This window comes from Streptomyces sp. MJM8645 (assembly GCF_001625365.1).
Lineage (GTDB): Bacteria > Actinomycetota > Actinomycetes > Streptomycetales > Streptomycetaceae > Kitasatospora.
Map to the genome: position 1 here is coordinate 400201 of NZ_LJJF01000001.1, position 55291 is coordinate 455491.

The following is a 55291-nucleotide window of genomic DNA, read 5'->3' on the forward strand; positions in this document are numbered from 1 at the left end:
CGCCGGCCAGGCCGGCGTCGGGCACGGGGGCGGGCACGGGGGTCGGGGCGGGCTCGGGGACAGGCCTGGAACGTCCGGGTTTACGGAAGACTGCCATGGATGTCCGGTACCCCCTCCGCCGCCGGGGTACGCCCTACCCGGTGATCTCGACCCCGCGCCAGAACGCCACCCGGCCGCGGATCTCCTCGGCCTCCGGCTTCGGGTCGGCGTAGTACCAGGCCGCGTCGGGGTTGGTCCGCCCGTCCACTTCCAGCGTGTAGTAACCGGCGGTGCCCTTCCAGCCGCAGACGGTGGTGGTGTCGGACGGACGCAGGAATTCGGTCCGGACGGATTCGACCGGAAAGTAGTGGTTGCCCTCGACGACGACGGTCTCGTCGCTCTCGGCGACGACGGTGCCCTGCCAGCGCGCTGTGGTCATGCCGCCGATTCTGCCCCAGGGGCGGACGGCACCCCGGTGGTTCGCGGAAATCGTCCGCGGATGCCGGACGGCCAGGACGGCGGTCAGGGCAGCGGCTCGGCGTGGACCGGCAGGTGCGGGGACTGGTGGCCGCCGCTGGCGAGCATCCGGACCTCGCCGGCATTGCTGATCTCGGCACGGACGATGCCGCTGGCGTCCTCGTACACCGGGTGTCCGCCTGGGCCCGTCGCGCTGGTGCGGACGACCACGACGACGTCCTGCGGGGCCTGGGTGCCGGGGGTGCCGGGGAAGGTGAGCACGTAACGGTTCGCGGGGGTCATCTCCATCTCCTGTCCCGATTGTCCCGATCTCCTGGTCCCGATGCGCGGCCGCGGTCGGCGGGCCCGCCGAACGGCGGTCGGCCTACGCGGTGGCCCCGGCGGCCCGGGCGGGCGCGCCGCGGACCTCCAGCTCGGTGAGCAGCCGGGCGGTGGCCTCGGCGACCGCGTCCACGGCCCGGTCGAAGGCCTCGCGGTTGTGCGCCGCCGGGGCGCGGAACCCGGACACCTTGCGGACGTACTGCAGCGCGGCGGCGCGGAAGTCGTCCTCGTCGGCGTCGAGCGTCACCGGCGGGCGCAACGTCTTGATGTTGCGGCACATGCACCCAGTCTCGCGCGTGGACGCCGTACTGGCGACCCCCTCCCGTCACACGCACCTCACGGCGGCGTCATCCGGCCGGATTAGGATGCCGGACGAACGAATCCCCCCGTCCCGCCGCGCCTCCCCGTCCGCGGGCGTCACCCCGGAGTCACCCCCTTGCCTCTCGCGCTGCTCGCGCTGGCCGTCACCGCGTTCGCCATCGGCACCACCGAATTCGCCGCCATGGGCCTGCTCCCCCAGGTCGCCGACGATCTGCACGTCTCCATCCCGCAGGCCGGCTGGCTGATATCCGCGTACGCACTGGGCGTGGTCATCGGCGCCCCGCTGCTCACCGCGCTGGCCTCCGGCCGGCCGCGCAAGGCGGTGCTGGTGGCGCTCGCCGGGCTGTTCGCCACCGGCAACCTGCTGTGCGCGCTCGCACCGGACTTCTGGACGCTGGCCGCCGCCCGGCTGATCACCGGACTGCCGCACGGCGCGTTCTTCGGGGCCGGCGCGGTGGCCGCGGCCGAACTGGTGGCCCCCCACCGCCGGGCCCGGGCGGTGGCCGTGATGTTCTCCGGCCTGACCATCGCCAACATCGTCGGCGTGCCGGCCGCCACGCTGCTGGGCCAGCACCTGGGCTGGCGGGCGACCATGCTGGTGGTCGTCCTGATCGCCGCCGCCGGGACGCTCGCCATCGCCCGGCTGGTGCCGTCGCTGCCCTCCCCCGGCCAGACCGGGCTGCGGCACGAGCTGCGGGCCTTCCGGGACGGGCAGCTGTGGCTGGCGCTGGCCACCGTGGTGTTCGGCTGCGGCGGCTTCTTCGCCTGCTACAGCTACATCGCGCCGCTGCTCACCGAGGTCTCCGGGTACGCCACCGGCTCGGTGACGCTGGTGCTGGCACTGTTCGGCGTGGGGATGACGATCGGCAACGTGATCGGCGGGTTCGCGGCCGACCGGGCGCTGCGCCCGACGGTCTGCGCCGCCTTCGTGCTGCTGGCCGCCACCCTGGCGCTGTTCGCGGTGACCGCGCACGCCCGCTGGTCGGCCGCCGTCACGGTGGTGCTGATCGGGCTGTTCGGCTTCGCGATCGTGCCGGCGGTGCAGACGCTGGTCCTGCAGAAGGCGCGCAGCGCGCCGACGCTGGCCTCGGCGACGGTGCAGGGCGCGTTCAACCTGGCCAACGCGCAGGGCGCCTACTTCGGCGGGCTGGCCCTGGACGCCGGGTTCGGCTGGACGGCGCCGACCCTGGTGGGCGCCGTCCTGGCCGCTTCGGGCGCGCTGATCGCGGTGCTCGCCTGGGCGGCCGACCGGCGCCGGTCCGTGCCCGCCGCACCCGAGCGGGCCGCGGCGGCTCCGGCCACGGCGGCTCCGGTCGGCGTCCAGAATTAGGCCTGGGGCTGGGGCTGCGCCAGGGGTTCGAGCTCGCGGTGGGCGGCGGCCAGCAGCAGGTAGCCCTCGCCGTTGGCCTTGATGCCGGCCTTCTCGTCCTCGGTCAGCTCGCGGCGGACCTTGGCCGGGACTCCGGCGACCAGCGAGCCGGGCGGCACCCGCATCCCCTGCGGCACCACCGCGCCCGCCGCGACCAGCGAACCGGCGCCGATCCGGGCGCCGTTGAGCACGGTGGCGTTCATCCCGACCAGGGCGTCGTCCTCGACCACGCAGCCGTGCAGCACCGCGTTGTGCCCGACCGAGATCCGCTCGCCGACCACCAGCGGGAAGCCGGGGTCGGCGTGCAGGGTGCAGTTGTCCTGGATGTTGCTGTCCTGGCCCACGGTGATGGACTCGGCGTCGCCGCGCAGCACCGCCCCGTACCAGACGCCCGCGCCGGGGCCGATCGTCACGTCCCCGACCACGACGGCGTTCGGTGCGAGGAAGGCGCTCGGGTCGACGGTGGGCGCCTTGCCCCCGACTGCGGCGATCAGCGGCTCTGCCATGTCTCGTCCTCCTGGTGACGGTCGGCCGTTCCTGTCGCCGGACAGCGTAGGGGGCGGTCCGACCCGCAGCACACGCCCTACCCCTGCCCGCCGCAGACGCCGGCGTTCACCACCCGCTGCCAGGCGGCGAGGGCCGCGGCCGGATCCGGCGTGTCGTAGAAGGTCGTGCTGTTGGCGAACTGGCGCTTCCCGTCGAGCGAGCCGAGCATCATCGTGCTGTAGCCGGGGATCCCGCCGGCGTGGCCCCAGAACGCGCCGCACGGGGTGTCCACCCGCTGGAGGCCGAGCCCGTAGGCCTGGCCCCCGCCGTGGGCGGTGGTCTTCTGCATCTCGGCGAGTTCGGCGGGGCGCAGCAGCCGGCCGCCGAGCAGGGCGCGGATGAACGTCGTCAGGTCCGCGGTGGTGGAGATGCCCGCGCCGGAGGGGCCGGCCATGGAGGGGTTGAGCGCGGTGACGTCGGCCGGGCCGCTGTCGAGCTTGAGGTAGGCGTGGGCGTGCGGGCCGGGGATGGCCGGGGAGTAGAGCGGCATCGAGGTGCCCGTCAGGCCGAGCGGGCGGATGATCCGGCGTTCCACCTCCTCGTTCCAGCCGTGGCCGGTGAGGTGTTCGATGATCAGCGCGACCAGGGCGTAGTTGGTGTTGGAGTACTGCCAGTCCTGGCCGGGGCGGAAGGCGGGCGGGTATTTGTCGGCGAGGTCCACCTGGTCCTGCGGGCTGTAGGACGTGTAGCGGCCGGTGTCGAGCCAGTTCTGGTCGTAGGAGTTGAAGGCCGGGTCCTGGGTGTAGTCGGCGACACCGCTGGTGTGGTTGAGGAGTTCGCGGACGGTGATGTCCGCACTGTTCGGCACCGCGCCGGGCAGCAGGCTCTCCAGGCGGTCGTCCAGTCCCAGTCGTCCCTCGCCGACGAGTTGGAGCAGCACGGTGGCCACGAAGGTCTTGGTGGTGCTGCCGATCCGGAAGCGGCCCGCGGGGTCGGCGGGGGTGTCGGCGCCGAGCCGGGCGATGCCGCCGGCGGCGCGGTGGACGAGCCGGCCGTTCTCCCGTACGCCGGCGAGGGAGGAGGTGGCGACATTCTTCGCGGTCAGGTCGGCGAGGGCGGTGTCGAGGGCCGTCCAGTCGGCGCTGCGGTCGGTGGCACTCGCCGGGCGGGCCGCGTCCTGGGCGGCGGCGGCCGGGGCGAGCGCGGCGATCAGGCCCGCGCCCGCGAGGGCCGCGACGGCGGCGCGCAGGGCCGGCCCGCGTCGGCGGCGCCGGGTGGTGGCGGCTGGGTCGGTGGTCATGGCGTCCTCCCTGGTCCGGCTGGCAGGGCGGTCAACCTCCGCCGCTGCCATGGTCTTTGACACCATGGCAGGGCGACTGCGGGGCGGTCGTCAGCCTCCGGGGCAGCACGTCTGCTACCTGGGGAGGGGCGTGACCCTGACGGGGTCCCGGAGTCGCGCCCCCGAGACGGGTCGGGGGCGCGGCGGGCCGGGGCGGGTCAGGAGGCCGGTGCCTTGGTGCGCAGGATCTCGATGAACGCGCGCAGCCACGCCGGGTGGTCGGGCCAGGCGCGGGCCGAGACGACCACACCGTCCACCACCGCCTCGCCGTCGACGAATTCGGCGCCCGCCGCCTTCACGTCCGGCGCCAGCGCCGGGTAGGCGGAGCTGCGGCGGCCGGACAGCACCCCGGCGGCGGCGGTGATCAGCGGGCCGTGGCAGATCTGCGCGACCGGCTTGTCGCCGGCGAAGAAGTGCTGGACGATCCGCTGCACGTCCGGGTCGTTGCGCAGGTACTCGGGGGCGCGGCCGCCGGGGATGACCAGCGCGACGTAGTCGGCCGGGTCGACGTCGGCGAAGGCGAGGTCGGCGGGCCAGGTGTAGCCGGGCTTCTCGGTGTAGGTGTCGTAGCCGTCGACGAAGTCGTGGACGACGAACTGGAGTCGCTTCCTGGTCGGGGCGGCGATGTCGACCTGGTAGCCCTCCTCGCGCAGCCGCTGGTAGGGGTAGAACACCTCCAGTGACTCGGCGGCGTCCCCGGTGACGAGCAGGATCTTCGATGTCATCGCCGACATCCCTCCACATGGTCGAGCGTCCGACACGGCGTGGACCCCGGCCGGTGGCCACCGGCCGCGGGCCCGGACCAACCTCCCGCACCGGCCGCGCCGTTGGCAACAGGGCGCACCGGGCGTACTGCGGCGCGTCACCGGGCGTACGCGCCCGCCGGGGGCCGTGCGCGCCCGGTCACCGCCCGGCTGCGGGCCGCGGCTGCCCGCGTCCTAGACTCCTGCTGCCCGCCACGACCGCACACCGGAGGAGCCCATGCCGGACCGCACCACCTACCTCGTCCTGCCCGGCTACCAGGACTCGGGCCCCGAGCACTGGCAGACCCGCTGGGAGGCCGCCGAACCGGACGCCTTCCGCCGGGTCCAGCAGGCGGACTGGGACCACCCCGACCAGAGCGACTGGATCGCCCGGGTGGACGCGGCGGTGGCCGGGGCCGCCGCCGACGGGCCGGTGGTGCTGGTCGCCCACAGCCTCGGCTGCGTCACGGTGGCCCGCTGGGTGGCCGCCGCGCCCGCCGGACGGACCGCCGCGGTGCGCGGCGCGCTGCTGGTCGCCCCCGCGGACATCGACACCGCCGAGGTCCCGCAGCTGACCGGCTTCCGCCCGGTGGCCCTGGCGCCGTTCCCGTTCCCGGCCGTGGTCGTCGCCAGCACCGACGACCCGTGGGTCAGCCCCGAGCGGGCCCGGCTGTTCGCCGACGCGTGGGGCGCCCGGTACGTCGAGCCGGGCGCGTACGGGCACCTCAACTCGGGCTCCGGGCTGGGCGACTGGCCGGAGGGCCGCAAGCTGCTCGCAGAGCTGTGACGCATCGGACGGGGGGACGATGAGGAACCGGATGCCGAAGGCCAGGCGCACCCTGGTCCGGCTGCTGCTGGCGGGCGGGGCGGCCGCCGTGCTGCTCTACACCGAGGGGCAGTGGGAGAGCCGCTCGGGCGGGCTGATGCTGGTCGCCGACCTGCTCAACCGGCCCGAGCTGCTGCTCGGCGCGGCGCTGGCCGCGCTGATCGCCGCCGCCTGGCTGGGCGACCGGCGCACCGCCGTACGGACGGCCACCCGGGCGGTCACGGTGACGGCCGGGGTGGTGTTCCTGCTCGGCGTGCTGGCCGCGCACAAGGTCGCGGCGGCCGAGACGCGCAGCCGGGAGACCGCCCCGGCCCGCCAGGAGCTGGCGCTGGTCGTGGTGCACCGCTCGTACGCCACCGCGCCGAAGGACAACGACGACTGGCAGGTGCTGCTGGAGGTCGGCGCGGGCTGGTCCGCGCGGCGCTGGTCACTGGCCCAGATCGGCCGGGCACCGGACGACGCCCGGCTGGTGGAGGCGAGTTGGACCGGCCGGGACCAGATCACCGTGGTCACCGACTCCTACCGGCGGGTCTTCAACCTGGACCAGGACACCGGCGAGCCGGTCGAGGCGCGGTAGCGTCCGCGCTACGGCAGCCCCACCGCGTGGGCGAGCAGGGCGAGCAGCGCCGCGTTGCCCGCCGCGCCCACGGCGGTGGCGGACAGGAAGCGGGCCGCACTGCCGTCCGGGAACGGGTTGACGACCATCGCCGGCAGGAAGCCGGGCATCGTCCAGACGACGGCGGTCCACTGCCGGACCGCATTGGCCGCGCTGGTGCCCGCGCGCAGTTCGCGGGCGGCGGCGAACCCGATCACCAGGTACCCGGCCAGGTAGCCGATCGAGGGCCAGAACACGGCGGGGACGCCGAGGATGCTGTGCGGCATGGCACCCATCGTCCGCCGCCGGGCCGCGGCCCCGCCTGAGTACGGGTACTCAGGCGGGGCCGGGCGGTTCACTGGTCCTGGTTGTCGCCGGGGTCGGCCGGCGCGGCGGGGGCCAGCGGGGTGGACTGCCCGGACTGCCCGGACTGCGTGGACGGCGCGGAGCGGCCGACCGGACTGTTCGGGTTGAGCGGGCCGACCGGGTTGCCCGTGCTGCCCGGGGTACTCGCGTTGCCCGGAGTGCTCGCGTTGCCGGGGCTGCTCGGGTTGCCGGGGCTGCTCGGGCGCTGCTTGCCCGAGCCGCTCCCGCAGGAGCCGGTCGGCGAGCCGCTGGGGGTGGCGCAGTTCGGGTCGCGCTTGGGCGGGTCCGGGATGTAGACCGTCGGGAACTCCTTCTCCGGCATGTTCCGGACGGCGTCGCTCATCGCCTGCTCCCAGATCGGGCCCGGGCCGGTCGCGCCGAAGACCTCCTGCTGGTAGTGGCCGCCGATCCGGATGTTCTTCATCGGCACCTTGGTGCCCGGGCTGCCCAGCCAGACCGAGCCGGCCAGGTTGCCGGTGTAGCCGGTGAACCAGGCCGACTTCTTCTCGTCCGTCGTCCCGGTCTTGGCCGCGATCTGCCGGCGGTCGTCCAGCCTGAGGTCCTTGGCGGTGCCCTTCTCGGTCACGCCGAGCAGCACGCTGTTGATCACGTCGGCGGTGTCCGTGGACATCGCCTCGGTGCACTTGGCCGGACTCACCGGGACGTCCTTGCCGTCCACCGTGGAGATCTTGTTGATCGCCAGCGGCGCGCAGTAGGTGCCGCGGGCGGCGAAGCTCGCGTACACGTTCGCCATCGTCAACGGGCTCACCTCCTGGGTGCCGAGGCCGAGGGCGGGCAGCTCCTGCAACGGGTCACCGCTGGCCTTGCCGGTGACGCCCAGCTTGTTGGCCATCTGCTTGACCGCGCAGAGGCCGATCTCCTGCTCCATCTGCACGAAGTAGGTGTTCACCGAGAGGGCCATCGCCTCCTTGAGCTCGTACGGGCCGACCTCGCGCGCGCTCTCGTTCGGGATGCTGCCCTCCTTCTTGCCCTTGCTCAGGTTCTTCCAGGTGCCGTCGCAGGTCCTCATCGTCGGCCAGTCCATGCGGTTGGGCGAGTCGTACCGCTGGGTGGGCGGCAGGCCGGCCTCCAGGGCGGCGGCGGCCACGATCGGCTTGAAGTTGGAGCCGGGCTGGAAGCCGATGCCGCCGCCCATCGCCGCGTCCACGTTGTAGTTGACGACGGTCTGGTTCTTCTCCTTCGCCAGACCGTAGGGGCGGGTCTGCGCCATCGCCAGGATCTTGCCGGTGCCGGGCTCGACCATCGTCATCGCCGCCGAGACCGGGTCGGTGACGTACACCTGCTCGGAGACGGCGTTCTGGGCGGCGGCCTGCTTCTCCGGGTCCAGCGTGGTGTAGATGTTGAGGCCGCCGGTGTCCCACAGCTTCTTGCGGTCGGCGGCGCTCTTGCCGAACACCGGGTCCTGCTTGACCACGTGGCGCACGTAGTCGCAGAAGAAGCCCATGCCGGCCTGGGCGGTGATGCAACCGTTCTGCGGGTCCCGGTACTTCAGGCCCAGCGGGGCGGCCTTCGCCTCCTTGGCCTGGTCCGCGGTGATGTGCTTGTTCTCGACCATCTTGTCGATGACGGTGTCCCGGCGCTTCTGCGCGGCCACCGGGTGCAGCTTCGGGTCGTACTGGGACGGGTTCTGCACCAGCCCGGCGAGCATGGCCGCCTCGGGGAGGGCGAGGTCCTTCGCGTCCTTGCTGAAGTAGCGCTGGGCGGCCGCCTGTATGCCGTACGCCTGATGGCCGTAGAAGGTGATGTTCAGGTAGTTGGTGAGGATCTGATCTTTCGTCAGGTCCTCCTCCAGCTTGATGGCGTACCGGAGTTCCTGGATCTTGCGGCCGAGCGTCTTGCGCTGCGCCTCCAGGACGGCCACCGGGTCGTCGCCGGCCTTCTCCACGTTGACGTTCTTCACGTACTGCTGGGTCAGCGTCGACGCGCCCTGGACGGCGGCGCCGCTCTCCGCGTTCTTGGTGATCGCCCGCAGGATGCCCTTGAGGTCGACGGCGCCGTGCTCGTAGAAGCGGGCGTCCTCGATGTCCACCTGCGCCTGGCGCATCAGCGGTGACATCTGTTCGGCGGGTATCACCGTGCGGTCCCGCTCGTAGACCTTGGCGATCAGGCCGCCCTTGGCGTCGAAGACCTGTGTGGCCTGCGTCAGCGCCGGCGCCTTGAAGTCGTCGGGGATGCTCTCGAAGCCCTCGGCGCTGCTCTTGGCCCCGAGCCCGACGGCGCCCGCCGCGGGAAGGATGAGGCCGGCCAGCAGGACACCGCCGAGAGTGCAGCAGCCGAGGAACGTGACCGTGTGACCCAGGAATCCGATCGGGGTCTCACGGCGCCGCGGGCGCGGCACCCAGGTGTCGCCCGCGTCCGGGGCAGGTATGCGGCTCTTCGGTGACATAACTGGAACACTACGGCCGCGAATACCGCGCCAGGGCAGGGTGTTGGCGAAGCTTTGTCACAAATCCGCCACAGATTCGGCTCATTCCAGCCGGTCGGACGGGCGCCCGGGTTCGGACAAGGACCGTTCGCCTACGGCCTGTTGCTCCCGCCCGGATGCGCACCCGCCCGCAGCGCTCCGGCTACCGGAGGGTCAGGACGCGCGGGCCGTCCTCGGTGATGGCGACGGTGTGCTCGATGTGCGCGGCGCGGCTGCCGTCCGTGGTGCGCAGCGTCCAGCCGTCCGGGTCGGTGCGGTAGTCGCCCCGGCCGCCCGCCGTCAGCATCGGCTCCAGCGCCAGCACCAGGCCGGGGCGCAGCGGGTAACCCCGGCCCGGACGGCCCTCGTTGGGCACGTGCGGGTCCTCGTGCATGCTCCGCCCGATGCCGTGCCCGCCGAAGCCTTCGAGCAGGCCGTAGCGCCCGGCGCGGGCGACCTTGCCGATGGCGTGCGCGATGTCGCCGATCCGGTTGCCGACCACGGCGGCGGCGATCCCGGCCTCCAGGGCGCGCCGGGTGGTGTCGATCAGTGCCGCGTCCTCGGGCCGGGCGGCGCCGACGGTGAAGCTGACGGCGGAGTCCCCGGCCCAGCCGTCCAGGAGGGCGCCGCAGTCGATGCTCACCAGGTCGCCGTCGCGCAGCCGGTAGCCGCCCGGGATGCCGTGCACGACGGCGTCGTTCACCGAGGCGCAGATGACGGCCGGGAACGGCACGGGGGCGAAGGACGGCCGGTAGCCGAGGAACGGCGAGGTGGCCCCGGCCGCCCGCAGCACGCCGTGCGCCACCTCGTCCAGCTCCAGCAGGCTGACGCCCACGGCCGCCGCGTCCTGCACGGCGGCCAGCGCGTCCGCCACCACTCGCCCGGCTTCGCGCATCGCGTCCAGGGCGGCGTCCGACTTGATTTCGACCATGGTGGGTCGTCTCCCCTCGATCCAATTCTTATACCGGTATTTGTATCACGGTCGAAGGTGGGGCGGCCGCGCGGCCGGACGGGAGCACCGGGGCGGGGCACACGGCATGGCCCCGGCGGGGAGGGCCTAGTATCGACGGCATGGTGAGGACTCCACTGACCCCGTGGGAGCGCGAGCGCGGGGAGCGCTTCGGGGCGCTGCTGCGCGAGGCGCGCGGCGCACGCAGCATGGTCGAGGTGGCGGCGGTGGCCGGCGTCTCGGCGGAGACGCTGCGCAAGATCGAGACCGGACGGGCGCCGACGCCGTCGTTCTTCACCATCGCCGCGCTGGCGTTCGCGCTGGATCTGTCGCTGGACGAGCTGGCGGCCGTGTGCGCGCTCCCGGAGGACGGCGAAGCCCTGTCGGCGTGACGCCTTAGCGCCCTAGCACCTTGACGCCGACGGCTGAGCCCCGAGCGGCGCTCCCGGGCGATGGTCCCGGACGGCGGCGGCCCGCCGGGCGCGTACTGCGCCGGGCGGGCCGTCGTAGGGCGGGCCGGTGGCCGTGAGTCGGGCAGGTGGCCGTGGGGCAGGGAGGTGGTCAGCTCACGGAGCTGTTGTAGCTGTCGATGGCGGGCTGGAGTTCCTTGGCCGCGTCGGCCAGGGCCTGCTGGGCGGTCTTGGAGCCGGCGATGGTCTGCTCGATGGCGGTCTCGACGCCCTTGCGGGCCTGCGGCATCACGCCGAGCAGGCAGCCGGCGGTGGCCGGGGAGGGCTTGGTGGCCTTGAGCTGCTCGATGGCCGTCTGGAACTGCGGGTACTTGGCGACCCACTCCTTGTCCTTGGGGTCGTCCAGGGACTTGCGGTTGACCGGGAAGTAGCCGGTGCCGGTGTGCCAGGCGGCCTGCTGCTCGGGGGCGGTGACGAACTTCTCGAACTCCCAGGCGGCGCGCTTCTCGGCGTCGGAGTGGCCGGGGCCGCTGATCCACAGCGAGGCGCCGCCGATGACCGGGCCGCCCTGGTCGGCGGCGGCGACCTTGGGGAAGGCTGCGGTGCCGACGGCGAACTTGGCAGCCTCGGTGTAGCCGCGCAGCACGCCGGTGGACTCCAGGTGCATGGCGACGGTGCCGGCCTTGAACGCGGCCTGGGCGTCGTCGGTGTTGCGGCCGGTGTTGGCCGCGTAGCCGCCCTTGACGAGGTCGGCCCACCACTGGACGATCTGCGCGCCCTGGGCGGAGTCGAAGACGGCCTTGCCGGCCTTGTTGCTGCGGCCGTTGTCCTGGTCGCAGTACATGGTGCCGGACTCGGCGAGCAGCTGCTCGACGAACCAGCCGTAGATGGCGGCGCCGAAGCCGTAGCGGACGGTCTTGCCGTCGGCGTCCTTCTTGGTCAGCTTCTTCGCCAGCTCGCCGAGTTCGGCGAGGTCCTTGGGCGGCTGGGCCGGGTCGAGGCCGGCCTCCTTGAAGGCGTCGGCGTTGAGGTAGAGCAGCGGCATGGAGGAGTTGAACGGCATCGAGACGAGCTTGCCGCCGACGGAGTAGTAGTTGCGGATGTTCGGGTCGAGGTCGTCGAGGGCGAAGCCGTCCTTGTCGGCGAAGGCCTGGGCCGGGACGGTCTGCTTGGAGTCGATCATGAACCGGGTGCCGATGTCGTAGACCTGCACCAGGGCGGGGGTGCCCTTCTGCTGCACCGCGGCCTTGTACTTGGCGACCAGGTCGTCGTACTTGCCCTGGAACTGCGCCTTGACCTCGATCTTGCCCTGGTGGGCGGCGTTGAACTGGCCGACCAGCCCGGTGAGGACCTCGGCGTTCTTCCCCGTCATCGAGTGCCAGAACTCGACGCCGGTGACGCCCGAGGCCTGGTCGAGCGCCTGGGCGCCGGGGGCGGCGTCGGAGGAGCCGCCGGAGCCGGAGGTGGAGTCCCCGGAGCTACAGGCGGTCAGGGACAGGCCGGCCACCAGCAGGGCCGCGAGCGCGCGGGCACTCTTCTTCACGGGAGGGTTCTCTCTCTGTCGGGAGGGACGTGCTCGAAGGAGCGGGAGGAGGCGGCGGAGCGGGTCAGCGGACGGCGCCCGCGGTGAGACCGCGGACGATGAAGCGCTGGCCGAAGACCACCAGGGCGAGCGTGGGCAGCAGGGAGAGCACGACGCCGGCCAGGATCAGGCCCGGGTCGGACATCTCGGAGTCGCGCAGCGAGGTGAGGCCGATCTGCAGGGTCTGCATGTTCGCCGTGCGGGTGATGATCAGCGGCCAGAAGTACTGGTTCCAGGCGGACAGGAAGACGTAGATCGACAGCGCCGCCAGGGCCGGCTTGTTGAGCGGGACGACGATCCGCCACAGGAACCGCCAGTGGCCCGCGCCGTCGATCCGCGCGGCGTCGCGCAGTTCGCCGGGCAGCTGCCGGAAGGCCTGCCGCAGCATGAAGGTGCCGAAGCCGGAGGCGAGGAAGGGCAGCACCAGGCCGAAGTAGGTGTTCCCGAGCCCCCAGCCGGACAGCGTCAGGTAGTTGGGGATGATGATGGCCTCCCACGGGACCATCAGCGTCGCCAGGAACACCCCGAACACCACGGCCCGCGCCTTGAGCGGCAGGAACACGAAGGCGTACGCGGCGAGGACCGAGGTGAACAGCTGGGCGAGCGTGATGACGGTCGCCACGATCGCCGAGTTGGCGTACTGCCTCGCCAGCGGGACGGTGTCGACGGCGCCGGAGAAGTTCCGCCCGGTCACCGAGTGGGGCACCAGCGCCGGCGGGTAGGAGGAGAGTTCGGACGGACTCATGAAGGCGCCGGCGATCGCGTAGTACACCGGGAAGGCCACGGTGACGACGGCGACGGCGAGCAGCAGGTAGACGGCGGCGCGGCCGAGCAGGTCGCGCGGCGAGCGGCCGGCCAGGACGCGGGGGCGCGGGCGCGGCGCGGCGGCCCCGTCCTGGGCCCCGGGCCCGGCCTCGGTGGCGGTCACGGTCATGCGTAGTGCACCTTCCGCTCCAGGACGCCGAACTGGACGGCCGTGCAGGCGAGGACGACCACGAGCAGCACCACGGCCTGGGCACTCGCGGTGCCGAAGTCGCTGGAGCCGTAGGCGAAGGCCTTCTCGTAGACGGAGTAGACGAGGGTCCGGGTGGCACCGTCGGGGCCGCCCTTGGTGAGGATGTGGATCTGGCCGAAACTCTGCAGCGAGTGGACGGTGGAGACCACGGTCAGGAAGAACAGGTTCGGGCCGAGCATCGGCACGGTGATCGAACGGGCCAGCCGCAGCCCCGAGGCACCGTCGATCCGCGCGGCCTCCAGGATCTCGCCGGGGATCGAGCCGATGCCGGCGGACAGCACCAGGACGTTGTAGCCGAGGCTCATCCACACCGTGGTGACGGCCACCGAGACCAGCGCGTACCGGGAGTCGGTCAGCCAGCCGATCGGGCCCAGCCCGACGTGCGAGAGCAGGCCGTTGAGCACCCCGCTGGCGGGGTTGAAGAACACCGCGAAGACCACGGACGCGCTGGCCACCGAGAAGGCGAAGGGCAGCGCGAACGCGGAGCGCAGCAGCCGCACGCCCCGGATCCGGTTCTCCAGGAGCAGCACCAGCACCAGCGCGCCCAGCACGCCGGGCACCACGGTGAGCAGCGTGAACAGGGCGGTGGTGACGAGCGTGCGCCGGAAGTCCGCCGAGGTCAGCAGCTCGGTGTAGTGCTTCAGCCCGACGTAGCGGGAGGGCGCGCCGAACAGGTCGTTGGCGTGTCCGCTCAGGTAGACGGTCCGTCCCAGCGGGTAGCCGATGAAGAGGACGAAGACCACCAGGGAGGGCAGCAGGAAGGCCCAGGCGAGGCCGTGCTCACCCCAGCGGCTTCGGCGGCCCGGGTGGGGCTTGGTGTGCGGTGCGGTCGGCATGGGTTTGCGCGTCCCGCCTTTCGTTGCGTCGGTTCCGGCCGAAACCGTGTCCTGCCCACACGACGGGTTGGAAACCCCACGGTGAGCAACGGGTGTCGGTGGGATTACGCGTTCGCGTCAGATTCGGCCGGTCGTGGGCGGACGGGCGTTGGGGCGCGTCCCCGGCCCGTCGCGGGCGGGCGAGGTGTGCGCCGCGCCCCCGCCCGTTCCGGTACGCCCTCCGGTGGCCCCGGGCTGTCGGTGGGGCGGGACTGTCGGTGGGGCGTCGTACGGTTCCCGGATGGACGACACCGAATTCGACATCCGGGCCGCGATGGCCGAATCCCTGCGAGGCCGCGCGGGCACCCGGGCGCTGGTCGAGGGCTTCGCCGCCTACTGGGGCGAGCCGCTGCGGCCCGACGACGGCTTCACCGACGCCGAACTCGACGCCGCCGAAGGGCGCCTGGGCCTACGACTGCCGGCCGCGCTGCGCGAGGCGTACCGGCTGTTCGGCCGCCGGGAGGACCTCACCGGCAACCACAACCGACTGCTGCCGCCGGAGGAACTGTTCGTCCTGGAGGGCGCTTTGGTCTACCAGGAGGAGAACCAGGCGTGCGTGCACTGGGGCGTCCTGCTGGCCGACCTCGACCAGGACGATCCGCCGACGGTGGGCCGGCTCGACCTCGCGGACAAGTCGGCGGAGTGCTGGGAGCCCTGGGAGGAGCGCTTCTCGACGGCCGCGGCGGTGATGGTGATGGTGGAGAAGCTTTTGCAGGACGACGAGTTGAGCGTGTTCGCCGAGTCCGGGGCAGAGGTGCCGGAGGGGCTGGCGGAGCTGCCCCGGCTCGGCCGCGGCTGCCGCTGGTTCACCGGGCCGGACGTGCTGGTCGTCGAGCTCGACGAGGACTTCGTGGTGGCCCGGGCCCGGACCGAGGAGGCCCGGGACGCGCTGGCCGAGCAGTGACCTGATGGCCCAACACCTGGGTGCCGCCCGGCCGTTGGACCACGGGTGGATCAGGCGACGGCCCAACGACGGGGCACTGACCGGTCGTTGGGCCGTCGTTGGGTCAGGCGGTGGCGCCGCCGTCCAGGACCAGGTCGGCGCCGACGGTGAAGCCCGCCTCGGACGAGGCCAGGTACAGCACCGCAGCGGCGACCTCCTCGACCGCACCCGCCCGGCCGACGGGGAGGCTGTCCTTCATCCGCGCGGCCTTGTCGTCGGCGTTCTCGCCGGGCCGGGTGGACATGCTGGTGTCCACCGGGCCGGGGCTCACCATGGTGATCCGCACGCCGTCCGCGATGTGGTCGAGGGCGGCGCTGCGGGTCAGCGCGGTGACGGCGGCCTTGCTGGCGGCGTAGGCACCGAGGCCGGGCACCCGCATGTGGACGCCGAGGTTGGACGACACGTTGACGATCGCGCCGCCGCCGTGGGCCCGCATGTGGCCGATCTGGTGCTTCATGGCGAGCCAGGTGCCGGTCAGGTTGACCGCGAACACCCGGTGCCACTCGTCCTCGTCGATGTCGGCGACCGGGCCGACCGCGCCAAACACCCCGGCGTTGTTGACGGCGACGTCCAGGCCGCCGAGGAGTTCGACGGTCTCCCGGACCAGTCGGGCGGCGTCCTGACCGTCCGCCACGTCGCCCGTCAGCGCGACGGCCTTGCCGCCCGCCTGCTCGATCAGCTCGACCGTCTCGGCGAGCGGGCCCGCGCTGCGGCCCGCGACCGCGACCCGGGCGCCCTCCCGGGCGAAGGCGAGCGCCACGGCCCGTCCGATCCCGCTGCCGCCGCCGGTGACCAGGACGGACTTGTCGGTGAAACGCGTGGTCATGAGAGGTGCTCCTTGATCTGGATGGTGCGTTCTGGGGCGGTGTCGGTCTCTGTGGCGGCCTCGGGAGTCGCCCGCGCCAGCGTGGCGACGGCGAGGGCGGTGAGGGCCAGGGCGGCGCCCGCCGCCGCGAAGGCCGTGGCGTAGCCGCCGACCACGCTCGGGCGGGTGGCGGCGAGCGCCATCAGGGCGGCCACCCCGGCGGTGGGGCCGAGTTCCATCGCGGTGTTGAGCACGCCCGCGGCGAGGCCGGTCCGCTCGGGCGGCACGCCCGCGGTGGCGAGCACGGCCGCGCCGGCGAAGGCGGCCGCGGCCCCGGCGGGCAGCAGGAGCAGCCCGGGCAGCAACCCGGTGGCGTAGTCGCTGCCGGGCGCGAGGCCCGCCAGCAGGCCGAGCCCGGCCGCCGCGAGGGCGAGCCCTCCGGCGGTGACCGCGACGGCGCCGTAGCGGGCGGTCAGCGGCCCGGCCAGGCGGCCGGCCGTCAGCAGCGCCGCCGCGTACGGCAGGAAGGCTGCGGAGGTGGCCAGCACGCCCCAGCCGCGGACCTGTTGGAGGTAGAGCGCGAGCAGCAGGAAGGTCAGCGCGGTGCCGGCGGCGGTCGCCATGACGGCGGCGAGGGCGGTGGCCCGGCGGCGGTCGGCGAGGAAGCCGGGCGGCAGCAGCGGGTCGGCGGTGCGCCGTTCGACGGCGGCGAAGGCGAGCAGCAGGGCGAGCCCGGCGGCCAGCGGCAGCAGCGTCCCGGGGCTTCGCCAGCCGTGCTCGGTGGACGCCACCAGGCCGTAACTGGCCGCGCAGACACCGGCGGCGGCCAGCGCGGCGCCGGGCAGGTCCAGGGCCGGCCGGCAGTCGGCGGACGGTCGGCCGGGCGGGTCGGCGGGCGGTCGACCGGCCGGGTCGGCGAGCGGCAGCGAGCCGGAGCGGGCCAGGCCGACGAGGGCGACCAGGACGGGCACCGCGAACAGCCAGCGCCAGGAGACCCAGGCGGCGACGGCGCCGGAGAGCAGGTTGCCCGCCGTGGCGCCGAGCACCGAGAGGCCGCCCCAGGCGGCCATCGCCCGCCGGTAGTCGGCGGGTTCGGGCCGCAGCACCCGGACCACGGCGACCGCCGCCGGGGCGGCCAGGGCCGCGCCGACGCCCTGGGCGAAGCGGCTCGCCAGCAGGACGGGGTAGCCGGGCGCGAGGGCGCAGGCGATCGAGGCGGCGCCGAGCAGGGCCAGGCCCACCCGCAGCAGCCGGCGGCCGCCGTGGCGGTCGGTCAGCCGCCCGCCGAGGAGCAGCAGGGCACTGAAGGAGAGTCCGTAGGCGGCGCTCAGCAGCAGCACGCCGGACGGGCCGAGCCCGAACTCCCGGGCCACCAGGGGCAGCGGCACGGACAGGATCATGATCGTGAAGATCAGCGTGGCCTGCACGCCGCCGAGCAGCGCGAAGCCGGGCCGGTCGGCCGTGGCGACACTCATGGAAACCCCCCTCCTCCACAAAATGACCGTTCGGTCCAGTATTGAGACAGCAAGAGGCGACCTCCACCGTCACCCCACCACCGCCCCACGATCCGCAAATCGATCCGCAAGTCGATCCGTCAGTCGAGCAGCACCAGCGCCTGCTCGGCGGCGTCCCGCACCCGGGACGCGCCGTCGGCCGTCTTCCCCATCACCCGCATGCCCTGCATCAACACCATCAGCATCCGGGCCAGCGCCCGGGGTTCCCGCCCGGCGGGCAGCTCCCCCCGCGCCTCGGCACGCACCAGGGCGGCGGTCAGCACCGTCTCCAGGTGGGCGAGGCTGGCTCCCACCTGGCGGGCCGCCGAGGGATCGTGCGGGGCGAGCTCGACGGCGGTGTTGGTGACGAAGCAGCCGCGCTCCCGACCGTCCCCGGCCGACTCCGCCGCGAACCGGCGGACCAGCGCGCGGACGGCCGGCAGCACCGGGCCGGGCTGGGAGAGCTCGGCCAGCAGCACCGGGTCGGCCTGCTCGCCGTACCGCTCCAGCGCCCGCAGGAACAGTTCGTGCTTGCTGCCGAAGGTGGCGTAGATGCTCGCCCGGGCGATCCCGAGCTCCTCGACCAGGTCGGCCATCGAGGTGGCCTCGTAGCCGCGCCGCCAGAACAGCTCAAGGGCCGACTGGAGCACCGTGTCCGGGTCGAATTCCTTCGTTCGCGCCATGGGTGAACGCTAACCCTTTCCAGAACGATCGGTCAAGATCCTCCCCGAAGGTCGCACACGTGGGATCTGACGGAGCATTGCCAAGTGGACTAGACCAAGGCTACCCTTACCGCCCCGTACCTCCTCCTCCCCCCACAGGAGGCCTTTCCCCATGCCCGCGAACCTTCCCACCTCTCCCCAGCAGGCGGCCGAGGCCGCCCGCCCGCTCGTCCTGACGGCCTTCCGGGTCGTCGTCGGACTGCTCTTCGCCTGCCACGGCGCCGCCTCGCTCTTCGGCGTCCTCGGTGGCGCCAAGGGCGGCGGCACCGTCCCGCTCGGCCAGTGGCCCGGCTGGTGGGCCGCGCTGATCCAACTGGTCGGCGGCGCCCTGGTGCTGCTCGGCGTCGGCACCCGGACCGCCGCCCTGCTCTGCTCCGGCTCGATGGCGTACGCCTACTTCACCGTCCACCAGGAGCACTCCCTGCTGCCGCTGCAGAACGGTGGCGAACCCTCCGTCATGTTCTGCTGGGCCTTCCTCGCCATCGCGGTGCTCGGCTCCGGCCCGTACGCCCTGGACCGGCTGCTGATCCGGCGCACCACGGCCGAGCCGGCCGCCCAGCCCGCCCCGGCCGGGGCACACCCGGGCCAGACCGGCTGAGCGCCCCCGGCCCGGCGGACGGCTGAGAACCGGACCGGCGGACAGCTCGACGGACGGCACGACGGACTGACTGTGCGGGGTCAGTCCGTCGACGGCCCCGGTCGTGGCCCGGGCCGCGTCCGCCCGTCCTCACACCACGGTCGGCAGCGGCGGTTCGACCGCGAGCGGAGCGGTGGAGCGGGCCCGGTGCTGGGCGGCCCACGCGGTGAGGGCCACCGTGCAGGCGTGGTCCAGGTGGCGCAGCCCGGACCAGTCGAGTTCCACCGGCCGGTCGGCCGGCAGCCGTTCCAGGGCGTCCAGCAGCCGGGGCAGCCGCAGGAAGGTCGCGTTGCCGCTGAGCCGGACGCGCTGCAGGGCCTCACCGGACGGCAGGACCAGTTCCTCCAGGCCGATCTGCAGGTGCGAGGTCTGCCAGGCGGACTTGGCCACGGCCAGGCCGATGCCGATCAGCACACCCTCGAACAGGTCGGTGGCGATGATGGCGCCCGCGGTCACCGCGAGCACCAGCGCCTCGCCCCGGTGGCCGCGGCAGAGCGCGGCGATCCGCCGCAGCGGGACGAGCTTGGCGCCGGCGTGGACCAGGACGGCGGCCAGCGCGGTGAGCGGGACGAGCCCGAGCATGCCGGGCAGCAGCGCGGTGAACAGCAGCAGCCAGAGCCCGTGCAGGGTGCGCGAGGCCTTGGTCCGCGCCCCCGCCTGGACGTTGGCCGCGCTGCGGACGATCACCGCAGTCATCGGAAGGGCACCGAGCAGCCCGCAGACGGTGTTGCCGATGCCCTGGGAGGTCAGCTCGCGGTCGTAGTCGGTGCGCCGGCCGTGGTGCATCCGGTCGACGGCGGCGGCGCTGAACAGCGTCTCGGCGGAGGCGATCAGGGTGAAGGCGACGACCGTACCGAGGCCGGCGGTGCCCGCCACCGCGCCGAGCGCGGCACGGTCGGGCAGGTGGACGACGTCGAGCAGGCCGGACACCCGGACCCTCGCCACCGGCAGGTCGGCGGCGGCCGTGACGGCGGCGGCCAACCCGACCGCGGCCAGCGGCGCGGGGACGCCGCGGGCGACGCGCCCGGGCAGGTACTTCCAGCCGACCAGCACGAACAGGGTGGCCAGGCCCAGGGCGACCGCGCTCGGGTTGGCCACGCCGGTGACCACGTCCGCCAGCAGGTCGGGCAGTCCGGCGATCTTCTCCGGTCCGGTGGCCGGGGCGCGACGGTCGGCGAGCGCGTACAGCTGGCCGAACAGCAGGGTCAGCCCGATGCCGGCCAGCATGCCGTGCACCACCGAGGCGGACATCGCCCGGAACCAGCGGCCGAGCCGGAGCGCTCCCATCACGATCTGGAGCAGCCCGGTGCCGAGGACGAGCAGGCCGAGGGCGGTGACGCCGAAGCGCTGGACGGCCTCGTAGACCAGGACGGTCAGCCCGGCGGCCGGGCCGCTGACCTGGAGGCTGCTGCCGGGCAGGACGCCGACGACCAAGCCGCCGACGATGCCGGTGACCAGACCCAGCTCGGCGGGGACGCCGGAGGCGACCGCCACCCCGACGCACAGCGGCAGGGCGACCAGGAACACCACCAGCGAGGCGGGCAGGTCGTAGCGCCAGGGGACGGCGCGCAGCACGGCGAGCGGGGGCCGGCGGCGGCCCGGCGGGGCGGCCTTGCCGGGGTGGCCCGGCGGGGCCTTGCGGCGGCGGGGCGTTCGGCTCACCCGGTCACCACCGGGGGGCGGGCAGGGAGACAGCGCATGGCGGCGTTCCTTTCGCGCGCCCGCCGCTGCGGGCGCGCCGTCACAGGGGGTGAGGAAGTCGCGGGGGGTGAGCAGGTCGCGGGGCGGTGAGCAGGTCGCGGGGGAGGCGAGGAGAGGCAAGGGAGGTGGACCACACGGGGGCGACAGCGGTACGGCCGCAGGTCCGGGCGGACCGGACGGCGGCGGCGGGTGTCGGGTCGGTGCGGCCAGGGGGTGCGTCCCTCGCTCGGGTGCGGCGGACCGGGCACGCTGGTCCTGGACGGGACCGGCCGCCGGAGCTCCCCCGCTCCCGGACCGTCCCGAATCCCCCTTGCCGCGGCCTCAGTTGGACATCACGGGCCCGGCGTGCCACCGACGGTACCCAGGGGTGCGGGGTGGGCCGACCTCGGGCACCGTCCCTTCACCCGCACTGCACACCGGCCGCGCTTTCCGCCGCGGAACGGCCGGTTCCCCGGGTACACCAGCACGATCGGCGCCCACTTGTACGAACCCGGCTCCGCCTCCCCTCCCCCGGACGGCCGCAGCGACCTGCGGTTTCACCCCCTGGGCCGGCTTCCACATTCTGTTGAACCTCCCCTTGACGCCCCGCCGAGCCCAGCCGTACCGTATTTCCACATACAGAAACCGTTCTTCCGTATGGTGGAATTCTGGAGATGAGCCCTCCGACCCACTGCGGGCCGACGCAGGAGAGACCCGATGCCTCGTATGACAGCCGCCCGCGCGGCCGTGGAGATCCTCAAGCTCGAAGGCGTTGAGGTCGCGTTCGGCGTGCCGGGCGCAGCCATCAACCCCTTCTACGCCGCGCTCAAGGCCTCCGGCGGGATCAGGCACACGCTGGCCCGGCACGTCGAGGGCGCCTCCCACATGGCCGAGGGCTACACCCGCGCCAAGGCCGGCAACATCGGCGTCTGCATCGGCACCTCGGGCCCGGCCGGCACCGACATGATCACCGGCCTGTACTCGGCGATCGCCGACTCCGTCCCGATCCTGTGCATCACCGGCCAGGCCCCCGTCGCCCGCCTGCACAAGGAGGACTTCCAGGCCGTCGACATCGCCTCGATCGCCAAGCCCGTCACCAAGGCCGCCACCACCGTGCTGGAGGCCGCACAGGTCCCCGGCGTGTTCCAGCAGGCCTTCCACCTGATGCGCTCCGGCCGTCCGGGCCCGGTCCTGATCGACCTGCCGATCGACGTCCAGCTGACCGAGATCGACTTCGACCCCGAGGCCTACCAGCCGCTCCCCGTCTACAAGCCGGCCGCCAACCGGATCCAGATCGAGAAGGCCCTCGCGCTGCTCCAGGCGTCCGAGCGCCCGCTGATCGTCGCCGGCGGCGGCGTCATCAACGCCGACGCCGCCGAACTGCTGCGGGAGTTCGCCGAGCTGACCGGCGTCCCCGTGGTCCCGACCCTGATGGGCTGGGGCATCGTCCCCGACGACCACGAGCTGAACGCCGGCATGGTCGGCCTGCAGACCTCGCACCGCTACGGGAACGAGAACTTCCTCGCCTCCGACTTCGTCCTGGGCATCGGCAACCGCTGGGCCAACCGCCACACCGGCGGCCTGGACGTCTACACCGCGGGCCGCACCTTCGTCCACGTCGACGTCGAACCCACCCAGATCGGCAGGATCTTCGCCCCCGCCCTCGGCATCGCCTCCGACGCCAAGGCCGCACTGGAGCTCTTCCTCCAGGTCGCCCAGGAGCTCAAGGCCGCCGGACGGCTCAAGGACCGCAGCGCGTGGGCCGCCGCCACCCAGGACCGCAAGGCCCGGCTCCAGCGCCGCACCCACTTCGACGACGTGCCGCTCAAGCCGCAGCGCGTCTACGAGGAGATGAACAAGGCGTTCGGCCCGGACACCCGCTACGTCACCACCATCGGCCTCTCCCAGATCGCCGGCGCGCAGCTGCTGCACGTCTACCGGCCGCGGCACTGGATCAACTGCGGCCAGGCCGGCCCGCTCGGCTGGACCATCCCGGCCGCGCTCGGCGTCGCCACCGCCGACCCCGAGGGCCAGGTCGTCGCGCTCTCCGGCGACTACGACTTCCAGTTCATGGTCGAGGAGCTGGCCGTCGGCGCCCAGCACCGCATCCCGTACGTCCACGTGCTCGTGAACAACGCGTACCTGGGCCTGATCCGCCAGGCGCAGCGCACCTTCGACATCGACTTCCAGGTCAAGCTGGAGTTCGAGAACATCAACGCGCCGGAGCTGGGCGTCTACGGCGTGGACCACGTCCGGGTCGCCGAGGGCCTGGGCTGCAAGGCGATCCGGGTCACCGAGCCCGAGGGCCTGCTGCCGGCCTTCGAGGAGGCCAAGAAGCTCGCCGCCGAGTTCCGCGTCCCGGTCGTCGTCGAGGCGATCCTGGAGCGGGTCACCAACATCTCGATGGCCGCCGCCGACATCGACAAGGTCAACGAGTGGGAGGAGATCGCCACCCTCCCCGAGCACGCGCCGACCGCCGTCAAGCCGCTGGCGCTCTGAGCCCGCCGTGGGCCACTCGGGGCGGGCGCCGTGCTGCGCCCCGCCCCGAGTGGCCCACGAACCCACCGGGTACCAACCGGGTGACGCCCGCACGCGACCGCCCAGCCGCGACCGCCGCGCACGGGCCCGGAACCCCGGGAGAGACACCATGCCCTTCACCATGGACAGGGCCGAGCGCGAGCGGTTCCTCGCCGCACCGCACGTCGGCGTGCTGGCCGTCGACTCCGGCACCGGACCGGACCGGGGACCGCTGGCCGTACCGGTCTGGTACTCCTACGTCCCGGGCGGCCTGCTCACCGTCATCACCGGCCGCGACTCCGTCAAAGCCCGACGGATCCGGGCCGCCGGGCGGTTCACCCTCTGTGCCCAGCACGAGCAGCACCCGGCCGCGTACGTGAGCGTCGAGGGCCCGGTGGTGGCGATCGAGGACCGGCTCGACCCGGACGAGTGGGCCGCCCTCGCGAACCGCTACCTGCCGCCCGAGGCCGCGCGCGACTACCTCGCCTCCGCCCGGGAACAGTTGGCCGCCGACATCACGCTCCGGATGCGCCCCGAGCACTGGTCGAGCGCCGACTTCTCCGCCTTCGGGGCCGATCTGCCGGAAGACCGGTAGGTCGGGCCCGGTCCAGGTGGTCACGGCCACTACGGTGGCTCGGCGAGACTCCGTTCCACACACCTGCCGAAAGGACCACCCCCGTGAGCCTGTACGACATCCCGCTGCGCACCCTCACCGGCGAGCCCACCTCCCTGGCCGAGTACAAGGGCAAGGCCCTGCTGATCGTCAACGTCGCCTCCAAGTGCGGCCTGACCCCGCAGTACACCGGCCTGGAGAAGCTCCAGCAGCGGTACGCCGCGCGCGGGTTCACCGTGCTGGGCTTCCCCTGCAACCAGTTCGCCGGGCAGGAGCCGGGCAGCGCCGAGGAGATCCAGACCTTCTGCTCCACCACCTACGGCGTCACCTTCCCGCTGTTCGAGAAGATCGACGTCAACGGCGACGACCGGCACCCGCTGTACCGGCAGCTGACCCAGGTCGCCGACGCCGAGGGCGAAACCGGTGACGTCAGCTGGAACTTCGAGAAGTTCCTGGTCTCCCCCGACGGCACCGTGGCCGCCCGCCTGCGGCCGCGCATCGAGCCGGAGTCGGCCGAGCTGACCGCCGCGATCGAAGCCGTCCTGCCGGCCTGATCCCCCCGCCGACGGACCGGCCCCGGGCACCCGCCCGGGGCCGGTCCGTCGTTCCGTTCCCGGCCCGGCCGGCATCACCCACTGGCGCTGCTGACCCCAGCCCTCCATCGGTGTCCACTCGTGCTCCAGGATCGAGTAGGTGATCGAGTCACGCCAGGCGCCGTGGACGAAGACGTGATCGCGGATCCGCCCGTCCTCAGTCATGCCCGCTCGCAGTAGGGTGCGTGCGGAGGCCTCGTTGAGCGGGGATCGGGCTGCCCAAATACGGTGCAGTCCCAGGACGTCGAAGCCGAGCGCGCACAGCAGATGGACGGTCGCCGTGCCGAGGCCCTTGCCCCACTCGGCGGGATGGAGGGCGAAGCCGATGGTGGCGGCCTGCTGCGGCTCGGTGGCCAATCGGGCGTAGCCGATCAGCCGATGCTCACCGAGGTGGGTGACAGCAAGGCCGTACTCGGTCCTCGGGCCGTCCTTCGCCGTCATCCTTACCCCGGTCCTCGCCCCTTGGGGCGGAGCACATTGGCGCGTTGGATATCCCAAGGGCTGCCCAACGCGCCGCCCTCGACCGGGGGGTCGATGGACAGTCATCTGGTGATCGCGGAGAGCCGCCTTCGCAGGGGCTCCTCCAGGTCGAGGTTGTCGCCTCGGGTAATGGTCTGCAGCAGTTCAGTGATGACGACAAGTTCGGCAAACTGCCCGGCTGGCGTGTCGAGGATGTGGGCGAGTCGGTGACGGACCTGGGCGGCGGTGTCCGGCACCAGGACGCTGTACGAGTACAACAGTGCCGCGTCGTACCCGGCAGGCGCGACGCCCCAGCCTTCCCAGTCGAGGACGGTGAGGGTCGGGCCCGTGAGGTTGGCCCAGTGCAGGTCACCGTGGGCCGTCGTCCAGGCAGGCACCCTGGTGTCGATCGGGATGCCCAAGTACTGGGGCATGGCGCGGTCCAGGTATTCCTGCCGGACCGCCACCCGGTCGCTGGGGACGGCGGCGATGGCGTCGAGGGCGGTGCTGAGCCCGTCCCACCAGGTGTGGTCCAGGTCAGGTGTTTCCCGGAGGATCGGCTCGTGGGTGGCGATGGTGGAGGCGGTGATCTTGTCGTACAGCTCCGCCAGGTAGCCGTGCTCGCCCTCGGTCCAGGTACGCCGCTCCCGCAGGCGTGGCCTGGGTACCGCAGGAGGCATGCGCCGTTCCGCCTCCTGCGGCCCCTCCCAGAGCTTTCCGCCGGCCTTGTCGGCAGGGGCCGACACCAGGCGGAGCCAGCCCTCGCCGGACGCCGTGGCAACCGGGCGGCTGAGGGTACGTCCACGCCAGCCCCACGCTTCGCGGGAGCCGATCGGCCTCGCGTTGAAAACGGTTGCTGCTACGGCGTGCATCTCACGCATCCGCCTGGCGGTGTCCGGCTCAGGTTCCGAGTACATCAACGACCCTTCGGAGTACGTCCGGAGACAACGGCGGTCGGCCGACAGCTTCGACGGCCCCCGTCCAGTGTTCCGGGTTCCCCGTCGACAGGAGTACACGCTTCACCCCTGGGGCTGAAGCAACGACGGCAAGGGCGCTCTCGGCACTGGTCTTGCCCGGGGCGATCAGCTCGGACAGTTCAGGAGTGGCCAGGCCCGGGATCTCCCCGCCGTGGAGCGGGGCGGAGGCGAACACCTCCAGTCCCGCATCCAGGGCATCGGCCAACGGGCCGTGTCCGTCGAGAGCCTGAGCGATGGGCGCGAGGTGGACGAGGGAGACCGGGAGCTGGATGGCGCACAGGTGATGATTCGGCCCGCCGGCCTTGATCGCGAGTTCGATCAGCGTGGGTACGTCGAAGAGGCCACTGCTGAAGCCGCGCCAGGTCGCCACACCATAGGCGCTGATGATCTGTTGGCTGCACGCCTCCTCCAGAGCCAGGACGGCGTTGTAGAGCCGGCCGGTGATCTCGCCGTCCGGGCAGGCGTGCTCGGGGTTGTGGACGAACACCAGGTCGGGTACCCGGCTGAGCATGAGCTTGGAGCGCGTGAGCTGCCAGGCGATGTAGTCCGGGGTGAGGCAGTACCCGCGCTGGGCGTCCGCCGCGGACAGGGCACCGGCTCGTACCCCGATGTGCCTGGTGCCGGCCGGGACGAAGCCCACCTTCGTGGAGACGCACAGATTCGGGTAGGCAGCCAGAGCCACTGCGAGCGACGCCTCCGCCCGGCCGCCTGCGTAGTTGGGCGCCGTGTCCACCCAGTCGGTACCTCGGGAGGCGGCCATCAACGCTGCCTCGGCCACATCGAGGCAACGGTAGGTGCCGAGGCCCAGCCGGGCGGTCATCGTAGGCCTCCGATCGCGGCGGCCTGGCCGTCGACCAGCTCCGTCACGACACCGGCCGCCTGTCCGAGAGCAACGCCCGCGGCCTGCGCGAGATCGGCCAGCCGGTGAGGTTCCCCATCGGCGAGGAGCGCGAGCATCGGCTCGGCCCTGGCGGCAAACGTCCACTCCTCGCCGCCAGCGGTCAACCGGACGGTGTCGTCGGGCAGAGCCCTGAGCACGGGCCGCGTGGTGACCAGGCGTACCTGCAGGTCGGCATCCGGCGGGGCCGCCATGATGTGGGGCAGCGACGGCACGAGCCGGGCTCGCTCGGTGGCGTCGCGAGCGGAGGAGAAGCGGGCGATCAGGTCGTCGCTCTCCAGCTCGGTCGCGATGAGCTTGCCGATTGTGTCGAGGAAGGCGCGCTGCTCCTCGGCGGCCCCGAAGCGCGGGACGTCCGCCCGGACGGTCTCGTGGGCACGCAACATCTCCGACAGCCAGGTGATCAAGTCGGCACCCGTCGTGCTCTGCAGCCCGCACGTGACGTGCAGCGAGTGCTGGCCCTCGGAGGCGGCGACGGCGTGCCACCAGCCCCGAGGCAGATAGAGCACATCGCCAGCGGTGAGAACCAGATCAGCGACGGGCTCTTCGGGCGGCGGCTCGGGCGTCTCGACGTCACGGTGCATCGGCACCGTGCGGGTGGGACCGTAGATGCGCCAGCGCTTCGCGCCGTCGAGCTGGACGACGACCACGTCGTGATCGTCCCAGTGGACGCCGAAGCCCTCGATCCCGGTCCAGGAGGCGTACAGGTTGACCTGCACGCCGGTTCGCAGCCGGCGCTCAAGCTGGCTGGCCAGAGCACCGATGCCGGGGTGAAGTTCCTCGACAGCATCCAGGACCAGCGTGGCACCCTCGGCGAGCCTCTTGTGCAGCTCGGAGGGCTGGAGCTGGTACCAGACGGTGCTCCGCCGGGTGGTGATCGGCCGGGAGTACGTGTGCGCGGGCACCTGCTCCCCATTGGCGGCGAGGCGGAAGCGAGGCGGTTCGAACCGGTGGTGGGTCAGGATGGTGTTGAGGTCATCCCAACTCATGAGTCCGGCGAGCGACGCGGATTCGCCGCGTGCGACCTTGAAGCTGCGGCCGAGCGTCTGGGCGAGGAAGTCATCCCCGCCCAGACGCTCAACCACCGAGAAATGCTCGGCGGTCATCGTGCTACAGCCGTCAGTCGTTGGTGTCGGTTCGGCCGGTGGAGCCGCCGTCCGACGGCTGCTCGCCACGCGAGCGGGCCGCGGCGACCTTCGTACGGGCGACCAGCAGACCGTCGCCCTCCGGCTCGGTGCTGGTCGTCAGGTTCTCGGGCATGAAGCACTCCTTCAGGATCACGGGGCGGGTGGCTGCCCAGCCCCCGTCGTTGGTGCAGCGATGGATCCGTTGCCAGGACAAGCCGCTGGCAAGGACCCTCAGGTGCTTGTGCCGCACGGCTGTTGACCAGCGCGGCCACCTGCATCCCCCCAAGCCCGCGTCGGGGCGGAGGAAGCCTTGTCAGGCACTGGTCGGGACGACGTCCCGTGCCTTCGGGGCCGCGGCCCTCACCAGCGTGGTGAGTCGCTCGTCGCCCGAGACGGCAGTGGTGGTGCCGACTTCGAACCAGATCCGCTTGCCGGCGGGGTCCGGGTCGGCGCCCCAGTTCGTCGCGAGCGCTGCCACCAGGAACAGCCCTCGCCCGTCGGTGGCATCGAGATCGATCCCGCCGATAGCCGGCAGTTCGTGGCCGACATCCGTCACTTCGACGCGCAGCCGTTCACCGTCCCAGGACACGCACACGACGCACGGGGCGTGAGTGTGGGACACGGCGTTGGCGATCAGCTCGCTGGACAGCAACTCGACATCGCGGAGCGCGTCCTCGACCAGCGGCAGTCCCCAACCACGCACGGCCCGTATCACCCGCCGCCGTGCGTCCGGCACGGCCTCGGCACTGGGCAGCACGCGAAAGCCGAACGGGGCAGGGGTGACCGCTTGGCGAGTGGTGACGGACATGAGTGCGGACCTTTCACCGGGACGAGGTCGGCAGCGGGCCGATTCGCGCCGGGATTCACCCGGCAGGTATCTACAGAACCGCCTCCAACACCGGTGAACCAGAGCAGAATTGAAGCGGAAATGAGGCATCCGTGCTGCAAATGCGGGCATGACCTGGCCTGTTATCGCTGCAGACGAACTGACGTACCTCTGGAGGACGCGCGATGGCATCCAGGAGGTCCCGGCTGATCCAGCGCAGGGAGGCGGTCGGCCACACCCAGGAATCCCTGGCTGAAGCCCTCGATGTGGACCGTACGACCGTGGGGCGATGGGAGAGCGGCAGGGGTGCCCCACAGCCCTGGATGCGGCCGAAGCTCGCCCGCGCCCTGGAACTCTCGGTCGACCAGTTGGCCGACCTGCTGGCAGTATCCCCTGCAGCCGCCGAAGCAGTTCCACAGTCCAGCAGCGTCGGCGAAGCCTCGCTTCCTGTCCCTGACCTGCGCACGGACCACGACATCGATTTCGTTGTGGCCGTGGCAGCCGACTCGGCAGAGTCCGCGCTGTTCCTTCGCTTCGCGAGCGCCTCCAACGTGGATGACACGCTGCTCGAACAGATCGACGCGGACATCGCGCGGCTGGCAGGGGACTATGTGAGCAAACCGGTGTCCGAGCTCTTCCACGACATCGGGACCCTCCGGCGAGGAGTGTTCGACTTACTCCGAGGTCGCCAACACCCTTATCAGACAGGCCATCTTTACCTGCAGGCCGGACGCCTCTGCGGCCTGGCCACTCATGTCGCCCTCGACCTCGGCCAGTACGCAGCTGCGGCTACACATTCGCGAACGGCCTGGCGCTGCGCGGAGTCAGCCGACCACAACGGCCTTCGGGCCTGGATCCGTTCCGTCCAATCCCTGATCGCCTACTGGCAGCAGGACCACCGTCAGGCCGCCGAGCTGGCCAGAGCCGGACTGCCGTACGCGGACAGTGGGACGATCGCAGCTCGTCTGCTCAGCCTCGAAGCACGGGCCACCGCCGCGCTCGGAGACAGCGCGAGCGCGCTACGAGCCGTGGAAGCTGCCGAGGCGGCGCGGAGCGCCGTAGCCGCCGTGGATCTTCCCGGTGTATTCACGTTTCCCGAGGCCAAGCAGTGGACCTACGCCGGCACCGCGCTCCTTGCCCTGGGCGCCCGGTCGCATGTGAACCGCGCCATCGAGGCGTCCTCCAGGGCCATCGACCTGTACGAGTCTGCACCGCGGCAGGAACAGTCCTCCGGTGACCTGCTGGCCGCCCGACTTGACCTCGCCAACGCCCACCTCGCCCACGGCGACCTCGACGGCGTGCAGGAGAAGCTCTTGGTGGTGCTGGACGCCGCACCGGACCGGCGAACAGCGAGCATCTCCAGCCGCCTTCGGGCGCTGAGCGTTCGTCTTGCCGAGCCCGCCTACGCGGGCTCCCCGATCGTCCTGAGTCTCCGCGAGAATGTCAGAGAAGCCTGCTCTCGACCCGCACTCACGAATCCTCCGGAGCTGCCCCAGTGACGAGCAACACCGCACAGCAGGACGCCGCAATCGCCGACAAGTCCATCCTCGCGAACAGCGCCTACGCCGACGGACGCCATCTGGCCGCCCGCCAGTCCATTTACCGGTGGCAGCAGCCGCAGTACGACCTGCCCGGGATCGTCCTCGAAGAGCTGGCCGACACAAGCGGGATCGTCCTCGACGTCGGCTGCGGCAACGGCAAGTTCGTCAGTCGCCTGCACAAGGACCGTCCGGACCTTCAGGTCATCGGGATGGACATCTCGGCGGGCATCCTCGCCGAAGTCGAGAAGCCGGTTCTGGTGGCCGACGCCCAGTTCCTGCCCTTCGCCGACAAAAGCGCCGACGCCTTGTTGGCCCTGCACATGCTGTACCACGTCAGCGATATCGAGGCCACGATCAAGGAGCTGGCCCGCGTCCTCCGACCTGGCGGTGTGCTCATCGCCTCGACCAACAGCGACACCGATAAACAGGAGTTGGACCGGCTCTGGGCCCGGGCCGCAGGCGACATCCTCGGGATCCCCGAGGGCCCGGCGCGGGTCTCCCTCAGCTCCCGCTTCTCCCTGGAGAAGGCCCCCGGCTACCTCGGGACAGCGTTCAAGGACATCCGGGTGCGGGAACTACCTGGCGCCATCGAGATCACCGATCCTGCGCCGATCGTTTCCCACCTCGCCTCCTACGAAGCGTGGGCTGACCAATGCGGCGTCCCTTTCCGCGAGACGGTCAGTCGGGCAGCAGAGATCGCTGCCGCCGCCATCAAGACAGAAGGCTCATTCAAGATCACGTGCCTCGGTGGCATTCTGACCTGCAGGCGGTAAGACGGCCAAGCGAGGTGGTCGCTGCCTAAAATGACAAGGTGATTTCCTCACGCCATCATGACTGCTCTGACTCATCCGCCCTCCTCCAGGGCGGAAAGAGCAGTCATTCATATGCCTTCTTTGTGTCTCGGATGAAATTAGGATGATTGCCGCTGTGCAGCTCTATCCACGCGGTTCCCGCATCCATCTTTCCAATCTCGGCGCAGAGACTTCCAAGTGGCCCCGCCTACTGGCTCGATAATGTGAGTCAGTCCAGATCTGCTGACCGCAGCCGCTGTGGCGTCGGCCTATGACGATGTGTTACATGGCGTCGGCCTGCTGCGTACTTGCTAGACAGAAGGCGGTCCCCGGCCTTCACCTCCAGCTTGCTCCCCTCGGCCATGCCCCCTTCTCCCGGTCGACACGGCGTCTACTCGCATTGGTCATTTCATGACGAACCTTCACGTTGTCATCGCCATTCAAGAAGAAGAGCCGACACCGTCGTCGCCCACCTGCGGCCCCGGGTCGAGCCGGAGTCAGCCGAGCTGACCGCCGCGATCGAAGCCGTCCTGCCGGCCTGATCCCCCCGCCGACGGACCGGCCCCGGGCACCCGCCCGGGGCCGGTCCGTCGTTCCCCGGGGAGTGGAAGCGTCAGGCGGCTGCGGCCTAGATGATCGGGGGCCGACCGAGTCGGGTCATGGTCCACACCGTGCGCCAGCGCATCGGCTTGCGCCGACCGCACGGTGTGCGCCACCCCTCGGCGAAGCCCGAGAACCAGGCCTTCAACCCGGTGGCGTTCCTGGTGCGGGCGACCGTGAGCGCGACCCACACGCCGAGGTAGACCGGCACCAGCAGCGCGGGCAGGTGGCGACGCGCGAGGTACACGCGGTTGCGGGCGTTCACCCGGTAGAAGAACGCGTGCCGGGTCGGGCTGGTCCGAGGGTGCTGCAGCAGCAGCTCCGGTGCGTACAGCACCCGCCAGTCCGCGTCGAGTGCCCGCCAGGCCATGTCGGTCTCCTCGTGCGCGAAGAAGAACGCGTCCGGCCAGTCCCCGACCTGCCGCAGCATCTTCGTCGACAGACCATGGCCGCCGCCGAGGAAGCTGGTCACCTCGCCACCGCGCATCGGATCGCCGGCCCGCAGCCGGGGAACGTGGCGGCGCTGGGTCAGCCCGGTCTCGTCGGCGATCCGGAAGGACACGATGCCCAGCCCGGGGTCCGCCTCGTACAGCGCCTCGATCCTCGCGAACACGTCGTCGGCGACGAGCAGGCCGTCGTCGTCCAGGTCGATCACCACGTCCACGTCACGCAGGTGCTCCAGCGCCACGTTCCGGCCACCGGTCACCCCGAGGTTCTCGGCCAGCTCGACGCCCTCCACCCACGCCGGCAGCTCCGGCAACGGGCAGCCCTGGGCGACCACCACCGTCCGCGCCGGCCTCACGGTCTGCATCTCCACCGAGGCCAGCAGCTCGGCCAGTTCCTTCGGCCGCGTGCCCATGGTCAGGACTGCCACGCCCAGCTTGACGCCCACCGAAACTCATCCCTTCGAGGAAGCACACATGACCCGACGAACTCACCGCTCGGGCGCCGTGCCGCTCGGGGAACTCGCCGAGAAGCGGATGCCGCCGGACCACCAGGTCATGGACCAGCCCACACTGAACCGGATCGCCGGGATGCGGCCCGAGGTCTCCGCCGCGCCGCCCACCCTGCCACACTCGCCACTCATGTCGGTACCGGACGTCACCTGGTACTACCAGTCTGCGAACTGCGAAAACGCACCAGAAGGGGGCCCTGTCGGCGACCGACAGGGCCCCTCTCATCGCTGCGCAGCACCCCGTTCCGGAACGGGCGAAGATCAGCCCGTACCGAAGCGTGGGCGAGGGCGTATCACTCGCCGTCGGTGCCTACCGGGACCTGGTCCTCCTGGATAATGACGTGCTCCTCACCGTCGACCGTGATTTCAGTGCCTGCGTACGTGCCAGACGGAGTCTTGTCCTTGCTGTCCTCAGCCATGTCTCCTCCTTCAGTTCGACACGTTGTCGACCCGCACCGATCTGCCATGACTGACAGTCACCGAACTATCAGCCTTGACAGATCAGAGGGAGCCCTGTCGATGCCGACTAGTCGACAGCATTCGCGACCTGATGGAACATCAGAATTTCGAGAAGTCCACGTCACAGCAACAGGCGCGTCCCCGGCGGGAGTTCACCGGAACCGGCAGCATGGTGCAGGTGCGCAAGCAGGGTCGTGCGCAGGGCCTCCGCGGCTCGGGTCAGCGGCACCTCGTGGCCGTGTGCGACGGCGATGGTGCGGCCCAGGCCCGGGGCGGCGAAGGGTGTGACGGACAGTCCCGAGCGGGCCGCGACCATTCCGGGGACGACCGCGGGGCCGAGTCCGGCCCGGACGAAGCCGAGGACGGCGTCCATCTCGCCGCCCTCCACCGCGAACTCCGGCTCGAAGCCGGCCGCCCGGCAGGCCGCCAGGGTCGCCTCCCGGACGTCGTAGCCCTCCCGGAACATCACCAGCGGGCGCCCCCGCAGCTCCGCCACCCGCGCCTTGCGCCGGGTCTGCCGCTCGGCGGAGACCAGTACCAGCTCCTCGTGCAGCAGTTCGGTGACGGCCAGCGCCGGTGCGGCCTCCCCGCTCGGCGGGGTGATGATCAGCGCGAGGTCCAGTTCCCCCGCCGCCAGCGAGCGGACCAGGTCGCGCGAGCCGCCTTCCCGGACCGCCAGTGCCACCCCCGGGTGGCGGTCCCGGAACACCCGCAGCACGTCCGGCACCAGGCTGGTGCACAGGCTCGGCGGCGCGCCGAGCCGGACCCGGCCGCGGCGCAGCTGGACCGTCTCCTGGACGGCCAGCCGGGCGCTCTCGGTGTCCGCGAGGATGCGCCGGGCGAGTGGCAGCAGCGCCTCCCCGGCGTCGGTCAGGGCGATGTTGCCCCGGGTGCGGTGGAACAGCTCGGCGCCCAACTCCCTTTCCAGCGAACGGATCTGCTGGGAGAGCGAGGGCTGGGCGACGTGTGCCGCCTCGGCGGCCCGGGTGAAGTGGCGGGTCTCGGCGACGGCCAGGAAGTAGCGGAGTTGCTGGAGCTGCACCCGACCAGGATAGGCCGCATCGATAGGCCACAGCTATCGTCACGAGCCGCAGCATGTCTTGGACGCACCCTGGTGGCCGTCCCTACCGTTGCAGCCATGACAACCGCGACTCGGACGGCCCGGCATCCGTCCACCCTGGCGACGCTCTGGCGGTCGACCGTCGGCAAGAAGGCGGTCATGGCCGTCACCGGACTGGCCATGCTGCTCTACCTGGTCGCGCACATGCTGGGCAACCTCAAGGTGTTCGCCGGCCCGGACGACATCAACGGCTACGCGGCCTGGCTGCGCACCATCGGACAGCCGTTCCTGGGCCACGAGTGGTTCCTGTGGATCGCCCGCTTCGGCCTGCTGGCCGCCGTCGTGCTGCACGGCGTCTCGGCCTACCAGCTCAGCCGCCGCGATCTCGCCGCCCGGCCGAGCAAGTACGTCCACAAGCGTCGCCGGGCGAGCTACGCGACCCGGACCATGCGCTGGGGCGGGGTGATCCTGGCGCTGTTCATCGTCTGGCACATCCTCGACCTGACCACGCTCACCGTGAACCCCGCCGCCGAGCACGGCCGCCCGTACCAGAACATCGTGGCCTCCTTCGGCCAGTGGTACAGCTGCCTGATCTACATCGTCGCGATGCTCGCCGTCGGCCTGCACATCCGGCACGGCTTCTGGAGCGCCGCGCAGACCCTCGGTGCCAACAACGCCCGCCGGGACCGGGTGCTCAAGCTGACCGCCAACGGCCTGGCGCTCGCGCTGACCGTCGGCTTCCTGTCCGTCCCCGTGGCCGTGATGTTCGGAGTCGTCAAATGAGCTACCTGGACTACACCGTCGGCGAGCCCGTCGCCGACACCAAGGCCCCCGCCGGGCCGATCGAACAGCGCTGGGACCAGCGGCGGTTCGAGGCCAAGCTGGTCAACCCGGCCAACCGGCGCAAGCACACCGTGATCGTGGTCGGCACCGGCCTGGCCGGCGGCGCGGCCGGCGCCACCCTGGCCGAACAGGGCTACCACGTCGTCCAGTTCTGCTTCCAGGACTCCCCGAGGCGGGCTCACTCGATCGCCGCCCAGGGCGGCATCAACGCGGCCAAGAACTACCGCAACGACGGCGACTCGGTCCGCCGGCTGTTCTACGACACCGTCAAGGGCGGCGACTTCCGCGCCCGCGAGTCCAACGTGCACCGGCTCGCCCAGGTGTCGGTCGAGATCATCGACCAGTGCGTCGCCCAGGGCGTCCCGTTCGCCCGCGAGTACGGCGGCCTGCTGGACACCCGTTCCTTCGGCGGCGTGCAGGTCTCCCGCACCTTCTACGCGCGCGGCCAGACCGGCCAGCAGCTGCTGCTCGGCGCCTACCAGGCGCTGTCCCGGCAGATCGCCGCCGGGAACGTGGAGATGCACCCGCGCACCGAGATGCTCGACCTGCTGGTCGTCGACGGCCGGGCGCGCGGCGTCGTCGCCCGCGACCTGGTCACCGGTGCGATCAGCACCCACACCGCCGACGCCGTGGTCCTCGCCAGCGGCGGCTACGGCAACGTCTTCTACCTCTCCACCAACGCCAAGAACTCCAACGCCACCGCGATCTGGCGGGCCCACCGGCGCGGCGCCCACTTCGCCAACCCGTGCTTCACCCAGATCCACCCCACCTGCATCCCGCGCTCCGGCGACCACCAGTCCAAGCTCACCCTGATGAGCGAGTCGCTGCGCAACGACGGCCGGATCTGGGTGCCCAAGGCGCAGGGCGACACCCGGCCGCCGGCCGAGATCCCCGAGGACGAGCGGGACTACTACCTGGAGCGGATCTACCCGGCCTTCGGCAACCTGGTGCCGCGCGACATCGCCTCCCGGGCCGCCAAGAACGTCTGCGACGAGGGCCGCGGCGTCGGCCCCGGCGGGCAGGGCGTCTACCTGGACTTCGCCGACGCCATCCGCCGGCTGGGCCGGGACGCCGTCGCCGCCAAGTACGGCAACCTGTTCGACATGTACGAGCGGATCACCGCCGAGGACCCGTACCGGGTGCCGATGCGGATCTACCCCGCGATCCACTACACGATGGGCGGACTCTGGGTCGACTACGACCTGCAGACCACCGTCCCCGGCCTGTTCGCCGTCGGGGAGGCCAACTTCTCCGACCACGGCGCCAACCGGCTCGGCGCCAGCGCGCTCATGCAGGGCCTCGCCGACGGCTACTTCGTCCTGCCGCCCACCCTGAACGACTACCTGGCCCGCAACCCGCTGCCCGCCGTCCCCGCCGACCACCCGGCGGTCACCGAGGCCGAGGCCGAGGTCGAGGACCGGCTGAACCTCATCCTCGCGGTCGACGGCGACCGCACCCCCGACTCCTTCCACCGCGAACTCGGCGAACTCCTCTGGGACGAGTGCGGGATGGCCCGCGACGAGGCCGGACTGCGCCGGGCCCTGGCGCGGATCCCGCAGCTGCGCGAGGAGTTCTGGCGCCGGATCAAGGTGCCCGGCACCGGGCAGGAGCTCAACCAGTCGCTGGAGAAGGCCAACCGGCTCGTCGACTACTTCGAGCTCGCCGAACTCATGTGCCTGGACGCCCTGCACCGCGCCGAGTCCTGCGGCGGCCACTTCCGCACCGAGAGCCAGACGCCCGACGGCGAGGCCGCCCGGCGCGACGAGGAGTACGGCTACGCCGCCGCCTGGGAGTTCACCGGCACCGGCGCCGCCCCCGTCCTCCACCGCGAGGCCCTCGACTTCGCGTACGTCCACCCCACCCAGCGGAGCTACGCATGAACCTCACCCTGCGCATCTGGCGCCAGGCGGGCCCGGACGCCCCCGGGTCGATGACGACCTACCAGGTCGGCGGCATCAGCCCCGACATGTCCTTCCTGGAGATGCTCGACAGCCTCAACGAGGAGCTGATCACCAGCGGGGACCAGCCCGTGGCCTTCGACCACGACTGCCGCGAGGGCATCTGCGGCGCCTGCGGCATGGTCATCAACGGCCAGGCCCACGGCCCCGAGCGGACCACCACCTGCCAGCTGCACATGCGGCACTTCCGGGACGGCGACACCATCGACGTCGAGCCGTGGCGGGCGGCGGCCTTCCCGGTGGTCAAGGACCTGGTGGTGGACCGCTCCGCCTTCGACCGGATCATCGGCTCCGGCGGCTACATCTCCGCCCCCACCGGCAGCGCCCCCGACGCGCACGCCACGCCCGTCCCCAAGGAGGCCGCCGACACCGCCTTCGAACACGCCGAGTGCATCGGCTGCGGCGCCTGCGTGGCGGCCTGCCCGAACGGCTCGGCGATGCTGTTCACCTCCGCCAAGGTGGTCCACCTCAACGTGCTCCCCCAGGGCGCGCCGGAGCGCGCCTCCCGGGTGCGGGACATGGTCACGGCCATGGACGCCGAGGGCTTCGGCGGCTGCACCAACACCGGCGAGTGCGCCACCGCCTGCCCCAAGGGCATCCCGCTGCCCAGCATCGCCGCGATGAACCGCGAGTTCCTGCGGGCCGCGCGCGGTTGACGCACCGCTTCGACCGGCCCCGTGCCCCGGCCCCGCGCCCCCGGGTGCGGGGCCGACGGCGTGCAGCGGGGCGTGTGGGGCATTCGCACGCTCCCCCGAGGGGTGGTGGATCGTCAGGTCCCGCGCCCGCGCCCGGGAATTCGCGCTACCGTGGTCCTCCGCTACGGAAGGACGGCATATGCCCGAGGTTCAGTCCTGTTCCGGTTGCGGCGGGTCCGGGGGGACCCAGAAGACCGAAGCCACGGTCGAACGGGACGAGGAAGGGAGCATGGTGCCGAGGATCCACACCTTCTGGTCGCCCTGCGGTCGGTGCCACGGATCCGGGACGGTGATCGCCGGATGAGGCTGGTCTTCGAGTGTGTCGAGTGCGGCGGACACTACCTGCCGCCCGAGAGCATGGCGTACCCGGACGGGCCCGCCTCTCCGATCTGGTGCTCGCACTGCCAGGCGGCCAAACGGTCCGCCGGCGTCCAGGAGGACCCGCTGCTCACCCGCGTGGCCCTGGCCGCCGCCCGGGCCGCACTCGCCCGGCGCACCGCCGAGGGCGAGCCCGCCGCGCGCGCCGACGTCCGCCCGTCCCGGCCGCCGCTGTCCCGCCGGGCCCGCTCCGGCCCGGGCGGGGTGCGCAGCAGGCTGGGCTGAGCCCGCAGCCCCCGGGCTCGCGGGGAACCACCCCAGCCCGGATTCGCCTTAGAAGAGCGCCTCCTGGGTGTCCGGCTCCGGCGGGCGGACCCGCTCCTCCAGGGCCACCCCGGACGTCGGACGGCCGGAGACGGGCGCGAGCGTCCAGCCGGTGAGCAGCCGGGTGTCCAGCAGCAGCGGCCCCGAGCCGTCGGCCTGGTCCAGGAACAGGTGGCGGCCCACCGGCGGCCGCAGGGTGCCCGCGATCACCGCCCCGTCGGCCAGGCCGCCGACCTGCCGGTACGCCTCCGGTGCGCCGTCGGACAGCCCGAACCGCGCCACGTGGTCGACCACCGGGCGCTCGGCGAGCAGCTCCAGCGCGTGGCCGGCCAGCAGGCGGTGCGCCTGGGCCCGGGCCTCGGCCAGCACGGCCCGGCGGTACGGCTCGTCGCCGTGCGCCCACCAGTGCTCGGTCTTCAGCCTGGCCTTGAACCGCTCGCGGGCCAACCCGGAGGCGGCGACGGTGAGTTCGGCGCGCCGGATGGCCGGCAGCCCGCCCCGGGCGGTGAACGCGTAGGCCAGCGCGCCCTGTTCGAGCAGTCGGCTGTCGCCGCGCTGTTCGGCCGTCAGGCCGATCTTCAGCAGGCCGTCGCCGAACCAGGCGAGGTAGAGCAGGTACGTCCGGCCGTCGTCGAGGATCTGGTCCCGGGCGAGGGCCAGGCCCCGGTCGACGCTCTGGCAGGCCGGGCACTGCACGGCGGCGCCGTCCGGCGCGATCACCGCGTGGTGCGGGCACGGGGTGCGCTCCGTCGCCCCGGCCAGCCAGGCGCCGGTGCAGCGGCGCGGCCCGCCCAGCAGCCAGCCGACCTCCGCGCCGGGCGTGACGGCCCGCTCGTGCGTCTGGCCGCCGCGCACGGCGCCGAGCAGGGCGCGGCCCTCGTGCCAGCTCAGCCCGGTGGAGACCCAGCCGGCGGGCCGGTCCGGGTGGTGCTGCGGTGCGATCGTCACGGGCATGCCTCCCTCTCGAACCAGTGCAGAGTACCCGCCGCCCCTGACAAGTGCGGCCCCTGACAGTGCCCCCTGCTAGCCTCCGCGACCATGACGCCCGAGCCCGCCGCCCAGTCCCCCGTCACCGCCGACGACCTCGCGCTCGTCCTCCGGCTCGCCGCCGCCACCCTGCGCGCGGCGCCCGCGGACGCCGACTGGTCCCGGCCCGCCGGGACGGTCACCTGGGACTGCTGGACCACCGTCGAGCACCTCGCCGACGACCTGCTCGCCTACGCCGCCCAGCTCGGCCCGGCCGCCCCGCCGCGCGAGCGGTACGTCCCCTTCGCCACCGAGCGCCGCTTCCCCGGCGGGCCGAACAACTTCGTCCGCGCCGACCGCGCGAGCGGGCCCGACGGGCTGGTCGAGGTGCTGGAGGCGAGCGGCGGGCTGATGGTCGCGATCGCCCGCGCCGCCGCGCCCGAGGTCCGCGCCTACCACCCGTGGGGTGTCGCCGACCCGGCCGGGTTCGTCGCGATGAGCCTGGTCGAGACGCTGGTGCACCTGCACGACGTCGCCCAGGGCCTCGGCCTGCCCTGGGACCCCCCGGCCGACCTCTGCCGCCGCGTCCTGGCCCGCCTCTTCCCCGACGTCCCCGTCACCGCCGCCGACGCCCCCTGGCCGACCCTCCTGTGGGCCACCGGCCGCGCCCCGCTGCCCGGCCGGCCGCTGCGCACCGACTGGCGCTGGCACGCCCAACCCGGGGACGCGCCCCAGGTGCACTGACCGGTGCAGTGCAGCCGTGCTGCTCGCGGGGCTTGGCCCGGTGGGGTGTTCACGTTCTATTGTTGCGGGCGCGGTTGGCGGCGCGGCCGGGAGGCGTGCGGCGCGACCGGTCCGGCGTGCAATGAAGGGGTGGACGGTGGCGGGGCGGCGGAACGACGGAGTGCTGGCGATCTGGGCGGAGGCGCAGCGACAGCAGCAGCGCCGGGAGGAGGCCCGCTGGCGTGCCGAGGCGGCGCAGCAGCGCCGGCTGGAGCGCGAGCAGCGAGATGAGCAGCGGGCGACGGCCCGCAACGAGCGGGAGGCACAGCGGGCCTACCAGCAGTCCCGGGAGGCGGAGGCGGCCCGACTGACGGCCGAACTGGAAGCCCGGGTCGAGGAGTTGCGCGGGTTGCTGGCCGCCGGGCTGGCGGCTCCGGCGTTCGGCCCGCAGGCGCTGCTGGCGCCGCGCCCGGTGCCGCCGTTCGACCCGGGCCCGCTGGGCCGGCCGGTGGAGCTGCCCGATCAGGGCGGCCCCAAGTACCACGTGCCGCCGCCGGACCAGGTGCAGGCGCGCAATCCGGGGGTGCGGCGGCAGTACGAGCAGTACCTGGCGCAGGCCCGGGCCCGGTTCGAGCAGGACTGGTACGCCGCCCAGGCGCAGGAGGCCGACCGGCAGCGCCGGCTGGCCGCCTACCACCAGGAGTACCTGGCCTGGGCGGCGCAGTGCCGCCGCCAGGACGAGGACCGCGCCGCCCGTACCGAGGAGTTGCTGCGGCGGCTGCGCGCGGGCGAGCCGGAGGCGGTGCAGGAGTACTTCACCGCCGGCCTGTACGCCTCGGCGGCCTGGCCGGAGGGCTTCCCGCACCGCCTGGTGGCGGCCTGGGAGGCCTCGACCCGGCAGCTGGTGGTGAACTGGGAGCTGCCCGGCCCGGACGTGGTGCCGGCCGCCGGCCGGGTCCGGTACGTGAAGACGGACGACCGCGAGGCGGAGGTGGCCCGCCCGGCGACGGAGCGCAAGGCGCTGTACCGGGAGGTGCTGGCGCAGTCGGCGCTGCGGCTGGCGGCGGAGCTGTTCCGGGCGGACCGGGACGGGATGCTGGACTCGGTGGTGCTGAACGGCTTCGTCCTCGGCATCGACCCGGCGACCGGCCGGGAGGCGGAGCGCTTCCTCGCCACCCTGACCGCCTCCCGGGCCGAGTTCGCCGGGCTGGCGCTGGACCGGGTGGCGCCGGTGGACTGCTTCCAGGGCCTGGGCGGCAAGCTGTCGGCGCGCCCGGAGCGGCTGGACGAGGTGCGGCCGGACCGGCTGCCGGAGACGGTCGGCGGGAGCCTGGCCGGGCACGGCGGCGACGACGACCCGGACCTGTTCGAGATGGACCCGATCGAGTTCGAGGAGCTGATCGCCGAGCTGTTCCGGCTGCGCGGCTTCCGGGTGATGACCACGGCCCGCAGCGGCGACGTCGGGGTGGACGTGGTCGCCGAGGACCTGGACCCGGTGACCGGCGGCAAGATCGTGATCCAGGCCAAGCGCTACCGCAAGACGGTGTCCCCGACGGCCGTGCGCGACCTGGAGTCGACCGTCCGGCACCACGGGGCCAACAAGGGCATCCTGGTGACCACCGCCGGCTTCGGCCGCGGCTCGTACAGCTACATCGAGGGGAAGCCGCTGACGCTGGTCAGCGGGCCGGAGCTGGTGGAGCTGCTGGCCGAGCAGGGGCTGCGGGGGCGGCTCGGCGGCGGCTCCGCGGAACAGGAGAAGCCCGCACCGGCGGCCGCGCCGACGGACCGTCACAGCAGCCTGACGGTCAGCTGGCAGAGCCGGACGGCCGGCGGCGACGCGGTGGAGCTGGACGTCACCGCGTTCCTGTGCGCCGCCGGGCGGGTGCTGAGCGACGAGCACTTCGTGTTCTTCAACAACCCGCAGGACCCGGACGGCGCCGTGCGGCTGCACCCGACCCACTCGGTGCCGGGCGAGCCGGCCCGGGCGGTCCGGCTGACCCTGGACCTGGAGCGGCTGGCGGCCACGGTGGACGAGGTGGTGGTCGCCGTCTCCACCGAGGAGGAGGAGCCGCGGGCCCTGCCGCTCGGCTACGTGCACGGTGTCGCCCTGGCGGCGACGTACGGTCCGGGCGCGGCCGGTCCGGCGGAGTGGGCGGCCGGCACCGGCGGCGTGCCGGACAGCGCGATGCTCATGGGTTCGTTCCAGCGTGCGGGCGGCGGTTGGCAGTTCAGCCCGTCGGGCCGCTCGGTGACGAACGGTCTGCTCGGGCTGGCGGGCGCGTTCGGCGTCGCGGTGGAGTAGCACGGGGACCATCGTCCGCAGCACAGGGACCATGGTCCTCAGGGATCGGTGTCATACCTGAGGATGAGAAGACCCCCGCCGAGCCGCCGAGACGGCGGGGGTCGCCCCTCCTCGGGACATACGCATCGCGCTCGAACGGATTGGGAGGATGGAACGGAACCCGATTGTCCGTTCCCGCCCTCAGGAGCACCCCCGTGACGACCCCCGCAACCGCCGTCCGTACCGGCCTGGCGGCCGCCCGCGCCACCGGCCTCAACAAGGTCTACGGGGACGGGGAGACCCGCGTCGTGGCCCTCGACAACGTCAGCGTCGACTTCCCGCAGGGCCAGTACACCGCCATCATGGGCCCCTCCGGCTCCGGCAAGTCCACCCTCATGCACTGCATGGCCGGCCTCGACACCATCAGCTCCGGCTCCACCACCATCGGCGACACCGAGCTCGTCGGCCTCAAGGACAAGCAGCTCACCCAGATCCGCCGCGACCACATCGGCTTCATCTTCCAGGCCTTCAACCTGCTCCCCACCCTGACCGCCCTGGAGAACATCACCCTCCCGATGGACATCGCCGGCCGCAAGGTCGACAAGGCCTGGCTCGACCGCGTCGTCGACACCGTCGGCCTCTCCGGCCGCCTCAGCCACCGCCCCTCCCAGCTCTCCGGCGGCCAGCAGCAACGCGTCGCCTGCGCCCGCGCCCTCGCCGGCAAGCCCGACATCATCTTCGCCGACGAACCCACCGGAAACCTCGACTCCCGCTCCGGCGCCGAAATCCTCTCCTTCCTGCGCAACTCCGTCCGCGAACTCGGCCAGACCGTCGTCATGGTCACCCACGACCCCGTCGCCGCCTCCTACGCCGACCGCGTCGTCTTCCTCGCCGACGGCCGCATCGTCGACGAACTCCACCACCCCACCGCCGACACCGTCCTGGACCGCATGCGCCGCTTCGACGCCAAGGGCCGCACCAGCTAGAGCATCCCGCCAGCCCCGCGCCCCCGACCTTCGAGAACCCCCAGGACTGACACCCCCTCATGTACCGCACCGCTTTGCGCAACGTGCTGGCCCACAAGGGCCGACTGCTCATGACGGCGCTGGCCGTCATGCTCGGCACCGCCTTCGTCGCCGGCACCATGGTCTTCTCCGACACCTTCGGCAACGCGCTCAGGACCCAGAACTCCAAGAGCTACACCGACATCGCCGTCACGGTCAGCGACCGCGACGCCGCCCGCCAGGCCTACGACCACACCGGTGAGGACTCCGAGGGCCCGGCCCTCACCGAGGAGATCCGCAAGGCGGTCGCGGCACTGCCCGGCGCCGCCGAGGCGCGTGGCGTGGTCAGCGGCTTCGCCGGCATCGCCGACAAGAAGGGCGCGCTGATCGGCAACGGCTTCTCCACCACCGGCACCAACTACGTGCCGGGCGCCGACGGCACCGACCCGCGCTACCCGCTGGTCGACGGCCGCGGCCCGCACGGCTCGGGCGAGATCGCACTGGACACCAAGACCGCCGAGAAGGGCGGCTACCAGGTCGGCGACACCGTCCGGGTCGCCGTCAACGGCCCGGTGATGAAGCTCAAGCTCACCGGCACCCTGACCACCAACGACCCGCGTGTGCTGGCCGGCGGCTCGCTGGCCGCCTTCGACACCGCCACCGCCCAGCAGCTCTACCTGAGCCCGGGCCGCTACGCCGAGCTGGACGTCAAGGGCAAGCCGGGCGCGGACGACACCGCGCTGCTCGCCGCCGTCAAGCAGACCGCCCCGCAGGGCGACTCGATCGAGGCGAAGACCGGGCGCGAGCTCGCCGCCGAGCAGGACCGGATGATCCAGCAGGGCACCAAGGTCCTGAGCACCTTCCTGATGGTCTTCGCCTTCATCTCGCTGTTCGTCGGCATCTTCATCATCGCCAACACCTTCACCATGCTGGTCGCCCAGCGCACCAAGGAACTCGCACTGCTGCGGGCGATCGGCGCCAGCCGCAAGCAGATCACCCGCTCCGTGCTGGTCGAGGCACTGCTGGTCGGCCTGCTCGCCTCGGCGGCCGGGCTGCTCGCCGGCATCGGGATCGGCGCCGGCATGCAGACGCTGGTCAGCGCGATGGACGACACCATGCCGCAGGGCTCGCTGGTGATCAAGCCGCTCACCATCGCGGTGACCCTGCTGGTCGGCGTCCTGGTGACGGTGCTGTCCGCCCTGCTGCCGGCCGTGCGCGCCTCCCGGATCGCCCCGGTGGCCGCGATGAGCTCGACCGAGCAGCCCGCCACCCAGAAGAGCCTGCTGGTCCGCAACACGATCGGCCTGCTGTTCACGCTGGCCGGCGCGGGCTCCCTGGCCGCGGGCGCGGGCGGCAAGGAGTACAAGCTGGTCGGGCTCGGCGCGGGCACCCTGCTGATCGGCGTGTTCGTGCTGACCCCGCTGCTGGCCAGGCCGCTGATCGCGCTGTTCGCCCCGCTGCTGCGCAAGGTCTACGGCACGCCGGGCAAGCTGGCCCAGGAGAACGCGATCCGCAACCCGCGCCGGACGGCGGCCACCGCCTCGGCACTGACCATCGGCGTCACCCTGATCACCGCGCTGACCGTGGTCGGCGCCTCGGTGAACAAGGCCGTCGACGCGGCGACCGCGGACGACCTCAAGGCCGACTACACCGTCGCCATGCAGAACGGCTCGAAGCTCTCCCCCGAGGTCGCCGGCCAGATCGCCAAGGCGCCCGGCGTCAGCGCCATGAGCGTGATGCGCGAAGTCCGGGTGACGACCGACAAGGGCGACTCCGACTACGAGTTCCTGACGGGCGTCGACGCCGCGACCATCGACCAGTTGGCCACCGTCAAGGTCAAGGACGGTTCGGCGGACGCCCTCAAGCAGGGCAAGCTGATGATGAGCTCGGGCACCGCCCAGCGCCTCGGCTTCAAGGTCGGCGACACCATGGCCGTCACCTACCCGGGCGGGGCCAAGGGCTCGCTCACCGTCGGCGCCGTGCTGGAGGCCAACAGCGCGCTGGCCAACATCGTCGCCCCGGACAACGTGGTGGGCCCGCACGCGCTGCCCGGCTCCGGCCCGGCGAAGGTCCTGGTGAAGGGCGCCAACGGCGCGGACGAGAAGCTGAAGCAGGCGCTGCGCGACGCGACCGGCGGCAACCCGCTGATCGCCGTCAAGGGCGAGAAGGACATCAAGGCGGAGAACCGTCAGCTGATCACCGGCATGCTGAACATGATGTACGGGCTGCTCGGGATGGCCGTGGTGATCGCGGTGCTCGGCGTGGTCAACACCATGGCGATGTCGGTGTTCGAGCGGCGCCGGGAGATCGGCATGCTGCGGGCGATCGGCCTGGACCGGATCGGCATCCGCCGGATGGTCCGGTTGGAGTCGCTGCTGATCGCGCTGTTCGGCGGCGCGGTCGGGATCGGGCTCGGGATCCTGGTGGCCTGGGCGGGCACCCGCACGATGGCGGACTCGCTCAAGAACATCACCACCGTGGTGCCGCCGCTGCAGATCCTCGGCTTCCTGGTCGCGGCCGCGGTGATCGGCCTGCTGGCCGCCCTCTGGCCGGCCCACCGGGCCGCCCGGATGGACATCCTGGGCGCGATCAAGAGCGAGTAGGCGCCCCCCCGCAAGCGCGCCGGAGCCCCGGACGGTCCTCGACCGTCCGGGGCTCCGGCGTATCCCGGTCCCACCGGGGCACGGCTGTCGGTGGTGCGTGCAAGGATGCTCGCGCGCACAGGGGCGAGGCGAAGGGGGCCAAGGCATGGAGACCAGCCGGTTCACGGGCGAGGACCCGCACGGGCACCAGCACGCGGTGAAGGTCGTCTCGGGGCGGAACAACACCCGGCGCGTGGTCTGCGAGAGCTGCGGCTACCGCAGGTCGGCGGCGTTCGGCGCGCAGGCGAAGGCCTCCCAGCACCTGTCGCAGACGCACGAAGCCGGGTACGTCCGGCAGGAGTTCGCGCCGGGCCCGTGGATCGCCGCGGCCGTCGGGCTGGTCGCCCTCATCGTCTTCCTCTGCCTGTACGGGATATAGCGCCGCACACGACACCGCCCCGCCCGGCGGGGTGCCGGACGGGGCGGGGCGGTTCGCCGAACGGAGGGGTCAGGCGGCCGGCTTGGCGGCGACGGGCTTCGCCTTGCCGCTGAACAGGCCGAAGAACACGGCGAGGGTCGGCACCAGGTAGAGCAGCCAGACCACGAGCTGCAGCACCGTCGGGTCCGGCTGGAAGTTGAACACGCCCTTGAGCAGGGTGCCGTACCAGCTGTCCTTGGGGATGGTGCTGCTGATGTCGAAGGCCACGCTGTGCAGGCCGGGCAGCCAGCCGGCCTCCTGGAGGTCGTGCACGCCGTAGGCGAGCACGCCGGCCGCGACGACCACCAGCATCGCGCCGGTCCAGGTGAAGAACTTGGCCAGGTTGATCTTCAGCGCGCCGCGGTAGAACAGCCAGCCGAGCACCACCGAGGTGAGCAGGCCGAGCGCGGCGCCGATCAGCGGGTTGTAGCCGTCGTTGGTGGCCTGCACCGCCGACCAGATGAACAGCGCGGTCTCCAGGCCCTCGCGGCCGACCGCCAGGAAGCAGGTGACCACCAGGGCCGTGGTGCCCATGGCGATGGCCGCGTCCAGCTTGCCGTGCAGTTCGGTCTTCAGGTGCCGGGCGGTGCGGCGCATCCAGAACACCATCCAGGTGACCAGCCCGACCGAGATGATCGACAGCGAGCCGCCCAGCGCCTCCTGGGCCTCGAAGGTGAGCTGCGACGAGCCGAACTGCAGCACGGCGCCGAAGACCATGCTGAGCACCACGGCGGAGGCGACGCCGATCCACACCGGCGGCAGCTTGTCCCTGCGGCCGGTCTTGACCAGGTAGGCGATCAGGATGCAGACGACCAGGCTGGCTTCGAGGCCTTCGCGCAGGCCGATCAGGTAGTTGCCGAACACGGCACTCTCCTCGGGGGGTTGAACGGGGCGGGGGATCAGCCGAAGAGCGCTTGGCCCCACCACTCCCCGGGCTTGCGGACGCCCGCCGGGCAGGCGAAGTGGGCGGAACCGACGTGCTGGATGTACTCGTTGAGCTTGTCGCCGGCCGCGAGCCGCTGCTGGAGCGGCACGAAGGCCTTGCGGGTGTCGCGCTGGTAGGCGAGGAAGAACAGGCCGGCGTCCAGGCGGCCGAGGCCGTCGGTGCCGTCGGTGAAGGAGAAGCCGCGGCGCAGGATCATCAGGCCGTTGTTGGCGTCCGGGTGGGCCAGCGCGACGTGCGAGCCGGCGGGCATCGCCTTGAGGTCCGGCGCGTCGTGCTCCTTGACCTTGCCGTAGGGGGCGCCCTCGCCCTTGGTGCGGCCGAAGGTGTCCTCCTGGTCCTTGAGCGAGGCGCGGTCCCAGGTCTCGATGTGCATCCGGATCCGCCGGGCGACCAGGTAGGAGCCGCCGGTCATCCACTCGGGGCCGTCGCCGGGGGCGGCCCAGACGTGCTCGGCCAGCCCGGCGCCGTCGGTGCCCGCGATGTTGTGGGTGCCGTCCTTGAAGCCGAGCAGGTTGCGCGGGGTCTGGGCGTCCGGGGTGGTGGAGGAGGTCTTGCCGAAGCCGAGCTGGGACCAGCGGATGTTGACGGTGCCCATGCCGATCCGGGCCAGGTTGCGGATCGCGTGCACGGCGACCTGCGGGTCGTCGGCGCAGGCCTGGACGCAGAGGTCGCCGCCGCTGCGCAGCGGGTCGAGCTTGTCGCCCTTGAAGTTCGGCAGGTCGATCAGGGCCTCGGGGCGCTTGGCGCGGAGGCCGAAGCGGTCGACGCCGTCCTGGTCGAACAGGGTGGGGCCGAAGCCGATGGTGAGGGTGAGCCGGGAGGCGGGCAGGCCGAGGGCCTCGCCGGTGTCGTCCGGCGGAGCCTCGGGCAGGCCGCCGGCGGCGCCGGTGCCGACCTCGCGGCCGCCGGTCATCGCGGCGGCGGCCTTGGTCCACTCCTTGAGCATCTTGACCAGCGACTCGCGGGTCGCCTTCTCGGAGACGTCGAAGGCGGCGAAGTGCAGGCGGTCCTGGACCGGGGTGGCGATGCCGGACTGGTTCTCGCCGTAGAAGGGCACCTCGGCGCCGGTCTGGGCGGCCGCCGCCGGGGCCTGGTCGTCCTGCCGGGTGGCGGCGGCGACCGAGCCGACGGCGGCGGCGCCGAGCGCGACGCCCGCGCCGGCCCAGCCGATCACGGCCCGTCGGCTGACGGCGCCACCGGCGGCAGCGGCCGGGGCGTTCGCGGTGCCCTCGGGGTTCTCGGGGTTCTTGGTGCCCTTGGCGTTCTCGGCGTCCATCGGCGGGCGGATCCTTCTCTGTGCTGACTCGCCGATGCCGTGGCGGCCGCTTCGGGCCGCCACGGCGTCGGTGGGGTGGGGACGGTGCTCGGGTGGGACCGCGGTCGTTACTTGACGACCACGGCGGCGGCCAGCTTCGACAGCGGCTCGCCCAGCGAGTTGACCGCGTCGGAGAAGGTCTTGCGCTCGGCCTCGGTGACCTTGTCGTAGGAGGTGAAGGTGCCGTCGGCCTGCTTGTACTTGGCGAGCAGGGCCTGGATCGCGGTGAACTCGGAGTCCAGGGTCTTGGACAGCTCCGGGTCCTTCTCGGCGGCGACCGGCTTCAGCAGCTCGTAGGCCTTCTGCGCGCCCTCGACGTTGGCCTGGAAGTCGGCCAGGTCGGTGTGGCTGTAGCGGTCCTCCTCGCCGGTGATCTTGTTGGTGGCGACCTCGTCCAGCAGCTCCTTGGCGCCGTTGGCCATGCTGGTCGCGGTGATCTCGGCCTCGGGGATCTTCTTCTGCCAGTCCTTGAGGTCGTTGACCAGCTGGTCGGCGAGCTTCTTCTCGTCGTCGCCGATCTTGGCGTCGGCCCAGAGCGACTTCTCCAGCTTGTGCCAGCCGGTCCACTCCTGGCCGGCCTCCAGCTTGTCCTCGCGGGTGTCGGTCTTGGGGTCGACGTCGCCGAAGCTCTCGGCGACCGGCTCGGTGCGCTCCCAACCGGTGCGCGACGGCGCGTACAGCGACTTGGCCTTCTCCACGTCGCCGGCCTTGATCGCGGCGGCGAAGGCCTCGACGGCCGGGATGGTGGCGTCGGCCTGCTGCTGGGCGTACGTGCGGTACGCGTCGACGGCGGCGGTCAGGCGCGGGTCGACGGCGGCGGCGGTGGCGCCCTCGCCGGTCACGGTGATCTTCTGGCGGATGCCGTCGCCGACCATGCCGGGCTTGCAGGCGATCTCGTAGGAGCCGGCCTTGATCTCGGCGTTGATGGTGGCCTTGGTGCCGGGGCCGATGTTCTCGCGCTCGGTGACGATCTTGTCGCCGGCGCCGTAGACGTAGACCTCGGTGGTCTTGGCGCCCTTGTTGCTGATGTCCAGGACGACGTGGCCGGCCGGGAAGCTGGTCTTGGAGACCTCGCAGGCGGTGTCGGTCGCGTTGATCTTGACCGCGTCCGCGCCGCCCGCCTTGTCGTCCTTCTTCGTCGCACAGCCCGCCAGGGTGGCGGTCGCCACGGCGAGGGTGAGCAGCGCGGCTGCGGTGGAACGGCGACGGGCGGACATGCGGGCTCCAACGGAAAAGGGCATGGGTGTGCCAGGGCGGGGCAGGGTTGAGCACCGGTGGGGCGCCGGACCAGCGACAACCCCGCCTTAGCTAAGGCATACCTTACGTAAAAACTTTTTTACGTCCATACCCGCCCCCCGTCGGAAGCGGGCCGACCGCCCAGCCCGCCCCGACCGGACCCCGCCCGCCCCGGACCCGTCAGCGCCCCGGCGTACGGCGCGCGGCCGCCCGGGCCGTCCACCGGCCCTCGTGCCGGCTGATCCGGATCGGGTGGCCGAAGGTCACGCTGATCAGCTCGGTGGTCATCACCTCGTCCACCGGCCCGGCCGCCACGCACTCCCCGTCCCGCAGCAGCAGGGCGTGGGTGGTGCTCTCCGGCAGCTCCTCCAGGTGGTGGGTGACCAGCACGCTGGCCAGCTCCGGGTGCTGGTGGCGCAGCAGGTCCAGGCTGTCCAGCAGCAGCTCGCGGGCGGTCAGGTCCAGCCCGGTGGCGGGCTCGTCGAGCAGCAGCAGGCGGGGGCTCGGCATCAGCGCGCGGGCGATCAGGGCCCGGCCGCGCTCGCCCTGGGACAGGGTGGTCCACGCCGACTCGGCGATCGCGCCCATGCCGAGCGTCTCGATCAGCTGCTCGGCCCGCTCCAGCACCTCGGGGCCGGGCTTGCGGTGCCACTCCGGCTCGATGGTGTTGGTGTGCCCGGTGAGCACCACCTCGCGCACGCTCAGCGGCGAGCGCAGCGGGTGCCGGGGGTTGACGTGCCCGAGGTGGGCGCGCAGCTCGCGGATGTCCACCCGGCCGAGCCGGCGGCCGAGCACGTCCACCTCGCCCCGGGTGGGGTGGGAGACCGCGCCGAGCAGGGCGAGCAGGGTCGACTTCCCGGCGCCGTTGGGGCCGAGCAGCGCCCAGTGCTCGCCCGGCTCGATGGCGAGGGTGATCCCGCGCAGCAGGTGGCGGCCGTCGCGTACGACGTCCACGTCCTGGGTGCGCAGCAGCGGGCCGTCGAAGGACGGGACGGACGAGCTCATGGGGGCGGACCTCCGAGGTACGGCGCCGGACAGGGTGCGGGCGGGGCGCCGTACCGGACGGGCCGGCGCCGACCGTCTGCGTGCAGAGTACAACCGTCGCCGCGTGCGGAGCCGGGCCGTCCGAGGAGTGGACGCTCCAGAACCCTGTCGCGCAGCGGGAGTTGGGAGGATGATCGGGGGATTCGGAGGGGATGAGGGGAGCGCCGATGCCGACCGACGGGGAAGCGGCCGAGGACCGGGCGGCCGACACGCTGCACGGACTGGTCGAACTGCGGGCCGGGCAGGCACCGCAGGCGGTGGCCGTCCGCTGCGGCGATGCCGAGCTGACGTACGGGGAACTGGACAAGCGGGCCGACGCCCTCGCCCGCCACCTGGCGGCGCGCGGCCTGGCCCCGGGCGGCCGGGCGGCGGTGGCGCTGGGCCGCGGCACGCAGGTGTACGTCGCGCTGCTCGCGGTACTGAAGGCGGGCGCCGCGTACGTGCCGCTGGAGCCGAGCGCGCCGGACGCGCTGCTGCGGCACGTCCTGGCCGACGCCGCCCCGGACCTGGTGGTGACCGAGGAGAGCCACCGGGTGCGGCTCGCCGACGCGGGCCCGGCGCAGATCGTCTGCCTGGACACGGCCGACCTCACCGAAGCGCCGTCCGACCCGCCGGGGGCGCCCACCGGCCCGACGGACCTCGCCTGCGTCCTCTACACCTCGGGCTCCACCGGCCTGCCCACCGGGGCCCTGGTCGAGCACCGCAACCTGCTGTCCGCGTACCGGGGTTGGCGCGAGGTGTACGGGCTGTCCCCGGCGGACCGGATCCTGCAGACGTCGAGCCTGGAGTTCGACGTCTTCACCGCCGACTGGGTCCGGGCGCTGGGCTCCGGAGCCACCCTGGTGGTCGCCCCGCGCAACCTCACCCTGGACCGCACCGCCGACCTCGCCGGCCTGCCCGCTCTGGTGGCCGCCGAAGGGATCACCGTCCTGGAGCTGAACGCCCGCCTCGCGCGCCGGCTGGCCGCCCATCTCGCCCGGAGTGGCGAGCCACGAACAGGCGAACCCCTGACCGGTACGCCGCTGCCCGGTGTGCGGCTGCTCACCGTCGGCGCCGAGAAGTGGTACCTGGACGAGCAGTTGGGCCTCCAGCGGCTGCTCGGCGACGGGACCAGAGTGCTCAACGTGTACGGCCTCGCCGAGGCCGGCGTGGACAGCACCTACTTCGACGCGCAGGGCACGGCGGCCACCGGGGACGGCGAGCGGGTCTCCCTGATCGGTCGGCCGTTCCCCGGCACCCGGGTGTACGTGGTCGGCCTGAACGGCACCCCGGTGCCGCCGGGGCAGGCCGGCGAGATCGCGATCGCCGGCGGCGGCCTCGGCCGGGGCTACCTCAACCGGGCCGACGACACCCGCCACCGGTTCGTCCGGGCGGACTTCGACCCCGACGGCCGGGTACTGCTGACCGGGGACATCGGCCGGCTCCGGGACGACGGCGTCCTGGAGTTCCTCGGCCGGGCCGCGCACGTGGTCGGGCCGGTCCCCTTCGCCCGCAAGGCCGCGGTGGTCTCCCGGGTCGCGGCGGCGGCCCGGGCCGAGGGCCGGCTGCGCGCCCACCCGGCGGTCCGGGAGGCGGTCGTGGTGGAGCTGGAGCTGCGGCCGGGCCGGCGCAGCCTGGTCGGGTACGCGGTGACCGCGCCGGACGCGGACGGGGCGGACGGCTGGTCGCTCTCCCAGTACCTGGCGGCCCAACTGCCCGGCGGCGACGTGCCCGAGGCCGTCGTCCCGGTGCCGGAGCTGCCGCGCACCCGGGCCGGAAAGCTGGACCGCGCCGCGCTACCGCTGCCGGCCCCGCCGAAACACACCGCCGCCACCGGATCGGCGAAGGCGGGGTCGCGCGCGGGGAAGGGCGGCGGCGGCAAGGCCGGGGGCGGGCGCAGCGGCACGTCGGACCTGCCGGGCTGCGTGGTGCTCGGCTGCGTGGTGTTCTTCTCGCTCATGGCCTGGGTCAGCACCAACGTCTTCTTCCCCGGCGCGACGCAGCTCGGGGCGGTGCCCGACGCGTACCACTTCTGGTTCGAGCTGCTCTACCTGTGCGAGAACCTCGCCTTCGGCGCAGGGGTGGCCTTCCTCTTCTTCGGCTTCCCGGCGGTGCTGCGGCAGGGGCGGTCGTACAGGCTGTCCCTGCTCACCTACCTCTCGGTGGTGTGGCTGCTGGCCTCCTGGTGGCCACAGGACAACCTGTACCGGCTCACCGACGCCACCGACTGGCCGCGCGAGACGGCGATGGTGTTCACCTTCAACGTGCCGCTGATGGCGGCCGCGCTGGTGGTGCTGATCTTCCTGATCCGGCGGCCGGCCGCCCGGCGGTGACGGCTGCCCAGTCATGACGGCCTGCGCTGACGGCCTGCGCTGATGATCGGTCAGCGCAGCGCCTCGAACATCCCGGCCAGCCCGTGGTGCGCGGCCGCGAGCAGCGCCTGCGCGGCGTCCAGCGCCTCGGCGCTCGGCCCGGCGAGGGCGAGGCCGACGGCGGGCTCCGGGTCGTGGCCCGCCGTCGGGATCAACGGCAGGAGGGTGACGTCGAGCCGGGCGCAGCGCGGCCGCAGCCGGTCGAGGTGGTCGTACAGCGCGCCCGGGGCGAGCCGGGCGCCGAGCGGCATCGCGTCCAGGGTGCGGACGAGGTGGCCCGGGCCCCGCACCTGGTCGAGGCGGGCCCGCAGCATGAAGGCCACGGCCGGGCCGGTGAGCCGCAGGTTGATCTCGGTGGGGGCGAGCCGGCGCTGCCGGTCGGTGACGAAGTCCACGTCGTACCAGCCGCGGTAGCCCTCGGCGGCCAGCCGCTCCCCCACCGCGAGGGCGAACCGGCGGGCCGTCCCGGCGGCGCCCCGGGGCACCGCGTCGGGGCCGACGGTGACGCCCTGGTAGCGGGTGCCGGCGACGTGCATGTCACCGGCGCCCACCGGGTGGACGGCTCCGTCGGGGCCGACCAGCGCGTCGTAGGTGAGGTCGCGCAGCCGGGCGGCCGGGCCCGGGTCGACGTGCTCCTCCAGCAGCAGGCCGCCCTGGGCGGGCAGGAGTTCGGAGCGGACCAGGCGCCGCAGCAGGGGCCGGCCGCCGCCGGCGGCGAAGAGGTCGGCCGGATCCACCACGATGGTGCCGTAGCCGCCGACGCCGTGCGGGCTCTTCAGCACGGTGGTCAGCCCCCGGGCGGCGCGGGCGGTCAGCCGGCGGGCCGCGCGGCCCCGGCCGGCCGGGCGTTCCTGCCGGGGGACGACGATGCCCGGGTGGTCGGGGGCGAGTTCGGCGAACAGGTCGTGGGCCGCCGCCTTGGACTCGTAGCGGTGCACCGCGGCCAGTTCGGGGCCCTCGCCTTGGGCGGCGGTGCGGCCCCAGGCGACCACCGGCCGGCCGAGGGCGGCGATCCGCGCTGCCAGGGCCGGCCGTTCGGCGAGCGCCCGGGCGACCGTCCGCCCGGGCGCGACGCCGCCGTGCACCTCGACCGGGCCCCACTCCAGCTCCCGGGCCAGCCAGTCGGTCCACTCCGGGCCGACCTCGGCGGGCAGCACCAGCAGCGCGGGTTCGGGGCTGTAGCAGGTGGTCAGGCAGGCGTAGTGGTGCGCCTGCCGCAGCCGTCGGGCCCGCTGGGCGGCATCCATGTCCGGGGCGAAGAACTGCTCGTTGAAGTCCGCGACGTTGCCCACGTGAACCGCCGCCCGCCCGCCGGTCCAGGCCCCCACCCATCCGTCCATGGGGGCGAGCCTAGGGCCTCGTCAGGTCATGCGTCATGCGTCGGAACACGATCGGCCATATGCGGCACGGGTGTTGATTTCTGCTCACTTTTGATTTGAACAGGACACAACTTGGCAAAGATATGACCATTCCTCTAGCTCTACCTGACTGATCGCCGTCAATGTCGGTCGCAGCTCTTTTCCCTGCAGCTACCCCGACTGGAGTCAGAGTGAGCCCCACCTCCTCCTCCCGCCGCCCCCTCGCGGCCGGAGCCATCGCGGTCGTCGCCGCCCTCGTCGCCGTCGCCGTCCCCACCGGCACGGCCTCCGCCGCCACCGGCACGAGGGACGCCGCGATATCCCAGGCCCGCGCCAACGTCACCCACAACGCGGGGGTGTTCGGCTTCGGCGCCGGCCAGGACCTCGTCGTCAAGGACGTCGTCCTCGACGCCGACGGCACCCAGCACGTCCGCTTCGACCGCACCTACCAGGGCCTGCCGGTGGTCGGCGGTGACCTGGTCGTCCACCAGGACGCCCGCGGCCGGCTCAAGGACTCCTCCCGCGCGGCCGCCCACGACGCCGCCGTCAGGTCCACCGTCCCGAAGGTGCCCGCGCAGGCCGGCGCCGCCAACGCGCTCGCGGCCGCACCCGGCGTCCAGGACGCCACCAGCACGCCCGAACTGGTCGTCTGGGCCGCCGACGGCACGCCCCGGCTCGCCTGGCGCACCACCGTCGAGGGCACCGGCGAGCACGGCCAGCCGGCCGGCAAGGTGGTCGTCACCGACGCCACCACCGGCGAGCAGATCGAGACCTACGACGCCGAGCACCAGGCCTCCGGCACCGGCCACTCCGAGTACACCGGCGACATCACGATCGACACCACCGCCCAGAGCGGCGGCGGCTACACCCTCAAGGACGCGGTCCGCGGCCACGTCACCAAGGACGCCAACAACGTCGCGGCGAGCGCGCTCAAGGCCAGCTCCGGCACCGCGTTCACCAGCACCACCAACGTCTGGGGCGACGGGAAGAAGTTCTCCACCGACCGCTCCACCGCCGCCGTCGACGCCCACGCCAACACCGCCTGGACGTACGACTACTACAAGAACACCTTCGGCCGGAACGGCATCAAGAACG

Annotated in this window: 53 protein-coding genes and 1 pseudogene (2 of these 54 running past the window's edge); 22 read left to right on the forward strand and 32 right to left on the reverse strand. The window is 72.5% G+C overall.

Annotated elements, in window-relative coordinates; genetic code table 11:
• The 4 genes from A6F73_RS01570 to A6F73_RS01585 all read right to left on the reverse strand — a co-directional run.
• Nucleotides 1–25: the start of a hypothetical protein gene (locus tag A6F73_RS01570; RefSeq protein WP_208869036.1), read on the reverse strand. Its footprint begins 797 nt before the window's first position; the window shows 25 of its 822 coding nt (coding positions 1–25); the start codon lies at nt 23–25; its stop codon lies beyond the left edge, outside the window.
• 108 nt (nt 26–133) lie between these two features.
• Nucleotides 134–418, reverse strand: a complete 285-nt coding sequence (locus tag A6F73_RS01575; RefSeq protein WP_063346074.1) for a DUF427 domain-containing protein — start codon at nt 416–418, stop codon at nt 134–136.
• 83 nt (nt 419–501) lie between these two features.
• Nucleotides 502–738 (reverse strand): DUF6296 family protein, encoded by a 237-nt coding sequence (locus A6F73_RS01580; RefSeq protein ID WP_063350858.1) that lies wholly within the window; start codon nt 736–738, stop codon nt 502–504.
• An 82-nt stretch (nt 739–820) separates the two neighbouring features.
• Nucleotides 821–1057, reverse strand: a complete 237-nt coding sequence (locus A6F73_RS01585; RefSeq protein ID WP_063346075.1) for a DUF2277 domain-containing protein — start codon at nt 1055–1057, stop codon at nt 821–823.
• Between the two features lie 156 nt (nt 1058–1213).
• Here A6F73_RS01585 and A6F73_RS01590 point away from each other — a divergent pair, with 156 nt between their 5' ends.
• Nucleotides 1214–2428 carry an MFS transporter gene (locus A6F73_RS01590; RefSeq protein ID WP_063346076.1) on the forward strand — a complete coding sequence of 405 codons (1215 nt, stop codon included), beginning with the start codon at nt 1214–1216 and terminating at the stop codon, nt 2426–2428.
• Here A6F73_RS01590 and A6F73_RS01595 read toward each other — a convergent pair.
• The 3 genes from A6F73_RS01595 to A6F73_RS01605 form a co-directional block, all read right to left on the reverse strand.
• Complete coding sequence (locus A6F73_RS01595) at nt 2425–2973, reverse strand: gamma carbonic anhydrase family protein (protein WP_063346077.1); 549 nt, start codon at nt 2971–2973, stop codon at nt 2425–2427. The two genes, A6F73_RS01590 and A6F73_RS01595, sit on opposite strands and share 4 nt — an antisense overlap.
• A gap of 77 nt (nt 2974–3050) precedes the next feature.
• Nucleotides 3051–4253: a serine hydrolase domain-containing protein gene (locus A6F73_RS01600; protein ID WP_063346078.1), complete on the reverse strand. Its 1203-nt coding sequence runs from the start codon at nt 4251–4253 to the stop codon at nt 3051–3053.
• A 197-nt stretch (nt 4254–4450) separates the two neighbouring features.
• Nucleotides 4451–5017 carry a DJ-1/PfpI family protein gene (locus A6F73_RS01605; RefSeq protein ID WP_063346079.1) on the reverse strand — a complete coding sequence of 189 codons (567 nt, stop codon included), beginning with the start codon at nt 5015–5017 and terminating at the stop codon, nt 4451–4453.
• Between the two features lie 256 nt (nt 5018–5273).
• On the opposite strand from A6F73_RS01605, the gene A6F73_RS01610 reads away from it, so the two are divergent.
• Nucleotides 5274–5822 carry an alpha/beta fold hydrolase gene (locus A6F73_RS01610; RefSeq protein ID WP_063346080.1) on the forward strand — a complete coding sequence of 183 codons (549 nt, stop codon included), beginning with the start codon at nt 5274–5276 and terminating at the stop codon, nt 5820–5822.
• Nucleotides 5823–5853: 31 nt separating this feature from the next.
• Nucleotides 5854–6438, forward strand: coding sequence for a hypothetical protein (locus A6F73_RS01615; RefSeq protein WP_063346081.1), 585 nt, complete (start codon nt 5854–5856; stop codon nt 6436–6438).
• Between the two features lie 8 nt (nt 6439–6446).
• Here A6F73_RS01615 and A6F73_RS01620 read toward each other — a convergent pair whose 3' ends face one another.
• The 3 genes from A6F73_RS01620 to map all read right to left on the reverse strand — a co-directional run bounded on the left by A6F73_RS01620 (nt 6447) and on the right by map (nt 10178).
• Nucleotides 6447–6743, reverse strand: a complete 297-nt coding sequence (locus A6F73_RS01620; protein ID WP_063346082.1) for a hypothetical protein — start codon at nt 6741–6743, stop codon at nt 6447–6449.
• 68 nt (nt 6744–6811) lie between these two features.
• Complete coding sequence (locus A6F73_RS01625; protein ID WP_079135348.1) at nt 6812–9229, reverse strand: transglycosylase domain-containing protein; 2418 nt, start codon at nt 9227–9229, stop codon at nt 6812–6814.
• A gap of 181 nt (nt 9230–9410) precedes the next feature.
• Complete coding sequence (gene map, locus A6F73_RS01630) at nt 9411–10178, reverse strand: type I methionyl aminopeptidase (protein WP_063346084.1); 768 nt, start codon at nt 10176–10178, stop codon at nt 9411–9413.
• A gap of 140 nt (nt 10179–10318) precedes the next feature.
• On the opposite strand from map, the gene A6F73_RS01635 reads away from it, so the two are divergent.
• A complete protein-coding gene (locus A6F73_RS01635; RefSeq protein WP_063346085.1) occupies nt 10319–10588 on the forward strand; it encodes a helix-turn-helix transcriptional regulator in 270 nt (89 codons plus the stop codon).
• A 169-nt stretch (nt 10589–10757) separates the two neighbouring features.
• Here A6F73_RS01635 and A6F73_RS01640 read toward each other — a convergent pair whose 3' ends face one another.
• From A6F73_RS01640 to A6F73_RS01650, 3 genes are all read right to left on the reverse strand, one after another.
• Complete coding sequence (locus tag A6F73_RS01640) at nt 10758–12149, reverse strand: ABC transporter substrate-binding protein (RefSeq protein ID WP_063346086.1); 1392 nt, start codon at nt 12147–12149, stop codon at nt 10758–10760.
• 64 nt (nt 12150–12213) lie between these two features.
• Nucleotides 12214–13122: a carbohydrate ABC transporter permease gene (locus A6F73_RS01645; protein ID WP_079135349.1), complete on the reverse strand. Its 909-nt coding sequence runs from the start codon at nt 13120–13122 to the stop codon at nt 12214–12216.
• Complete coding sequence (locus A6F73_RS01650; RefSeq protein WP_063346087.1) at nt 13119–14039, reverse strand: sugar ABC transporter permease; 921 nt, start codon at nt 14037–14039, stop codon at nt 13119–13121. The genes A6F73_RS01645 and A6F73_RS01650 overlap by 4 nt, the downstream gene beginning before the upstream one ends.
• Nucleotides 14040–14319: 280 nt before the next feature.
• On the opposite strand from A6F73_RS01650, the gene A6F73_RS01655 reads away from it, so the two are divergent.
• A complete protein-coding gene (locus A6F73_RS01655) occupies nt 14320–14982 on the forward strand; it encodes an SMI1/KNR4 family protein (protein WP_063346088.1) in 663 nt (220 codons plus the stop codon).
• A 103-nt stretch (nt 14983–15085) separates the two neighbouring features.
• Here the strand turns inward: A6F73_RS01655 and A6F73_RS01660 are convergent, their stop codons facing one another.
• The 3 genes from A6F73_RS01660 to A6F73_RS01670 all read right to left on the reverse strand — a co-directional run bounded on the left by A6F73_RS01660 (nt 15086) and on the right by A6F73_RS01670 (nt 18002).
• Complete coding sequence (locus A6F73_RS01660; protein WP_063346089.1) at nt 15086–15847, reverse strand: glucose 1-dehydrogenase; 762 nt, start codon at nt 15845–15847, stop codon at nt 15086–15088.
• Complete coding sequence (locus A6F73_RS01665; RefSeq protein WP_063346090.1) at nt 15844–17301, reverse strand: MFS transporter; 1458 nt, start codon at nt 17299–17301, stop codon at nt 15844–15846. Before A6F73_RS01665 ends, A6F73_RS01660 begins: the two co-directional genes overlap by 4 nt.
• 119 nt (nt 17302–17420) lie before the next feature.
• Entirely contained in the window at nt 17421–18002 is a 582-nt protein-coding gene (locus tag A6F73_RS01670; protein ID WP_063346091.1) for a TetR/AcrR family transcriptional regulator, read from the reverse strand.
• 151 nt (nt 18003–18153) lie between these two features.
• Between A6F73_RS01670 and A6F73_RS01675 the strand changes: the two genes are divergently transcribed.
• On the forward strand, nt 18154–18639 hold the full coding sequence (locus tag A6F73_RS01675; RefSeq protein ID WP_063346092.1) for a DoxX family protein: 486 nt from the start codon (nt 18154–18156) through the stop codon (nt 18637–18639).
• A 129-nt stretch (nt 18640–18768) separates the two neighbouring features.
• On the opposite strand, the gene A6F73_RS01680 is transcribed toward A6F73_RS01675, so the two are convergent.
• Nucleotides 18769–20253 (reverse strand): SulP family inorganic anion transporter, encoded by a 1485-nt coding sequence (locus tag A6F73_RS01680; RefSeq protein WP_063350860.1) that lies wholly within the window; start codon nt 20251–20253, stop codon nt 18769–18771.
• A gap of 822 nt (nt 20254–21075) precedes the next feature.
• Here A6F73_RS01680 and gcl point away from each other — a divergent pair.
• The 3 genes from gcl (at nt 21076) to A6F73_RS01695 (ending at nt 24042) form a co-directional block, all read left to right on the forward strand.
• Nucleotides 21076–22857 carry a glyoxylate carboligase gene (gcl, locus tag A6F73_RS01685; protein WP_063346093.1) on the forward strand — a complete coding sequence of 594 codons (1782 nt, stop codon included), beginning with the start codon at nt 21076–21078 and terminating at the stop codon, nt 22855–22857.
• A gap of 148 nt (nt 22858–23005) precedes the next feature.
• A complete protein-coding gene (locus A6F73_RS01690; protein WP_063346094.1) occupies nt 23006–23470 on the forward strand; it encodes a pyridoxamine 5'-phosphate oxidase family protein in 465 nt (154 codons plus the stop codon).
• Nucleotides 23471–23553: 83 nt separating this feature from the next.
• Complete coding sequence (locus A6F73_RS01695) at nt 23554–24042, forward strand: glutathione peroxidase (protein ID WP_063346095.1); 489 nt, start codon at nt 23554–23556, stop codon at nt 24040–24042.
• A 210-nt stretch (nt 24043–24252) separates the two neighbouring features.
• Here A6F73_RS01695 and A6F73_RS38935 read toward each other — a convergent pair.
• The 6 genes and pseudogenes from A6F73_RS38935 to A6F73_RS01715 form a co-directional block, all read right to left on the reverse strand.
• Nucleotides 24253–24627 (reverse strand): annotated as a pseudogene (locus tag A6F73_RS38935) (GNAT family protein); the annotation flags it as partial.
• The gene (locus A6F73_RS01700; RefSeq protein WP_244293254.1) at nt 24624–25220 is read right to left on the reverse strand and encodes a hypothetical protein; all 597 of its coding nucleotides are present in this window, start codon (nt 25218–25220) and stop codon (nt 24624–24626) included. The pseudogene A6F73_RS38935 and the gene A6F73_RS01700, both read right to left, overlap by 4 nt.
• A 220-nt stretch (nt 25221–25440) precedes the next feature.
• On the reverse strand, nt 25441–26337 hold the full coding sequence (locus tag A6F73_RS01705; RefSeq protein ID WP_063346097.1) for an aldo/keto reductase: 897 nt from the start codon (nt 26335–26337) through the stop codon (nt 25441–25443).
• The gene (locus tag A6F73_RS01710) at nt 26334–27521 is read right to left on the reverse strand and encodes a cupin domain-containing protein (RefSeq protein ID WP_063346098.1); all 1188 of its coding nucleotides are present in this window, start codon (nt 27519–27521) and stop codon (nt 26334–26336) included. Before A6F73_RS01710 ends, A6F73_RS01705 begins: the two co-directional genes overlap by 4 nt.
• Nucleotides 27522–27534: 13 nt before the next feature.
• Nucleotides 27535–27675, reverse strand: a complete 141-nt coding sequence (locus A6F73_RS42120) for a hypothetical protein (protein ID WP_167745844.1) — start codon at nt 27673–27675, stop codon at nt 27535–27537.
• A gap of 180 nt (nt 27676–27855) precedes the next feature.
• On the reverse strand, nt 27856–28350 hold the full coding sequence (locus A6F73_RS01715) for an ATP-binding protein (protein WP_063346099.1): 495 nt from the start codon (nt 28348–28350) through the stop codon (nt 27856–27858).
• Nucleotides 28351–28553: 203 nt separating this feature from the next.
• Between A6F73_RS01715 and A6F73_RS01720 the strand changes: the two genes are divergently transcribed.
• Together A6F73_RS01720 and A6F73_RS01725 are read left to right on the forward strand one after the other, a co-directional pair.
• Entirely contained in the window at nt 28554–29867 is a 1314-nt protein-coding gene (locus A6F73_RS01720) for a helix-turn-helix transcriptional regulator (RefSeq protein ID WP_063346100.1), read from the forward strand.
• The gene (locus tag A6F73_RS01725) at nt 29864–30682 is read left to right on the forward strand and encodes a class I SAM-dependent methyltransferase (protein ID WP_063346101.1); all 819 of its coding nucleotides are present in this window, start codon (nt 29864–29866) and stop codon (nt 30680–30682) included. Before A6F73_RS01720 ends, A6F73_RS01725 begins: the two co-directional genes overlap by 4 nt.
• A gap of 646 nt (nt 30683–31328) precedes the next feature.
• Here the strand turns inward: A6F73_RS01725 and A6F73_RS01730 are convergent.
• From A6F73_RS01730 to A6F73_RS01735, 3 genes are all read right to left on the reverse strand, one after another.
• Nucleotides 31329–32159, reverse strand: coding sequence for a glycosyltransferase family 2 protein (locus A6F73_RS01730; RefSeq protein WP_063350861.1), 831 nt, complete (start codon nt 32157–32159; stop codon nt 31329–31331).
• A gap of 389 nt (nt 32160–32548) precedes the next feature.
• Nucleotides 32549–32674, reverse strand: a complete 126-nt coding sequence (locus tag A6F73_RS43860) for a hypothetical protein (RefSeq protein ID WP_279634870.1) — start codon at nt 32672–32674, stop codon at nt 32549–32551.
• A 161-nt stretch (nt 32675–32835) separates the two neighbouring features.
• Nucleotides 32836–33756 (reverse strand): LysR substrate-binding domain-containing protein, encoded by a 921-nt coding sequence (locus A6F73_RS01735; protein ID WP_063346102.1) that lies wholly within the window; start codon nt 33754–33756, stop codon nt 32836–32838.
• Nucleotides 33757–33852: 96 nt separating this feature from the next.
• Here A6F73_RS01735 and A6F73_RS01740 point away from each other — a divergent pair, with 96 nt between their 5' ends.
• The 4 genes from A6F73_RS01740 to A6F73_RS01755 all read left to right on the forward strand — a co-directional run bounded on the left by A6F73_RS01740 (nt 33853) and on the right by A6F73_RS01755 (nt 37873).
• The gene (locus A6F73_RS01740; RefSeq protein ID WP_063346103.1) at nt 33853–34557 is read left to right on the forward strand and encodes a succinate dehydrogenase cytochrome b subunit; all 705 of its coding nucleotides are present in this window, start codon (nt 33853–33855) and stop codon (nt 34555–34557) included.
• Nucleotides 34554–36497 (forward strand): fumarate reductase/succinate dehydrogenase flavoprotein subunit, encoded by a 1944-nt coding sequence (locus A6F73_RS01745; protein WP_063346104.1) that lies wholly within the window; start codon nt 34554–34556, stop codon nt 36495–36497. The genes A6F73_RS01740 and A6F73_RS01745 overlap by 4 nt, the downstream gene beginning before the upstream one ends.
• Nucleotides 36494–37231, forward strand: coding sequence for a succinate dehydrogenase/fumarate reductase iron-sulfur subunit (locus A6F73_RS01750; protein WP_063346105.1), 738 nt, complete (start codon nt 36494–36496; stop codon nt 37229–37231). Before A6F73_RS01745 ends, A6F73_RS01750 begins: the two co-directional genes overlap by 4 nt.
• Nucleotides 37232–37570: 339 nt before the next feature.
• A complete protein-coding gene (locus tag A6F73_RS01755) occupies nt 37571–37873 on the forward strand; it encodes a hypothetical protein (RefSeq protein WP_063346106.1) in 303 nt (100 codons plus the stop codon).
• Between the two features lie 48 nt (nt 37874–37921).
• Here the strand turns inward: A6F73_RS01755 and A6F73_RS01760 are convergent, their stop codons facing one another.
• Entirely contained in the window at nt 37922–38860 is a 939-nt protein-coding gene (locus A6F73_RS01760) for a DUF2797 domain-containing protein (protein WP_159398311.1), read from the reverse strand.
• A gap of 90 nt (nt 38861–38950) precedes the next feature.
• Between A6F73_RS01760 and A6F73_RS01765 the strand changes: the two genes are divergently transcribed.
• From A6F73_RS01765 to A6F73_RS01785, 5 genes are all read left to right on the forward strand, one after another.
• Entirely contained in the window at nt 38951–39622 is a 672-nt protein-coding gene (locus A6F73_RS01765) for a maleylpyruvate isomerase N-terminal domain-containing protein (RefSeq protein ID WP_063346108.1), read from the forward strand.
• Nucleotides 39623–39758: 136 nt separating this feature from the next.
• On the forward strand, nt 39759–41903 hold the full coding sequence (locus tag A6F73_RS01770) for a restriction endonuclease (protein WP_159398312.1): 2145 nt from the start codon (nt 39759–39761) through the stop codon (nt 41901–41903).
• Nucleotides 41904–42097: 194 nt separating this feature from the next.
• Nucleotides 42098–42868 carry an ABC transporter ATP-binding protein gene (locus A6F73_RS01775; RefSeq protein WP_063346110.1) on the forward strand — a complete coding sequence of 257 codons (771 nt, stop codon included), beginning with the start codon at nt 42098–42100 and terminating at the stop codon, nt 42866–42868.
• A 59-nt stretch (nt 42869–42927) separates the two neighbouring features.
• Nucleotides 42928–45489, forward strand: a complete 2562-nt coding sequence (locus A6F73_RS01780) for an FtsX-like permease family protein (protein ID WP_063346111.1) — start codon at nt 42928–42930, stop codon at nt 45487–45489.
• A 145-nt stretch (nt 45490–45634) separates the two neighbouring features.
• Entirely contained in the window at nt 45635–45907 is a 273-nt protein-coding gene (locus A6F73_RS01785) for a hypothetical protein (protein WP_063346112.1), read from the forward strand.
• A 69-nt stretch (nt 45908–45976) separates the two neighbouring features.
• Here A6F73_RS01785 and efeU read toward each other — a convergent pair whose 3' ends face one another.
• The 4 genes from efeU to A6F73_RS01805 all read right to left on the reverse strand — a co-directional run bounded on the left by efeU (nt 45977) and on the right by A6F73_RS01805 (nt 50448).
• Nucleotides 45977–46810, reverse strand: a complete 834-nt coding sequence (efeU, locus tag A6F73_RS01790; RefSeq protein ID WP_063346113.1) for an iron uptake transporter permease EfeU — start codon at nt 46808–46810, stop codon at nt 45977–45979.
• Between the two features lie 35 nt (nt 46811–46845).
• Nucleotides 46846–48168: an iron uptake transporter deferrochelatase/peroxidase subunit gene (efeB, locus tag A6F73_RS01795; RefSeq protein ID WP_079135350.1), complete on the reverse strand. Its 1323-nt coding sequence runs from the start codon at nt 48166–48168 to the stop codon at nt 46846–46848.
• A 107-nt stretch (nt 48169–48275) separates the two neighbouring features.
• Nucleotides 48276–49424, reverse strand: a complete 1149-nt coding sequence (gene efeO, locus A6F73_RS01800; RefSeq protein ID WP_063346114.1) for an iron uptake system protein EfeO — start codon at nt 49422–49424, stop codon at nt 48276–48278.
• A 199-nt stretch (nt 49425–49623) separates the two neighbouring features.
• On the reverse strand, nt 49624–50448 hold the full coding sequence (locus A6F73_RS01805) for an ATP-binding cassette domain-containing protein (RefSeq protein WP_063346115.1): 825 nt from the start codon (nt 50446–50448) through the stop codon (nt 49624–49626).
• 206 nt (nt 50449–50654) lie between these two features.
• Here A6F73_RS01805 and A6F73_RS01810 point away from each other — a divergent pair, with 206 nt between their 5' ends.
• The gene (locus A6F73_RS01810; RefSeq protein ID WP_063346116.1) at nt 50655–52799 is read left to right on the forward strand and encodes an amino acid adenylation domain-containing protein; all 2145 of its coding nucleotides are present in this window, start codon (nt 50655–50657) and stop codon (nt 52797–52799) included.
• Nucleotides 52800–52849: 50 nt separating this feature from the next.
• Here the strand turns inward: A6F73_RS01810 and A6F73_RS01815 are convergent, their stop codons facing one another.
• Entirely contained in the window at nt 52850–54178 is a 1329-nt protein-coding gene (locus A6F73_RS01815) for a hypothetical protein (protein WP_159398313.1), read from the reverse strand.
• A 209-nt stretch (nt 54179–54387) separates the two neighbouring features.
• On the opposite strand from A6F73_RS01815, the gene A6F73_RS01820 reads away from it, so the two are divergent.
• On the forward strand, nt 54388–55291 hold the 5' portion of the coding sequence (locus tag A6F73_RS01820; RefSeq protein WP_107452801.1) for a M4 family metallopeptidase. 692 nt of this gene lie beyond the right edge of the window; only the first 904 of its 1596 coding nucleotides appear in the window; the start codon lies at nt 54388–54390; the stop codon falls past the right edge of the window.

What these genes read in the sequence shown, in the direction of transcription:
- A6F73_RS01600 (WP_063346078.1), bottom strand. Translation starts at nt 4,253, where the DNA reads ATGACCACCGACCCAGCCGCCACCACCCGGCGCCGCCGACGCGGGCCG.
- A6F73_RS01665 (WP_063346090.1), bottom strand. Translation starts at nt 17,301, where the DNA reads ATGAGTGTCGCCACGGCCGACCGGCCCGGCTTCGCGCTGCTCGGCGGC.
- A6F73_RS01675 (WP_063346092.1), top strand. Translation starts at nt 18,154, where the DNA reads ATGCCCGCGAACCTTCCCACCTCTCCCCAGCAGGCGGCCGAGGCCGCC.
- A6F73_RS01655 (WP_063346088.1), top strand. Translation starts at nt 14,320, where the DNA reads ATGGACGACACCGAATTCGACATCCGGGCCGCGATGGCCGAATCCCTG.
- A6F73_RS01645 (WP_079135349.1), bottom strand. Translation starts at nt 13,122, where the DNA reads ATGACCGTGACCGCCACCGAGGCCGGGCCCGGGGCCCAGGACGGGGCC.
- A6F73_RS01730 (WP_063350861.1), bottom strand. Translation starts at nt 32,159, where the DNA reads ATGGGCACGCGGCCGAAGGAACTGGCCGAGCTGCTGGCCTCGGTGGAG.
- A6F73_RS01700 (WP_244293254.1), bottom strand. Translation starts at nt 25,220, where the DNA reads ATGCCTCCTGCGGTACCCAGGCCACGCCTGCGGGAGCGGCGTACCTGG.
- A6F73_RS01815 (WP_159398313.1), bottom strand. Translation starts at nt 54,178, where the DNA reads ATGGACGGATGGGTGGGGGCCTGGACCGGCGGGCGGGCGGCGGTTCAC.
- A6F73_RS01610 (WP_063346080.1), top strand. Translation starts at nt 5,274, where the DNA reads ATGCCGGACCGCACCACCTACCTCGTCCTGCCCGGCTACCAGGACTCG.
- A6F73_RS01705 (WP_063346097.1), bottom strand. Translation starts at nt 26,337, where the DNA reads ATGACCGCCCGGCTGGGCCTCGGCACCTACCGTTGCCTCGATGTGGCC.
- A6F73_RS01660 (WP_063346089.1), bottom strand. Translation starts at nt 15,847, where the DNA reads ATGACCACGCGTTTCACCGACAAGTCCGTCCTGGTCACCGGCGGCGGC.
- A6F73_RS01605 (WP_063346079.1), bottom strand. Translation starts at nt 5,017, where the DNA reads ATGACATCGAAGATCCTGCTCGTCACCGGGGACGCCGCCGAGTCACTG.
- A6F73_RS01670 (WP_063346091.1), bottom strand. Translation starts at nt 18,002, where the DNA reads ATGGCGCGAACGAAGGAATTCGACCCGGACACGGTGCTCCAGTCGGCC.
- A6F73_RS01710 (WP_063346098.1), bottom strand. Translation starts at nt 27,521, where the DNA reads ATGACCGCCGAGCATTTCTCGGTGGTTGAGCGTCTGGGCGGGGATGAC.
- A6F73_RS01740 (WP_063346103.1), top strand. Translation starts at nt 33,853, where the DNA reads ATGACAACCGCGACTCGGACGGCCCGGCATCCGTCCACCCTGGCGACG.
- A6F73_RS01635 (WP_063346085.1), top strand. Translation starts at nt 10,319, where the DNA reads ATGGTGAGGACTCCACTGACCCCGTGGGAGCGCGAGCGCGGGGAGCGC.
- A6F73_RS01750 (WP_063346105.1), top strand. Translation starts at nt 36,494, where the DNA reads ATGAACCTCACCCTGCGCATCTGGCGCCAGGCGGGCCCGGACGCCCCC.
- A6F73_RS01585 (WP_063346075.1), bottom strand. Translation starts at nt 1,057, where the DNA reads ATGTGCCGCAACATCAAGACGTTGCGCCCGCCGGTGACGCTCGACGCC.
- efeO (WP_063346114.1), bottom strand. Translation starts at nt 49,424, where the DNA reads ATGTCCGCCCGTCGCCGTTCCACCGCAGCCGCGCTGCTCACCCTCGCC.
- A6F73_RS01785 (WP_063346112.1), top strand. Translation starts at nt 45,635, where the DNA reads ATGGAGACCAGCCGGTTCACGGGCGAGGACCCGCACGGGCACCAGCAC.
- A6F73_RS43860 (WP_279634870.1), bottom strand. Translation starts at nt 32,674, where the DNA reads ATGGCTGAGGACAGCAAGGACAAGACTCCGTCTGGCACGTACGCAGGC.
- A6F73_RS01620 (WP_063346082.1), bottom strand. Translation starts at nt 6,743, where the DNA reads ATGCCGCACAGCATCCTCGGCGTCCCCGCCGTGTTCTGGCCCTCGATC.
- gcl (WP_063346093.1), top strand. Translation starts at nt 21,076, where the DNA reads ATGCCTCGTATGACAGCCGCCCGCGCGGCCGTGGAGATCCTCAAGCTC.
- A6F73_RS01765 (WP_063346108.1), top strand. Translation starts at nt 38,951, where the DNA reads ATGACGCCCGAGCCCGCCGCCCAGTCCCCCGTCACCGCCGACGACCTC.
- A6F73_RS01805 (WP_063346115.1), bottom strand. Translation starts at nt 50,448, where the DNA reads ATGAGCTCGTCCGTCCCGTCCTTCGACGGCCCGCTGCTGCGCACCCAG.
- A6F73_RS01650 (WP_063346087.1), bottom strand. Translation starts at nt 14,039, where the DNA reads ATGCCGACCGCACCGCACACCAAGCCCCACCCGGGCCGCCGAAGCCGC.
- A6F73_RS01615 (WP_063346081.1), top strand. Translation starts at nt 5,854, where the DNA reads ATGCCGAAGGCCAGGCGCACCCTGGTCCGGCTGCTGCTGGCGGGCGGG.
- A6F73_RS01720 (WP_063346100.1), top strand. Translation starts at nt 28,554, where the DNA reads ATGGCATCCAGGAGGTCCCGGCTGATCCAGCGCAGGGAGGCGGTCGGC.
- A6F73_RS01780 (WP_063346111.1), top strand. Translation starts at nt 42,928, where the DNA reads ATGTACCGCACCGCTTTGCGCAACGTGCTGGCCCACAAGGGCCGACTG.
- A6F73_RS01715 (WP_063346099.1), bottom strand. Translation starts at nt 28,350, where the DNA reads ATGTCCGTCACCACTCGCCAAGCGGTCACCCCTGCCCCGTTCGGCTTT.
- A6F73_RS01755 (WP_063346106.1), top strand. Translation starts at nt 37,571, where the DNA reads ATGAGGCTGGTCTTCGAGTGTGTCGAGTGCGGCGGACACTACCTGCCG.
- A6F73_RS01690 (WP_063346094.1), top strand. Translation starts at nt 23,006, where the DNA reads ATGCCCTTCACCATGGACAGGGCCGAGCGCGAGCGGTTCCTCGCCGCA.
- A6F73_RS01595 (WP_063346077.1), bottom strand. Translation starts at nt 2,973, where the DNA reads ATGGCAGAGCCGCTGATCGCCGCAGTCGGGGGCAAGGCGCCCACCGTC.
- map (WP_063346084.1), bottom strand. Translation starts at nt 10,178, where the DNA reads ATGGTCGAAATCAAGTCGGACGCCGCCCTGGACGCGATGCGCGAAGCC.
- A6F73_RS01810 (WP_063346116.1), top strand. Translation starts at nt 50,655, where the DNA reads ATGCCGACCGACGGGGAAGCGGCCGAGGACCGGGCGGCCGACACGCTG.
- A6F73_RS01745 (WP_063346104.1), top strand. Translation starts at nt 34,554, where the DNA reads ATGAGCTACCTGGACTACACCGTCGGCGAGCCCGTCGCCGACACCAAG.
- A6F73_RS01625 (WP_079135348.1), bottom strand. Translation starts at nt 9,229, where the DNA reads ATGTCACCGAAGAGCCGCATACCTGCCCCGGACGCGGGCGACACCTGG.
- A6F73_RS01580 (WP_063350858.1), bottom strand. Translation starts at nt 738, where the DNA reads ATGACCCCCGCGAACCGTTACGTGCTCACCTTCCCCGGCACCCCCGGC.
- A6F73_RS42120 (WP_167745844.1), bottom strand. Translation starts at nt 27,675, where the DNA reads ATGCCCGAGAACCTGACGACCAGCACCGAGCCGGAGGGCGACGGTCTG.
- efeB (WP_079135350.1), bottom strand. Translation starts at nt 48,168, where the DNA reads ATGGACGCCGAGAACGCCAAGGGCACCAAGAACCCCGAGAACCCCGAG.
- A6F73_RS01575 (WP_063346074.1), bottom strand. Translation starts at nt 418, where the DNA reads ATGACCACAGCGCGCTGGCAGGGCACCGTCGTCGCCGAGAGCGACGAG.